Origin of the sequence: Peptoniphilus sp. SGI.035 (assembly GCF_050315115.1) — a bacterium.
Taxonomy (GTDB): Bacteria; Bacillota; Clostridia; order Tissierellales; family Peptoniphilaceae; genus Peptoniphilus_A.
In genome coordinates this window covers 1-57,671 of record NZ_JBNPOJ010000008.1, presented here as the reverse complement: position 1 = coordinate 57,671, position 57,671 = coordinate 1, and the positions used below count along the sequence as shown (strand labels likewise).

Below are 57,671 nucleotides of genomic sequence, written 5' to 3'. Positions count from 1 at the left end.
AACAAATTTATATCAAAAAAAGATAGATCAGTATGATGAGTTAAAGGAATTAATTGGCGATGCACAGGATCTTATTGACCTTATGGAAATTGAAGATGATTATTCTTCTTATGCAGATTTTCAAAATACAGTTGATGAGATTGAAAGGAAGACTGCCGAGTTTAAGCTTAATACTCTATTAAATGGAGAGTACGATTCTCACAATGCTATTCTTTCTATTCATGCAGGTGCCGGTGGTACTGAGGCACAAGATTGGGCAAGCATGCTTCTTAGAATGTACACTAGATATGCTGAAAATAAGGGATTTAAAATCGAAACTCTTGACATTTTAAAGGAAGATGAAGCTGGAATTAAGTCTGTTACTCTTAGAATTTCTGGCGATAATGCCTATGGATATTTGAAGGGTGAAAAGGGCGTGCATAGACTTGTAAGAATTTCTCCTTTTGATTCTAATAAGAGAAGACATACTTCTTTTTCATCTGTGGATGTCTTTCCTGAACTTGATGATGATAATGAAGTTGAAATAAGGGAAGAAGAGTTAAAGATAGACACATATAGATCTTCAGGAGCTGGTGGACAGCACGTTAATACTACTGATTCTGCTGTTAGAATTACACATATTCCTACTGGAATTGTTGTTCAATGCCAAAATGAACGAAGCCAAATTCAAAATAGGGAAAAGGCAATGAATATGCTAAAAGCAAAACTTATTGCTCTTGCTGAGGAAGAAAAAAAGGAAAAAATTGAAGATCTTCAAGGCAATTATTCACAAATTGCATGGGGCTCACAAATTAGGTCTTATGTATTCCAACCCTATACAATGGTAAAGGATCACAGGACCAATGTAGATGTTGGCGATGTTGAAAGGGTAATGGATGGAGATTTAGATATTTTTATTAATGCCTATTTGCAAAAAAAGGCAAGTGGAGAAAGTTGAGGTTAAAATGGCAAAGGATGTAATTATTGCACTTGATTTTCCAAGTAGCGAAGTGGCTCTTGATTTTTTGAAAAATTTTAAAGATGAAAAAGTTTATGTAAAAGTTGGAATGGAACTTTTTTATAAAGAAGGTCCAAGTATTATTAAAGAAATAAAGAAATTAGGACATAAAATATTTTTGGATTTAAAAATACACGACATTCCAAATACTTGCAAGGGTGCGACAAATTCTCTTATTTTACTTGATGTTGATATGATAAATTTTCATATTGCTGGTGGCAAAAAAATGTTAAGCGAAGCAAGTGAAGTTGTTAATAGCAAAAAGCCAGAGCTAATTACTCTTGGTGTTACTATGCTGACTTCTACTGATGAAGAGGTAATGCACAATGAACTTAAAATTGATAAAGAAAAATCTCTCGACGATGTTGTTCTTGATTATGCAAAACTTGCAAAAGAATCTAAACTTTCTGGAATAGTTTGTTCTGCACTTGAAGTTCCAAAGATAAAGGAAAATTTAGGAGCAAATTTTATTACTGTTACTCCTGGAATTAGAAAGGTAAAGGGAACTGACGACCAAAAGAGAGTTGTAACGCCAAGTGAGGCACGAGAACTTGGCTCTGATTATATTGTTGTTGGTAGACCTATTACAAAGGCTGAAGATCCATTAAAAGAATATAAAGAAATAAAAAGAGACTTTTTAGGAGGAGAATGATGAGAGAAATCGCAAAAATTTTATTAAAATTAAAGGCTGTAACACTTTCACCAGAAAAGCCATATACTTGGGCATCTGGCATAAAGTCACCTATTTATTGCGACAATAGACTTATACTTTCTTATCCAAAGGACAGAAAAGTCGTTGAAGATGGACTTGTAAATTTAATTAAAGAAAAATATCCTGATGTAGAATACATTATGGGAACTGCAACTGCGGGCATTCCTCATGCTGCTATTATAGCTGATAAGATGGATTTACCTATGGGATTTGTAAGATCTTCAAATAAGGATCATGGCAAGCAAAATAAAATTGAAGGTGCTAAAATTCAAGGTGCAAAAGTTGTTGTGATTGAAGATTTATTTTCAACTGGAGGCTCATCTATTGAAGCCGCAAAGGCACTAGAAGATGTTGGTTATGATGTCCTTGGGATAGTGAGTATTTTCACATACAATATGAAAAATGCTGCTGTAAATTTCAAAGATTCAGGTTTTAATCACGATTCTCTTACAAATTTTGATGAACTTATAGAAGTTGCTCATGAAATGGACTATATTAAGGAAAGTGAAATTAAAAAGTTAAAATTATTTAGAGAGAATCCAAAGGATTCATCGTGGATGAATGATTAATTTATTTTTGGGTAAAGGGAAAGTGTATTTTGACTTAGGGGGAAGAATAGTTGAATTATTATAGAACTTTAAGGAAGCTAATGCCTTATGCCAATAAAATATTAAAAAATAAAGATAGATTAAATAAAGTTGTCGAGGAGTCCATGTCAAAGACAAATAAATTGGACTTGTTTAAAAAAATTTCCAGAGAACTTAAACTTGCTCTTGGTTTAGTAATTGACTATTCTAAGGGAAATTATAGAGATGTAAAAAAGAAAGATATTATTTTAATTGTGGCAGGGTTTTTATATTTACTAAATCCAGCAGACATTGTTCCAGATTTTATTTTATTCTTTGGATTTTTTGATGATTTAAGTGTTTTAACTTTTATCCTAAAGAAGCTTGATAAGGAATTAGAAAAATATGATGCATGGAAAAGTACTAGAAGCTGATTTTTTTAGAAGAGATACAGTTGAAGTTGCAAAAAATTTATTAGGAAAGAAAATTATCAGAAATATTTCTGGTAATTTTTTCTATGCAAAAATTGTGGAGACGGAAGCTTATCTAGGTCTTAAAGACAAAGCTTGTCATAGCTATGGTGGGAAAATTACTGAGAGAAATAAAATTTTATATAAGGATGGCGGCCATATCTATGTATACTTAATTTATGGAATGTACAATCTTTTAAATATTGTTACAAAGAATGAAGGAGAACCAGAAGCAGTGCTTATTCGTGCAGTTGAGCCCTTAGAAAATTTTGATGGATTTGCTATTAATAGATTTGGAAAAAGCTATAAAGAACTTTCAAATTATCAAAGAAAAAACATAAGCAATGGACCAGGAAAACTTTCTTTAGCTCTTAATATTGATAGAAATTTAAATGGAAAAATTCTATCTCCCGACTATCTTTATATAGAAGATGGCGAAGAAGTTAAAAATATAGTTACTTCAAAAAGAATTGGCATAGATTATGCGGAAGAGGATGCAGATCTTCCACTTAGATTTTACATAGGGAACAGTCAACATATTTCAGTTAAATAATGTGGATTTTTGTTAACTTATAATTTATAATAGGTTAATGTAAAGGTGATGTAATGATTAGCATAAAAAACTTGTCTTTTAAATATGATTATGAAGACGAAAATGCAAAACAAATTTTAAAAAATATTGATTTAGAAATAAATGAAGGAGAGTTTGTAGCATTACTTGGACATAATGGTTCAGGTAAGTCAACTCTTGCCAAGCTTATAAATGGACTTTTAATTCCAGGCGAAGGCGACGTAATTGTAGATGGAATGAATACAAAAAATGAAGAAGAAATTTGGGATATTAGAAGAAATGCGGGCATGGTTTTTCAAAATCCTGACAATCAATTAGTTGCGACTATAGTTGAAGATGAAGTTGCTTTTGGTCCTGAAAATCTTGGAGTTGATCCAGTAGAAATTAGAAGAAGGGTGGACAAGGCATTACTTGATGTCGGCATGATTGATTACAAAAAAAATGCACCTCACCTTTTATCTGGTGGGCAAAAACAAAGAGTTGCCATAGCTGGAATTCTTGCCATGAGCCCAAAGTATATAATACTTGACGAACCGACTGCCATGCTTGATCCAAGTGGAAGGCGCGAAGTAATTGATACTCTTGTGAAATTAAATAAGGAAGAAAACAAAACTATCATCCTAATAACTCACTACATGGAAGAGGCTGCAATTAGCGATAGAGTTATAGTAATGGAAGATGGAAATATTGTGCTTAGAGGAAATCCTAGAGAAGTTTTTTCTCATGTCGAAGAAATAAAAAAATTGGGATTAGATGTTCCACAAGTAACGGAACTTGCACATGAATTAAAAAAAGAAGGTATTGAAATTTCCACAGAAGTTTTAAATATCGAAGAAATGGTGAAGGAAATATGTCACTTATAGAAATTAAAAACTTAACACATATTTACAGTGAAGGTCTTCCCTTTGAGAAGATAGCAATAGATAACTTAAATTTAAGCATCGAAGAAAATGAATTTATTGGACTAATTGGCCACACGGGATCTGGAAAATCAACTTTTATTCAACATTTAAATGGTCTTTTGAAGCCAAGCAGTGGAGAAATAATTGTAGATGGAACTAAAGTTGATAAATCTAGCTCTAATTTAACAGAACTTAGAAAAAAAATAGGTTTAGTGTTTCAATATCCAGAGTATCAACTTTTTGAAGAGACCATAGAGAAAGATATTGCCTTTGGACCGAAAAATTTAGATTTAGATGAAGATGAAGTTTTAAAAAGGGTTAAATCTTCCATGGATTCTGTGGGTCTTCAATATGAAACTTATAAAGACAAATCTCCCTTTGAACTTTCAGGTGGACTCAAGAGAAGAGTCGCAATAGCTGGTGTACTTGCAATGGAACCAAAGGTTTTAATACTTGACGAACCAACTGCAGGACTTGACCCAAGAGGCCGAGACGAAATTTTAAGTGAAATAAAAAGTATTCACGAAAAAAGAAAAATTACAGTCATTCTAGTTTCTCACTCTATGGAAGATGTGGCAAAAATTGCAGAAAGAATTATTGTAATGGATAAGGGAAAAGTATTTTTAGATTCCAACCCAAGAGAAATTTTTAGAAATGAAGACAAACTTCTTTCCGTTGGACTAGGAATTCCACAGATTACATCGCTTATGAGAGCATTGAAGAAAAAGGGACTTGACATTAACGAAGATTCAATAACAGTTGAGGAAGCCAAGGAGTCACTAATAAAATATTTGAGAGGTGTTTCTCGTGTTTAAAGATATTACAATTGGACAATACTTTCCTGGAGAAACGCTAGTTCACAAGTATGATCCAAAATTAAAAATTCTTACAATGATGATATTCATTGTATCGCTATTTTTTATTAGTTCAATTTATATGTATATACCTGTTGTAATTTATTTGTTATTAATTATTTATGTGGCAAAATTACCAATGGGATTAGTTCTTCGTGGACTTAAGCCATTGAGATGGATTATCCTTGTAACATTTATTATAAATTTATTTTTCACGCCAGGTGAAGCTAAGTACACTTTAGGATTTTTGAAAATTTCACAAGCAGGGATTGACCTTGCGGTATTTATGGGCATAAGACTTGTTCTATTAGTTCTTGGCACAAGTTTACTTACTTATACGACTTCTCCAATTGAATTAACAGACGGAATTGAGTCGCTACTAAGACCTTTTAGAAAAATTGGAGTGCCTAGTCACGAGATAGCAATGATGATGACAATTGCCCTTAGATTTATACCAACGCTAATTGAAGAAACGGACAAGATTATGAAGGCACAAATGGCGAGAGGGGCAGATTTTGAATCGGGAAATATAGTAAAGCGTGCAAAAAATTTAGTTCCATTACTTGTTCCTCTTTTTATAAATTCCTTTAGAAGAGCAGAAGAACTTGCCACAGCAATGGAAGCGAGATGTTACAAAGGTGGAGATGGCAGGACTAAGATGAATGCATCAAAAATAGTCAAGAAGGATGTAATTATTTTTGTTGGCAATATAATATTTTTTGCAGCAATAATTTTGGTTTCTAAATTATGAATATTTTAATAAAAATAACCTACGATGGCACAAAATTTCATGGCTTTCAATTGCAACCAGATGAGAGAACTGTGGAAGGAGAACTAAATAAAGGTCTAGCAAAAACTTTAAATAAAGAAGTAAAAATTTTTTACGCAGGAAGAACTGACAGAGGGGTTCACGCTCTTGGTCAGTATGCAAATTTTTATTCAGACACGACAATTGACATTGGAAATCTTCCAAAAGTTATAAATTTTAATTTACCAGAAGATGTTTCTGTCGTTGGAGCAAAATATGTTTCTGATGATTTTCATGCAAGATATGATGCAAAGTTAAAAAAATATCGTTATGTTGTACACCGCTCTAGGTATAGAAATGCTCTACTTTTAAATAAAGCTTATGAGTACCCCTATGAAGTTGACCCAGAGAGAATGAGGAAGGCTCTATCCTATCTTCTTGGAGAACATGATTTCAATTCTTTTATGGGAAAGGGTGCAGTTGTCAAAGATTCAATAAGAACTATTGAAAAAATTGACGTAATTGAAGATGGAAATTTTTTGTATTTAGATTTTATTGCTAAGAGCTTTCTAAAAAACATGATACGCATAGTTACTGGGACAGCTCTTGAAATTGGAAGAGGTCAAAAAGAAATTGAATATATGAAAGAAGCCTTGATAATGAAAAAAAGAAAGGCTGCTGGACCAACAGCACCAGCCTGTGGACTATATTTAGTAGATGTAAAATATTAGCCCACAGGCTTTTTATTGTAAAAATTTTTTGAATTATCTTATATCCTAAAAAGGAAAGATTTTATAACTTTAAAAATTGCGGAAAAGTGCAATAAATTGATAATATAAAAAGTATTTGGTATAATTATTTTAGTTAATTTGGAGGTGTAATAGTGGATAATAAATATCTTGTTAATGGTAATGAGGCTGAAGGTAAAGTTAAAATTTCTGAAGATGTCATCGCTACAGTTGCGTCTGTTGCAGCTGAGAGTGTTGATGGTGTTGTAAAAGTTGGATCTAACTTTAAGTCTCAAGTTACTGACATTTTGAATACAAAAAACTTCAATAGGGGCGTTAAAGTTAATATTGGCGAAAGAGAAACTATTGTAGATGTATATATTACTATTGAGTACGGAATAAAAATCGTTGAGGTTTCTGAAAGGGTGCAAGCACAAGTTAAGGAAGCCATTGAAAATATGACTGACTTTGATGTTGTTGAAGTGAATGTTCATATATCAGGCATCGCTGTTAAAAATTCTGAAAAGACGATTGTAAAATGAGTAGAAAAAAAGCAAGAATAGGCGCAATGCAGGCATTGTTTTCCATGGATATAAATAATGATTTTTCTTTAGAGAATCTAAATTTATTTATGGAAAACAATCACTTCTTAGGTGATGAATCTGACTATATCAATAGAGTTATACCAGATATTCTGAAAAAACTTGACACTGTTGACGAGACAATTGAAAAGAATTTAAAGGGCTGGACTATGGCTAGGCTTGCAAAGGTGGATAGACAAATTTTAAGAATTGCTGTCTATGAATTTTTATATAAAGACGACATTCCACCTGAGGTTTCTATTAACGAAGCTGTTGAAATAGCAAGGCTATATAGTTCCGACGATTCACCTAAATTTATTAACGGAATTTTGGGAACTATTTATAGGAGTTTTTAATTTGGCAAAGGCTGCTTTTAATGTAAGTGAACTGAATAATTACATCAAAAAGCTGATTTCAATGGATTACATCCTAAGAGATATTACCATTACTGGCGAAGTTACAAATGTGAATATTCATAACAATGGTAATATTTATTTTTCCTTAAAGGATAAGTTTGCACGAATTGATGCAATGGCAAGTCAAGATGATGTAAAAGTTGAATTACTTGATGGCGTCAATGTTATGGCAAGGGGAACTGTTACTTATTACGAGAGAAGTGGCAGAATTTTTTTGTATGCTACTGAAATCAAGCTAGATGGCAAGGGTAATCTCTACCAAAAATATTTGAAATTAAAGGAAAAACTAAGCAATGAGGGGCTTTTTGATGCTTCTCATAAGAAAAAAATCAAGAAGTATCCGTCTTCTATTGGATTAATTACTTCTACAAGTGGTGCAGCCATAAAAGATGTTGTAAATCTTTTTAGAAAAAGAAATAAAACCTGTGATATTTATATTTTTCCAAGTCTTGTTCAAGGTGATGCAGCTAGTTGTAATTTGATTAGCGGTGTAAAATATTTCAACGAAGTAAACATAGTAGACACTATAATAATCGCTCGTGGCGGTGGAAGTTTTGAAGATTTATTTGTCTTTAACGATGAAAAACTTGCTAGAGAAATTTTTGCGTCAAAAATACCAGTTATTTCTGCAGTAGGGCACGAAATTGACTACACAATATGTGATTTTGTATCGGATCTTAGGGCAGCGACACCTACTAATGCAGCTGAACTTGCTACAATTAGTGAAGATGAAATTTTATCACAATTATCTAAAAAATTATCAGATTTGAATAATTTAATGGAGAGAAGAATTAGTTACAGTCATCTAAAACTTCTTAATTTGTACAAAAATATTTCTCTAAAAAATCAAGTTCACAAGATAAATTTTATGACTCGTGATCTTTTATATAGAGAGACTTTACTAAATAATTCTATGAAAAAGATTTTGCAGGCTTATGGTTATGAACTTCAAAAGAAGAGATTTTATTTGCAAAATTTCAAGCTTAATAAGTCAAAGGAAATTGAAAATTATTCTTATAGGCTTAAAAATATTTCTGTAAAATTAAATTCTAAAATCAGTAAAAATAGAGAAAGTTTAGATTTTAATAAAAAATTTTTAAATTATTATTTTAATTCACAAATTAAAGATAAATTTGACAAATTTAAGAACTATGAAAAATTTATTTTAAATTACGGTTTAGAAGAGAGATTAAAAAATGAGAAAGAAAGGCTAAATTTTTTAAATATTAGACTAAATTCAGCCTATAATAAGATTAATAAAGTTGAGATTTTTACAGAGGATGGCTTAGAGATAAATTCTGCTAAAAATGCTAAAATTGGAGAAATTATTTCTCTAAAATTTAAGGATGGCAGTGTGAAATCAAAGGTTCAAAAGGTGGAAATGAGGGATTAGATGCAAAAAGATTATGAAAGTTCTTTTAGAGAGCTTGAAAAAATTATAAAGGAGCTTGAGTCTAAGGACATTAGTCTTGAAGATTCCATAAAAAAATACGAAGAAGGCATTGAACTTTATAAGTATTTGAACAATACATTAAAGGCATACGAAGGAAAAATAAAAACTATTGCAGAAGAAAATTCTAAATATATAGAGGACAATAAAGATGACAGATATAGATAATTTACTTGAAAAATTTAACAATTATTTAGGTTCATTACTTGAATACGACGAAAGTTCACAACATAAAGTCATTGATTCTATGAAATATTCATTATTTTCTGGCGGAAAGAGAATTAGACCGATGTTAACTCTCTTGACTTTTTGCGAATTTTCAGATGATAATTTGGATAAAATTCTTCCCTTTGCTGCTGCAATCGAAATGATACATACTTATTCTCTAATTCATGATGATCTTCCTGCAATGGATAATGATGATTTTAGAAGAGAAAAGCCAACTAATCACAAGGTTTACACTGAGGGAATTGCAATTTTAGCTGGAGATGGACTTTTAAATATGTCCATGGAAATTCTCCTAAGACATATTGAAAACATTGAAGATATCAATGACCTAAAACTTGCAATAAGGGCAATGAAATATATTTACAACGCAACTGGTGTAAATGGGATGATTGGTGGACAAACTATTGACATAGATTTTAATGTTTCAGATTATACCGAAGAAATTTGCGAAAATATGTACAAACTAAAAACAGGTGCTCTCATTAAGGCTTCTGTCGTAGTTGGAGGCATAATTGCAGGTGTAGAAGCGGACAACATCACAAAACTTTCTAAGTTTGGCGAATCCATTGGTATTGCATATCAATTTGAAGACGATCTTCTTGATGAAGACAAGGATCCAGACAGTGGTGAAATAAATATGCTTTACTTCAAGAGTAAAGAGGAACTAAAAAATGAAATTATTGAATTGACAAAGATTTCTTATGATGCATTAGAAGGTCTTGAACTTAAAGACAACTTGCTAAAAAGTTTTGTTGCGAAGTTAATAAATAGGAGCAGATAATGGCAAAAACACGTGCAGATGTATTATTAGTTGAAAAAGGCTTAATCGATTCACGAGAAAAAGCCAAGAGATTAATAATGGAAGGCAAGGTTTTTATAGGCACTGAAAGAGTGGAAAAGCCAGGAGCGCAATTAAAAGACGATGTAAAAATATATATTAAGGGCTTAGAAGACACCTTTGTCTCAAGAGGAGGTCATAAGCTAGAAAAGATGATTGACGATTATGAAATAGACCTAAGAGATTCTGTATGCGTTGATATAGGTGCATCAACTGGTGGTTTTACACATTGTATGTTAAAACATGGTGCAAAAAAAGTTTATGCCATTGACGTTGGATACAATCAACTTGATTATAAACTTAGAATGGACGATAGAGTTGTATCACTTGAAAGAACAAATATTAGATATTTTGATACAGAATTAATTTCTGAAGAAGTAGATTTTATTTCCATTGACGTTTCCTTTATTTCCCTTGAACTTGTACTTCCTATTGCAAAGAAAATTTGTGGTGAAAAGGGCAAAATTGTCGCATTAATAAAGCCACAATTTGAGGCAGGAAAGGGAAAAGTTGGCAAAGGTGGAATTGTAAGAGATAAAAAGGTACATATTGAAGTTATTGAAAAAATAATTGAGCTTGCAAAAGAATTAGATTTAAATATTTTAGCTTTGACAAATTCTCCAATAAAGGGAACAAGTGGCAATATTGAATTTTTAATTTATTTGTCAAATTCTGATAAAACTAATGAAAACTTTGATGCAAGTGAAATTGTAAATAGTGCTTATGAAAATTTAAATGATTAGGTGAAAAATGCTTTTAGAGTTAAATATCGAAAATTTTGCAATAATTGAAAATATGAAAATTGAGTTTGAAACTGGTTTAAACGTATTAACTGGAGAAACTGGTTCTGGTAAATCAATTATCATAGATTCTCTGGGACTTGTCCTTGGACAAAGAGCGAATAAGGATATTATAAAGAAGGGAAAAGATAGGGCTTTTATAGAGGCTGTGTTTTCCTCATATGATGATGAGACAAAAAATCTTTTATCTGAATATGGAATTGATTCAGGTGATTTAATAGTAATTTCAAAGGAAATTAGAGAAAAAGGGCCTTCTATTACTAGAGTGAACAACAGGACTGTTACTTCTCAAATTTTATCAAAAATTTCAACACATTTAATTGATATTTTTGCACAACATGAGTCTATTTCACTTATGGACAATAAAAATCAGATGAAATTAATTGATGATTTTTCTGGCAAAGAGCAAAGAGATTTACTTTTAAAAATAAGACAAATTGTTCAAGAAATAAATGATTTAAGAAGTGAATACCAAGAAAAGTCAAGTTTAGAAAAAAACAAAGATAGAGAAATGGATTTATTAGAGTATCAAATCAAGGAAATTGAAGATGCGGCTTTAACTGATTATGACGACCAAGAACTCTACGACGACTTCAATGTTTTAAACAATATGACTGACACTTTAATAAAATTATCAGAAGCAAAGGCGCTTATTAATGACGGTTACGAAAATGTATCTGCTGAAGATATTTTAGATAAAATAATTGTAAATATAGTTGATGTTACAAAGTTCAACAAAGATTTAAAAGCAACTGAGGAAGAACTTGAAGATATTAGATATAGATTATCTGATATCGCAAAGGAGCTTGACAAATATATTAATTCGAGAGAAGTGGACGAGGAAAAACTCCAATACCTAAGAGAAAGAATCGATTTAGTAAATAATTTAAAATTAAAATATGGAAATAATATTAAAAAGATTAATTCTTTTTACGAAGAAATAAATGAAAGGCTTGTTTTTTTACAAAATTTTGAAGACAACTTGCAAAAACTTTTAAATAAAATAAAAAATCTTGAAGATGAAGCTTTAAAGATTGCGAAAAAAATTAGCGACAATAGAAAAAAGACTGCAAGAGTTTTAGAGAAAAAAGTGGAAGAAGAAATCAACAAATTAAATATAAAAGATGCAAAATTTAAAATTGACTTGAAAGAAAAAGATTTATCAAGCGATGGAATCGACAAAATAGAATTTTTAATTGCGCCAAACTTAGGTCAGGATCTAATGCCTTTGGCAAAGGTTGCATCTGGCGGTGAGATGAGTAGAATTATGCTTGGTTTTAAGAGCATCATCGCTGAAAAAGATAACATTCCTACTCTTGTTTTTGACGAAATTGATACGGGAATAAGTGGAAAGACTGCACAAATTGTTGGAAATAAAATAAAGGAAGTTGCAAAAAAAAGACAGGTCATAGTAATTTCTCACTTGCCACAAATTGTAGCACTAGCAGACACACATTTTGCAATTAAAAAAGATGTGGTAAACAATAGTACAATTTCAACAATTGATAAATTAGATTATGAACAAAGAGTACAAGAAGTTGCAAGATTAATTGGCGGTATGAATGTAAGTGAAGTTGCAATAGAAACTGCAAAGGAAATGATTGGTGATTAAATGGCAAATTCAAATTATGAAGAGAGAACTATGAAATCCACGAAGATTTTTGATGGTAAGGTCTTACAACTTAGAGTAGATACAGTTGAGATGGAAGGTCAAAAGTATACTAAAAGAGAAATTGTGGAAAGACAACCTGCTGTTGGCATAGTTGCAATTACTGAAAATGACGAAATTATTTTAATAAAGCAATATAGAAAGGCTATTGATAAAGAGATTTACGAACTTCCAGCAGGAATGGTAGATTTTGGAGAAGAACCACAAAAGGCGGCTCTTCGAGAGTTAAAAGAAGAAACTGGTTATGATGCAAAAAAATCTGATTATTTGCTTGAAATTTATTCATCTCCAGGATTTACAAATGAAAAATTATTTATTTTTTACGCAGAAGGACTTACTGCAGGAGATCAGCATCTCGACGAGTTTGAACATTTGACAGTAGAAAAAGTAAAATTTGATGAAGCTTTAAAATTAATAAACTTAGGGGAGATAATCGATTCAAAAACTGTCGCAGGAATTTTGTATTACAATAATTTTAGGAGGAAAAATGGATAATTCTATTAAATATATAAGAGAAAAGATAAGTGTCGAGCCTGAAATTGGAATTGTACTAGGTTCAGGTCTTGGAGATTTTGCAGATTCAATCGAAAATAAAATTGAAATATCGTATAAGGATATTCCAGGTTTTCCAGTTTCTACAGTTAAAGGTCATGATGGAAAATTAATTTTTGGAAAAATAAATTCAAAAAATGTCTGTGTAATGAAGGGGAGAATTCATTTTTACGAAGGTTACGAAATTTCTGATGTAGTTTATCCAATAAAAGTTCTTGCAGATTTGGGAATTAAGACATTAATCCTCACTAATGCTGCAGGTGGAGTTAACGCGGATTTTAAACCGGCAGATCTAATGATTATTACAGACCACATAAATTTAATGGGCAAAAATCCATTAATTGGACCTAATGATGATACTATTGGACCAAGATTTCCAGACATGACTGATTTATACATTCCTGAACTTGTGAATATAGCTGAAAATTCTGCAAAAAAACTTGGCATTAACATAAGAAAAGGTGTCTATATGTATTTTACAGGGCCATCTTATGAAACTGCTGCTGAAGTTAGAATGGCAAGGATACTTGGAGCGGATGCCGTTGGAATGAGCACTGTTCCAGAAGCAATTATTGCAAGGCACAGAGGACTTAAAATTTTAGGGATTTCAACAATTACAAATATGGGTACAGGAATCCTAGATACACCACTTAATCACGCAGAAGTTGTGGAAGTTGGAAAAGAAGTTGCAGGCAAATTTAAAGAACTTTTAAAAGAAATCATTGAGGAGATTTGATGAATTTTTTAGACATTATTCAAAAGAAAAAGGAAAATAAAGTTTTAACTGAAGATGAAATAAATTATTTTATAGAAAATTATGTAAAGGGAGAAATTCCAGATTATCAAGTTTCTGCTTTTTTGATGGCAGTTTATTTTAATAAACTAAATTTAGATGAAACTTATTATCTAACAAAGGCAATGATTGATTCGGGAGATAGAGTTGATCTATCTGAGGTGCCTGGATTAAAAGTCGACAAACATTCCACAGGTGGTGTGGGAGATACTGTTACCCTTGTACTTGGACCGTTAATTGCTTCAGTTGGTCTTGTTTTTGCAAAGATGAGTGGCAGAGGACTTGGTCATACTGGTGGGACTCTTGACAAACTTGAATCTATCCCTGGATTTAATATAAATATTAGCGGAAAAGATTTTGTTGAAATTTTAAAAAAATCAAATATAGCAGTAATTGGACAAACAGAAAATATTGTACCTGCTGATAAGCTTTTATACGCATTGAGAGATGCAACGGCAACAGTTGATAATGTAAGTTTGATTGCATCATCAATTCTTTCCAAAAAAATTGCATTAGGAACAGATGCCTTAGTTCTCGATGTAAAAGTTGGAAATGGCGCTTTTATGAAAGATGTTCCATCAGCAGTTGAGTTATCAAAATTAATGGTAAGTCTTGGCAAAAAATTTGGTAGAAATACAAAGGCAATTATCACTAGTATGAACGAACCTCTTGGCGATGCAATTGGAAATAGCCTTGAGGTAATTGAAGCCATAAATGTCTTAAAGGGTCATGGATCAAAACACTTAAAAGAAATTTCCCTTAAAATTGGTTCAAAGCTGATGATTATTGAGGGAATTGCAAAAACTGAGGATGAAGCAAGAAAAATCCTTGAAGAAAAAATTAAGGATGGATCTGCAATAGAAAAATTCAAGGAAATGGTTGAACTTCAAGGTGGAGATCCAACATACATTGACGATGTAGAGAAATTTAAAAAGTCATCAATAATAAAAGACATTTATAGCGATGAATCAGGATACGTAAAATCCATTGAAGCAATTGAAATTGGAATTGCGTCAAGAGACCTTGGAGCAGGAAGACATAAAAAGGGAGATGTACTCGATTTGAGTGCAGGAATTTACCTTCACAAAAAAGTTGGCGACTACGTAGAAAAGGGCGAAAAGATAGCTACAATCTATACAGAAAAGGAAAGTGAAGTAAGAGGAGCAATTGAAAGAATTAAAAAAGCCTACGCCTTTTCTGACAAAAAAGAAGATTATAAATTAATTATAGAAGAGATTGATTGAGATGAGAAATTTTGATATAGCGTCAATTGCAATAAATATTATTGCACTTTTGATAGCCATAATTCCACATGAAATAGCACATGGATATGTTGCATATCTGTGTGGAGATACAACTGCAAAAGACGATGGAAGACTTAGCTTAAACCCATTTCACCACATAGACCCTATTGGTTTAATTTCTATGCTTGTTTTTAGGTTTGGATGGGCAAAGGCTGTGCCAATTAACCCATATAGATTTAAGGGCAATAGAAAAGTTGCATCTCTTTTAGTTTCACTTGCAGGAGTTTTCACTAATTTTATTCTTGGGTTTATTTCTGGGATTATTTTAGTTTATTTAAACTATAAGTCTTCTTTTTTAGTTCCGCTTTTCACATCAATTTTTTGGTACAATATTATGCTCGGTGTATTTAATTTAGTGCCATTGCCACCCCTTGATGGATCAAAGGTATTGGCTACACTTTTACCAGAAGATTTGGAATATAAATTTTATAAGAATGAAAAATACTTTTATTTTGTGTTAGTTATAATGATTTTTTCAGGAGTGGTGGACAAATTTATAGCGCCGATTATCGAAAGTATTTTAAGCGGAATTATTTATCTGGGAATTAATCTATGGAATACAATATTGTTTTAAAAACTTATGAAGGTCCAATGGATCTTCTTTTAGATTTAATAAAAGAAAAGGAAATAGACATTTACGACATACCAATTTTCACAATTACTGAAGAATTTTTAAAATATATTGAAAATATGAAGAAGTTAAACCTAACCCTTACTTCAGATTTTATTTTAATGGCATCAACCCTTTTGGAAATAAAATCAAAAATGCTTCTTCCAAAAAAGGAAGTCCTAGATGATGATGAAGAGGTGGAAGAAGATCCACGACTTGACTTAGTAGAAAGCCTTTTGGAGTATAAAAAGTATAAAGAGGCCTCTGAAATTTTAAAAGTGCAAGAAGAATACGAGTCAAAATCCTTTTACAAGTTAAAAACTGAAATATTTTCAATGAGTGAAATGGATTTTTTAAAGGAATCAAATGTTGAAAAACTATCTCTTGCTTTTTACAATATTTTAAAAAGATATAAGGACAAGGAAGTCATTGGAATTGAGAGAGAGTATTTTAAAGTTGAAGATGCTTCCAGAAAGATAAAACAAGCACTAAAGGAAAATAAAAAAATAAAATTTAGCGAACTTTTAGAAGATATAGTTTATAAAGTTGATGTTATAACTTATTTTTTAGGAATGCTTGAACTTATTAAGAACGAATATATTATAGCAAATCAAAGCGACAATTTTGGCGATATTTTAATTGAAGAGAGAAAATACAATGGACAAGAACAGACTCAAATCAATAATTGAATCAATACTATTTATTTGGGGAGACCCCATAAGTTTAGATGACATTGCAAGCACTCTTGAACTTAAAAAGGACTATGCAAGAGAAATTCTTATGGAGATGAAAGAAAATTATAAAAATGAAACATCGGGACTTAGGCTTAGAGAAATTGATGGAAAATTTCAAATTGGAACTAAGCAAGAAAACGAGCCCTATTTAAAAAACTTAATTAAAGAAAAGAAGGAGAAAAATCTTTCAAAGCCAGCTCTTGAAACTCTTTCTATAATAGCCTATAAGCAGCCAGTAACAAAGGTTGAAGTAGAAGAATTGAGAGGAGTAAATTGTGATAGCACGATTAAGGGTCTTCTTGATTTTGATTTAATAGAAGTTTCTGGCAAACTTGATAGAATAGGACATCCAAATTTGTACAGCACAACTGATAAATTTTTACAAAAATTTGGCATGAAAAATTTGGAAGAACTGCCTGACCTAAAGGAATTAGAGGAGGAATCTAATTGAGATTACAAAAATATATGGCTCATTGTGGAGCTGCATCAAGAAGAAAATGCGAAGAATATATTCAAGAAGGGCTTGTAAAAGTAAATGACAAAATTGTCACAGAACTTGGTACAAAAATTGACCCAAATGTTGATAGAGTTTACTTAAATGGAAAGAGACTAACTCTTGAAAATAAAAAAGTTTATATGATTTTAAATAAACCAATAGGCGTTGTTACAAGTGCAAATGATGAGAAAGATAGACAAACAGTAACAGACCTTGTACCTGACGATTACAGAGTTTATCCTGTGGGAAGGCTTGACATCGACACAACTGGTTTAGTGCTACTAACAAATGACGGCGAGCTTGCAAATATTTTAATGCACCCAAGATATAAAATTGGCAAAAAATATATTGTTACAGTCGAGGGAACTCCCAACGCTCACGAACTTTCTTTACTGCGAGGAGGTCTTGACATAAGAGATTTAAAAACTTCGCCAGCCAATGTTAGAATTTTAAAAAGTTTTAAACAAGATTCTATTTTAGAAATAGAAATTTTTGAGGGACAAAACCATCAAGTCAAGAGGATGTTCGACTACATTGGTCATAGTGTAAAAAAATTAAAGAGAATTTCCATGGGAAAAATTGAATTGCTAGACCTTGAAGTTGGAAATTATAGATATTTAAATGAAAATGAAATAAAATATTTAAAGGGATTAAAATGATTGTAAAGGAAAAATATTTTGAGATAGTGGATGAAGTGCTATCTCATAATTTTTTAGGTAAAATTGCAGTTGATGCTACTGTTGGAAGGGGCAATGACACTTTAAAACTTTTAAAGGCAGTGGGAAGAGATGGCTTTGTTTATGGTTTTGATGTACAAGAAGAGGCAATTTCATCAGCAGAAAAAAATTTAAAGGATTTTAAAAATTATAAATTATTTTTGGATAGTCACGAAAACATTGATAAAATAGAAAAATTTGATTTAGTAATTTACAATCTTGGATTTCTTCCAGGCTCTGATAAAAAAATTACAACTTTAAAAGATTCAACTATTATTTCCTTAAAAAAAGCCAAGGAAAAAATAAATGATGGCGGAATAATAATTGTGGTTTCCTACTTAGGTCATGAGAATTCTTTTGAAGAAAGAGAAGGCGTTGACGAATTTATAAAAAATCTTGACCAAAAAAAATTTAAAGTAGAAAAAAGAGAATTTTACAATCAAAAGCACAATCCACCAATTGTATATCTAATCGAGAAGAAGGTAGGACCATGAAAATCGCAATAATCGGTGGAGGACCTGCGGGAATGATGTGTGCCATAAAGGCGGCAGAAAATCACGAGGTATTTCTCTACGAAAAAAATGAAAAATTAGGTAAAAAATTATTTATTACAGGAAAGGGAAGGTGCAATATTACCAATTATTGTGACGAGAGAGAGTTTTTAAAAAATATTGTAAGAAATAAAAATTTTATGTATTCATCAATTTATTCACTTTCGCCCTTTACAACTTATTATTATTTTGAAGAACTTGGTCTGCCACTGAAAATTGAGCGTGGCAATAGAGTTTTCCCTGCAAGTGATAAATCTTCTGATGTAATAAAAATTTATGAAAAAAAATTAAGGGAAATGGGAGTAAAAATAAAACTAAATTCTGAAATTAAAAGCATAAAAAAAGATGAAGATTGTTTTATTTTAAATGATAGAGAAAAATACGATAAAGTTGTTATTGCAACTGGTGGGGTATCCTATAAGTTAACAGGTTCAACTGGAGAAGGATATAAATTTGCAAAAAATTTTAATCACAAAGTAGTGGAAACTGTGCCAGGACTTATAGGGATAAATTTATATAATGGATTTAGTTTAGCAGGACTAACTTTAAAGAATGTTGAGTTAAAAGTAGTAAAAGATAAAAAAATAATTTCTAGGGAATTTGGCGAGCTTCTTTTCACTCACAGAGGTATTAGCGGTCCCATTGTTCTAACGACTTCTAGCAAAATAAATAGGTTAAGAGATTTTGAAATATATTTAGATTTAAAACCAGCTTTAACTAATGAAAAATTAGACAACAGAATATTGAGAGATTTTTGTGAAAATCAAAATAAAAATATAGAAAATGTAATGAGATTACTATTGCCACGAGATTTAATTTCCTATATTCTTGAAGGTGCAGAAATCAAAGGGGATAAAAAGGTAAATCAAATTACAAAGGAAGAGAGAGATAAATTAGTTAAAACTATAAAGAACTTTGAATTAAAATTTGAAAGTTTAGACGACATCAATAGGGCAATAATTACTAGTGGTGGCGTTGATGTAGTTGACATAGATCCAAAAACAATGGAGTCAAAAATTGTAAAGGGACTTTATTTTATTGGAGAAGTTCTTGATGTAGATGCAGTAACTGGTGGATTTAACATTCAAATTGCAAATTCAACTGGTTACAATTGTGGGATTAATTTGTAATCCTTGACCTTTACTTATTTCTTAATATAAAATATAATGATATTAATCACTACTATGTATTGTAGTGATTTTTTTGGAGGTAAAAATGAAAATTGCAATAGATGGGCCAGCAGGCTCTGGCAAAAGTTCCATTGCAAAGGAAATTGCAAAGAAACTTGATATTTTATATGTTGACACGGGTGCAATGTATCGTGCCATAACTCTCAAACTTTTAACAGCAAAAGAGACAGATTATGAAAAAATATTAAAGGAAACAAAAATAAATTTTGATGGAGATAAAATATTTTTAGATGGAGAAGATGTATCAAAAAGGATCAGAGAAAATGAAATTTCCAACAAAACTTCTGAGTTGTCTAAGAATAAAATTATTAGAGACTATCTAGTGAAAATGCAAAGAGAAATTGCTAAGGATACTGATGTAGTAATGGAAGGAAGAGATATTGGTTCAGTAGTTTTAAAAGATGCTGAATATAAATTTTTCTTGACGGCAAATGTAGAAACTCGTGCAATGAGAAGGTATAAACAAATTGGCGATGACAAAGTTACTTTTGATGAAATTTTAGAAGATTTGAAAGTAAGAGATTACAACGATTCTCACAGAGAAAATTCTCCTCTTGTAAAGACAGATGATGCAATATTAATCGACAGCACAAACTTAAATGCTGAAGAAACTATAAAAAAAATTATATCTTATGTAAAAAGGTGATTTATGTTTTACAAATTTATACAAGTTTTTATTGGTTTTTTTGTAAAAGTAATTTATAGAGTTGAAGTTTTTGGTATAGAAAATATTCCAAAGGAAGAGAAAAGACTTATAATTTGCGGAAATCACAAGAGTAATTTAGATCCAGTTACAATTTCTGCAATTTTTCCAAGGCAAATTTTTTGGATGGCTAAAAGAGAACTTTTTGAAAATAAATTAGTTGGTGGATTTTTAACAAAACTTGGAGCTTTCCCAGTAGATAGAGAAAAAAATGATTTAAAGGCAATAAAAACTTCCCTCACAATTTTAAAAGATGAAAAAGTCCTTGGAATTTTTCCAGAGGGAACTAGAGTAAGTGAAATTGACTATACAAAAATAAAATCGGGCATTGCACTTATTGCACAAAAAACTGATTCAGAAGTTCTTCCAGTATTTATAGAAGGAGAATATAAAGCCTTTAGAAAAATAAAGGTTTATTTTAGAAAACCAGTGAAAATTAATAAGGAAATAAAATATTCAAACGAAGAATTGGAAAATATTTCTCAAGATATTATGAGAATGGTCTATGGTGAAGAAATAAAATGGAAATTATTGTAGCAGATGTAAGAGGATTTTGTGGCGGTGTTAAAAGAGCTGTAAAAATGGCATTTGATAACGCTGCGAAAGGCGTCTATTCTTATGGAGATTTAGTCCACAATGAGTTTGTTGTAAAGGAATTAGAAGAACAAGGTGTAATTACAATTGATGACACAAATATTGAAAATTCAAAGGTAATTATAAGAAGCCATGGAGTTCACAAGAGAATTTTAAATGAATTAGAAGAAAAAAATAATAAAATAATAAATTGTGTATGTCCAAAGGTAGAAAAAGTTTATAATATAGTAGATAATTTCTATAAAAAAGGTTATAATATAGTAATTATCGGGAATAATAAACACCCTGAAGTGATAGGGATTAATTCCAGATGCAATGACTCTGCAACTATTATTTCCAAATTGGAAGACATAAAAATTTTAGATGGGAAAACTGTTGTTGTTTCTCAAACTACAAATAATGTAGAATTTTTTGAAAAAGCAATAAATATTATAAAAAATATTTCAAAAGATGAAGTTTTAGTTTATAATACTATATGTAATGCAACTTTCAAGAGACAAGAAAGTATTAGGAATTTATCAAAAAAAGTTGACGCCGTAATTGTACTTGGCGGCAAAAAAAGTTCTAACACTAAAAAACTTGCAGAGATTGCAAAATTAAATTGTAAAAATGTATTTTTAATTCAATCGATTAATGATATTGATTTAAATATATTTAAAAAATTTAATAAAATTGGTATTACCGCCGGAGCATCCACACCGGAATCGGTAATCAAGGAGGCTGTTTGTAGGATGGAAAATTTTGACAAAGGTGAGATGATGGAAGCCATTGATAATTCTTTTAAAAGAATTAGAAAGGGCGAAGTAGTAACTGGAGAGGTTTTATATATAACTGATTCAGAAGTAATGGTAAATCTTGGATACAGATCAGATGGTATCATTTCAAAAGATGAACTTGCAGGAGGACCAGATGTTAATCCAGCAGATCTTTATGAACAAGGTCAAGAAATTGATGTATATGTTTTAAAGATGGATGATGGAGATGGCAATGTTGTTCTTTCAACAAAAAGAGTTGCTGACATGAAAATTTGGGATGAAGTTGAAGAACTTTATAATAACAAGGAAAATATTACAGTAACTGTAAAGAACCAAGTAAAAGGCGGACTTACTGCAGATTACAGAGGATTAAATGTATTTATCCCAGCATCTCATGTTTCTGTTAGATTCCAAAAAGATTTAAGCAAATTCATTGGAGAAGAATTTGAAACTGAAATTATCGATTTTGATAAGAGAAAGAAGAGAATTGTTGTTTCAAGAAAGAATGTACTTCAAGAAGAATTAGACAAAGTTCGTGATGAAGTATACGACAAGCTTAAAGAAGGAGACATTATTGAAGGAACTGTACAAAGATTAACTAATTTTGGTGCTTTCGTAGATGTTGGAGGTGTTGATGGACTTATCCATATCTCTGAACTTTCATGGAATAGAGTAAAACACCCATCAGATGTTGTATCACCTGGAGATGTAGTTAAAGTACAAGTTCTAAATGTTGATAAAGAAAAAAATAGAATCGCACTTGGACTTAAACAAACTATGGAAAAACCATGGGATGTGTTCACAAAAGAAGTTAAAGTTGGCGATGTAGTTAAAGGTAAAGTTGTAAATCTTCTTGACTTTGGTGCCTTTGTAAGACTCGAACAAGGCGTTGATGGACTTCTTCATGTATCACAAATTGCAAGAGAACACGTTGAGAAGCCACAAGATAAACTTTCTATTGGCGAAGAAGTTACAGTTAAAGTAACTGATATTGATGAAGAAAATCAAAAGATTTCTCTTTCTATCAAGGCTCTAATTGAACCTGAAGAAAAAGAAGAAACAGAAGAAGCTAAACCAAGAGAAAGAAAACCAAGAAAAGAAAGAAAGCCAGCTCCAAAGAGAGAAAAGAAAATTGAAGAACCAAAACAAGATGACTTCAACATGACTATTGGAGAAATGCTTGGACTTAGCTTTGCTGATGCAAATTTAGATTCTGAAATCATCGAAGAAGGAAAAGAAATTTCAGCTTCAGCAAATGAAGAAGAAAAAGAAGAAACTGAAGAATCAACAGAAGAATAATATATTTAAAAAGGGAGATTTAGTCTCTCTTTTTTTTTAGACTCTATGTCAAATATTGGGAGGTTCGACGATATCAAATCTATTTTCATTGTAAAAATTAATTGACAAGTATATTATATATTGGTACTCTAAACCTAGAAAACGTTATACTACGTAATATAAGATTGGTGAATTGAAGGAAAGTAACGACTTATGATGTTAATGATGAAAAAATATTACGTGAAAATAAATAAATCAAGTAGTAGATTAAAATAGTAAAAGAGAGGTTTAATATGAGTAAAAAAAAGAGGCAATTTATTTCACATTTATAGTTTTTTTACTAGATTTTTTGTTGGGAATTACATATACATATTTTTATAAAATAGAAAACGCAGGAATTATGACGCCTATTATGAGCTTAGTCCCTGCTGCTGTTGCTATTTTATTAGAAAAAGATTTTAAGTTAAAAGATTTATTTAAAGATAAATTAAGTTTAGTATACATATTGTATTTTATATTATTTATATTTTTTTATATATTGTCATTTTTTTCTGGAAAAGTTTTAAATAATATGAATTACGTTGTATATTTAGGTTGGGCAATTAGCGTTTATATACTAACAATTGATAACAAAGTGTTAAAGGGGAAATTTAATTTAGGTGTGTTAATTAAATGGGCTATTATTGTAATTATATTAGATGTGTTTAAGTTAGGCATATTGGGTTATTATTATACATCGAAAATTGATTTTAATGATCTTTTTAACAGAGTAATAGGGGTATTTACGTTAGGATTAGTTAGTACAATCTTTCACTTAATATTTACTATGGGCGAAGAATATGGGTGGAGATATTTCTTACAAACAAGATTGCAATCAATTTGTGGTAATAGAATAGGAGTTTTATTAACTGGCTTCTTATGGGGAGTAGCTCATTTACCATTGTATGTTTTGGTATTTTATACTGGAATAGAAGGTGTTTTTGCAGGTATAGATATTACCATATTTTGTATTACTTTTGGAATAGTCCTTGGACTCATTTATATGAAAAGCAGAAGTGTTCTTATGGTAACATTTATCCATCTTATGCATAATATGTTTATGGCAAATATTATGAGTGTAGGGCATAATCAAGATTTTATTTTTACTAAAGAATTTTTAATTGTATCTGTAATAACATCTATATTTTTTTATACTCCATTTTTATTAAATAAGCAGTATAATTAAATTTTAACTTAAAATAAAATAAGGTGTCTAATATGGTTAAGAATTTTGAAAAATATATTACAAATATTAATGATAGTATGTCAAATTATTTTATAAATAGAGAAAAAATAATAGATTCAAATGATATTATGATAATAAATCAATTATTATTAAATAATTTGGTATTTCTTTATACATAAGTTTTTTGGATATTAGATCGATGAGTATATAAGGATAGAATAAACTTAATATTATTCGGATTTAAAATCTTTAAATATTAAATAAAAATTCAAATATTTTACATAAAGGATGTGTAATTGAAATATGAAAAAAATATTTAAAAATATTATTTTTTACATCACTTATTGTCTTGCAAATTGGTTAGTATTTAACATAATCTTTAGTATAATTTTTCGATCTTTAAAAAAGTTAGATTATAAAAGTCATATAAATTTATTAGCTTCTATTGTATTTATTGTTGTTACATATTTAATTACTAAAATATATATAAAAAGAAAAAGTTTTTATTTTAAGAATTTAAATATTAAAATAATTGATGTTTATTCATTTATTCTTTTAGGCATGTTAATATCAATAATATTTTTCATTTTAATTTACAATATTGAAAAGAAATTTAATTTTACTTATTTTGAAAGGTATATGAAGTATTTTAGCGAAAATATGCAAGTAAATGATATTAATAAAATTAGTCCAATAGAAACAATTATAACATCTGTGACTTTAGTACCAATAGGGGAAGAATTGTATTTTAGAAAATTTGGATTAAATTTTTTAAAGTCAAAAGGTCTTGATAACAAACATGCCATTTTATTATCAGCACTTTCTTTTGGATTATTTCATTTTAGAATTATTAGTTCTTTTGTATCTTCTTTTCTAATTGGAGTTATTTCCGGGTTGGCATATGTTGTAACTGATAAACTAAGATATTCAATTTTTACTCATGGTTTAAATAATTTACTTGCTATGTCATCAGCACTATATTATGAGTTTATATTAAGAGATACTCCTAGCATAAATTTTATTATGAAATATAATGATAATATAACAGCTGTGATATACATATTTATTATTTTATTATTGTTGTTTTTGATACAAGCTTTTTATAAAAGAAAAATTAGCTATTACAAAGAAAAAATAATTGAAATATATAAAAATCTTTAAATTATTATATAAATAGTTTTTGAAAATAAGAGTTTAATATATAGGGAGAAATATTATTAGTAATTTTAAAGAAATTTATTTGGATTTAAATAAGGAATGTAGAGGCAAATTAATATAAAGACAAGTATGTTGGATAAAGTATAAACAAGTGAATTCTAATTATTTATTGATGTTGGCATTTTTTATAAAAGCGGGAGATTTGTAATGATAATTAAAACTATTTTTGTAAGTGGAATTGCAAGCTTTATTTTTTATTTTTTTAATTTAATATATCAATTAATATTTTTAAAAGTATTTACAAGTTTTAACATTGAAGATACTAACCATTTATTGATTTTGAGTTCTGTAAAATCCTTGCTTTTTATATTGTTGATTATACTTTTTTTTAAAATTAAAAATATCAGTTTTTTAAAATCTAAATATAATGATGGTTTACTTAGCAATATTAGTAATATGTGTAAGTATGGAAGTGCAATTTTTTTATAAATTTTATAATTTTTTTTATCATTATAAAATACAATATGAAGTTTTTTGATAATATGATTTACACAAGTGATGGTGTAAATATTAATAAATTAGATATCAATACCCTAAAGTTTTTAATTATTGTATTTATGAATGTTATTCTCGAAGAATTTTATTTTAGATTAACTTTAGTTAAATTCTTAGAAAAAAAATACAGTGAAAGGAACATCTTGTTAATTAGTGCGTTTTCTTTTGGATTTATACATTTTGTAGATGTTCTGGCAATAATAAGTGCTACAATAATTGGGTATTTTTTAGCTATAACTTTTTTAAAAACAAAAAGATTAGTCTATTCGATTTTTCTTCATTTTATAGTTAATATAAACTCGATTTTAATAAACCCCATAATAAAATTATTAGATCCTCAGGAAAAGTTTGGAGAAAATTGGATATTTATATCTTCATTAATTATGTTTATAATCTTTTTTATAATATACACATTAACAAAAATAATAGGAACTAAGAATGAAAAAATATAATAAAAATATTTTAAGAACTTAATTTGAATTATTAATAATACAATGTTAATTGATGCTAGATACATTTACATATTTATAATATCTACTGTTTTAATTGAGTACTTCTCATAGTTTCATATATCGTGTTGGTTCAAAAATTATTTTTTGTACAAAGAATACTCTTGCATAAGGGTGTTCTTTTTTCTTGTAATTCATTAAATTTAGTTAGTATTTTTTATTATAAAACAGTGATGCACATAGCACTACTTTTTTTATATTTTTTGTGTAAAGAATATTGGAGATTTAAAAATATTAAATGGTAGCGTTAAGAAGTGAAATAAAAAATTTTTAAGATTCAAAAAATAATATTGAAAATTCTTTTGTGTTATAATATTTAGAAAGAGAAATTTTATGTAAATTTAAAGTATTTGTGATATTATAATTGAGGTGAAAGGATGATCTTAGAGGCAATAATTCTTGCAGCAATTGTTTTATTTTTTCTTAAAGATAAGGATTTAAATAATTTAATAAATTTTAAATTCAAAATGATTTCTTTTGCGTCTATTGGAATTTTTGTGATGATTTTCATAAATTTTGTAACTTCGAGATATTTTGGGAAGGTTACAGACTTTTTTGTAGATAATTTTAAAATTTTTCACATCTTATCTATTTCATTGATTGGAATTTCACTTATTTCAAATTATAAAAATTACGGATTACTTTTAAGTGGGATTGGCACAATTTTAAATGTCGTTCCAGTTATTTTTAATGGCAAAATGCCTGTCAGCATAGATGCCTTAATGAGAACAAATAATGAAAGGATAATAAAACTCATATACATGGGTGGAAGTCTTAGTCACGGGGTTTTTGAAAATCCAAAATTTTATTTTTTGTCGGATATTATACCTTTACATAGAGTTATTGGGAATTCAAAGGTAATAAGTATTGGAGATATTTTTATTTCTATTGGCTTATTTTTTGCAATAATTTTAATTTCAAGGAAGCGAGGTGCGTGATGGAAAGCTTAAATAATATAATCAATGTAATAAATTTAAGGGATGTTGTGGACATATTAATTGTTACTTTATTAATTTATTATGTTTTAAAATTAATTAGAAACACTAGAGCGGAGCAAGTTTTTAAGGGAATACTTTTGATTTTATTATTTATAAAAATTTCCCAGTTTTTCCAACTGTATACTGTTAACTGGATTTTTACAAGGTTTATTAACGATGGCATCGTCGCTATAATAGTGCTTTTCCAACCGGAAATTAGAAGGGGTCTTCAATATTTAGGTCTTACTTCTAGTATTAAAAATAATTTTAGTCAAAATAAGGACACAGTACCTGAAACTGTTGAAGAAATTATTTCTGCAGTTGCTTCTCTTGCGAGACAAAAAATTGGGGCTCTTATAATTATTGAAAAAGAAGTTGGACTTAGTGAAGTTATTGAAACTGGTACAGAAATCAATGGATTAGTGAGCAGCGGTCTTCTTATAAATATATTTATTCCAAACACACCTCTTCACGATGGTGCTGTTATTATTAAGGGCTCAAAGGTTAAAGCAGCAGCTTGTTTTTTGCCACTGTCTGATAATCAAAAAATTTCTAAGGAACTTGGCACAAGGCATAGGGCGGGAATTGGAATTTCTGAAAAATCTGACTGCCTAAGTATTATGGTGTCTGAGGAAAACGGAACTATTTCAACAGCGGAAAATGGAGTTATCTCCAGATATTTAGATATTGAAACTCTTGAAGCAAAACTTCTTGAGATTTACAGTCCAGATTATAGAGTAAGGTCTATTTTCTCAAAGCGTGGTGATAAAGATGAAAAAGATAAATTTTAAAAATGACAGAAGTTTAATGATAAAAATTACATCTCTTATTTTTGCACTTATCTTGTGGTCCTATGTAAAGAGCGAGGCAAATTTTATTACTTCGGCAAATTTTAAAAACATAGAAGTTACTTATGAGGGATTATCTAATTTAAAGGAAAAAAACTTGACAATTATTTCTCCTAAGGAGTTTAGTGTTGATGTTAAATTGCAGGGTTATAATTCTTATATGCGAAATGTTACAAGGGATGGAATTGTGGCAAAAGTGGATTTAAGTAAATTATCTGAAGGAGAGCACTCTATTCCTGTAAATGTTTCTTATATTGACCTTGGAATTTCTGTTGTAAATACATCGCCAAGGAGAATTCCTTTCAAAATAGACAAAGTTTTGAATGAAAAAGTTAAAGCAGATGTAGTTATAAAAAATAAACCTCAAAAAGGATTGTCTGTTGGAGAAATTGACAAGGCAGTCAATGTTGTTGTAAAGGGTGCAAGCACTTATATTAATAAAATTGATAAGGTAGAAGCACATATTGATGTTACTGATATGACGGAAACATCAACTGTAGATTCAGAAATCTTCGCTTATGATGATTTAGGAAAAGTGATTAAAGAGGTAACTGTTACGCCTGCCACTGTAAAAGTTGACGTTCCAATTTTAAAGAGCAAGACTGTTCCAATTAAATTGGTATATAATGAAAATACTACAGAAAATATTGTTACAAATGACTTTTCAATTGAGCCGGCTTCTGTTACAATTAGAGGAAATTCTGATGTAATTGATTCTATAAGATTCATTGAAACACGTCCAATTAATTTTAATAATATTAAAAAAGGTGATGATCAAGTTAAATTGAATTTGCCAGATAAAGTTACATTAGTCGATGAAAATATTAATTTTAGATTGAAGCAAAAACCTAAGGATGTAGAGTAATTAAGTAATTAGGAGGGAATATGGAATATTTTGGAGAAGGATTAACATTTGACGATATTTTACTTGTGCCAGCAAAATCAGAAATTTTGCCAAACCAAGTTGATTTATCTACAAATTTGACAGAAAAAATTAAGTTGAACATACCACTTATGTCTGCAGGCATGGACACTGTTACTGAACACAGAATGTCAATTGCCATGGCAAGAGAAGGTGGAATAGGTATTATTCACAAGAATATGTCAATAGAGGACCAAGCTCTTGAAGTAGATAAAGTTAAGAGATCTGAACATGGAGTAATCACAGATCCCTTTTCACTAACTAAGGACCATTCAATTAAAGATGCATCTGAACTTATGGAAAGATACAGAATTAGCGGCGTTCCAGTTGTAACCGAAAAGGGAGTTTTGGAAGGAATTATTACTAATAGAGATATTAGATTTGAAACGGACTTATCTAAAAGGATTAGCGAAGTAATGACTTCTGAAAATTTAATAACTGGTGCTCCGGATATTTCCCTTGATGAAGCCCTTAAAGTATTGAAAAAATATAAAATTGAAAAACTTCCACTTGTGGATAAAGATAATGTTCTAAAGGGACTTATTACTATTAAGGATATTGAAAAACACGAACAATATCCAAACTCTGCTAGAGATAAAACCGGAAGACTTCTTGCTGGTGCTGCAGTTGGAGCAACTAAGGATGTTCTTGACAGAATAGAAGCACTTGTGAAGGCAAAGGCAGATGTTTTTGTAATTGACACAGCTCATGGTCAATCTAAAAATGTTTTAAATACTATTAAAAATATTAAGGACGCTTTTCCTGATATTCAACTTATTGCAGGAAATGTTGCAACTTATGAGGGAACGGAAGATTTAATTAAAGCTGGTGCAGATTGCGTAAAAATTGGTATTGGACCTGGTTCAATTTGTACAACAAGAGTTGTAACAGGTATTGGAGTTCCACAGATTACTGCTATTATGGAAGCTTATAGAGCTGCTAAAAAATACAGCGTTCCAATTATTGCCGATGGTGGTATTAAATTCTCAGGCGACGTTGCAAAAGCTCTTGCAGCTGGTGGAAATGTTGTAATGATGGGTTCACTTTTTGCAGGTACTGATGAATCTCCTGGAGAAGAGATTTTCGTTGAAGGTAGAAGATTTAAAGCTTATAGAGGTATGGGATCTCTAGGCGCAATGAGTGCAGGTTCATCTGATAGATATTTTCAAAGTGGAACTACTAAATATGTTCCTGAAGGAGTTGAAGGTAGAGTTCCTTACAAGGGACTTGTTAGCGACATTGTATTCCAACTTGTTGGTGGTGTAAAATCTGCAATGGGTTATCTTGGAGCAAAGGATCTAGAAACTCTAAGGGCAACTGCTAAATACGTTAAGATTACTCAAGCTTCCCTTACAGAATCTCATCCACACAATATTACAATTACAAGAGAAGCTCCTAACTACTATTAATATTAAAATTTTATTAATAATCCACTTCAATTGAATTTGGAGTGGATTTTATTTATAATTATCATTGTGAGGTGATATTTTGAAAACTAAGGTATTACTTGTTGAAGATGAAGAATCAATAAGAAAATTTGTAAAAATAAATTTAGAAAGAGAAGGATACATAATTTTTGAAGCAGGCAGTGGAGAAGATGGAATTGAAATCGCAAGACGTGAAAGACCTGACATTGTAGTGCTTGACATTATGCTCCCTGGAATTGATGGTTTTGAAGTATGTAGGACTCTTAGAAATGAGTTTCCTTCACTTGGCATAATAATGCTTACTGCAAAGGCAGAGGATTACGACAAGATAATGGGTCTTCAATATGGCACAGATGATTATCTTACTAAACCCTTCAATCCAACAGAACTTACTTTGAGAATTAAATCCATTGAGAGAAGACTTGAGCCAGAAGAAGAAAAGGAAAGCAATTTAATAATTGATCCACCTTTTAAAATTGATTCTTACTCAAGAAAATTTTATAAGGATGATGTTGAATTGGAACTAACTCCTACGGAATATCAAATTATAAAAATATTTATGACAAATCCCGGCAAGGCAATGACAAGAGATGAAATACTAAGACTTGTTTGGGGCGATGACTTTTTAGGTGATTCAAAAATTGTAGATGTAAACATAAGAAGACTTAGGTCAAAAATCGAGACAAACCCTGCAAAGCCAAATTACATTGAAACAGTTTGGGGAACAGGATACAGATGGAGATAAGAGGTGTCTGTAATTGAAAAATAAAATTGGAAAAAGATTAGTAAGAAGTTTTCTAATAGTTATTTTAATTACAATTTCAATTATAGATATATTTTTGCTCTTTGCTTTTAGTTTTTATTTTTACAATAATATTTCCAAAGAATTAATTTCTAGGATGGAAGTTTCTCTTGAAATTTACAAAAGAGATTACTCTGACAAAACAATTGAAGATTTAATTTATGAAGATAGCGACATATTTCTTTCAAATACAAATGCAGAGGTACAAATTTTAGACAATAATGGAGATTTATTGTTGGATTCTATTGGTAAACTTTCATCTACGCCAATTGAGCCATCAGACTTACTTGCTGCAGAAAATGGTGAAATAAAAACATGGCGTGGTGAAGATGCTCAAACTGGAGAAGCCATTATGTCTGTTACTGGTGCAATAAAAAACAATGAAGGTGAAAAAATCGGCTACCTTAGATTTATTTCATCTATTGAAGAAGCTAATAAGGCTATATTAAAAACTGGAATAACGCTACTTATTTTTATGCTTTTTGTTGCATTGGTTACTGCTATGGTATCTCTTTTAATCTCAAAATCAATTGTAAAGCCCATACTTGAACTTACAGAAGTTGCAAAGACAATGTTAAGTGGAAATTACGAAGAAAAGGCAAAAGTTTATGAAGATGATGAAATAGGAGAATTAGCAAAGACTCTCAATGCAATGAGTGATGAAATTATAAATAAAGATAGAATTAAAAATGATTTTATTTCTTCAATTTCTCACGAACTTAGGACACCACTTACGTCTATAAAGGGCTGGGCAGTTGTACTTAAAGATGCAAAGGAAGATGAAAAAGATCTTGTGGAAGATGGTTTAAATATTATTGAAAATGAAGCTGATAGACTTGCAAAAATGGTTGAAGAGCTTTTAGATTTTTCAAGATATATTTCTGGAAGAATTACTCTAGATAAAGATTTATTTGATATTTCACAAACATGTGTGGATGTTTCAAAACAAATGAGACCACGTGCAAAATTAAATAATATTGAATTTATAACTGAATTTCCAGATGAAGCTGTGTTAATATATGCCGACGAAAATAGAATAAAACAGCTTTTGATAAATTTGTTAGACAATGCAATAAAATTTACATCAGACAAGGGCTGGGTAAAGTTTCAAATGTTTAGAGAAGATAATTTTGTTCACATGATGATTTCTGACAATGGAATGGGAATGACTAAAGAAGAAATTGCCCATGTAAAAGAAAAATTTTACAAGGGAAAGCATTCAAAGAGCCATAGTGGTATTGGACTTTCAATAAGTGATGAGATTACAAAACTTCACAATGGAAACTTGGAAATTTTTTCTGAAGAAAATATTGGTACTACTGTAAAAGTTTCTCTTCCAATAGAAATTCCTAAGGAAGTGGGTGATAAAATTGATTAAAAAATTATTTATTATAATTTCCTTAATTTTTCTCACAGGTTGTTCTTTCTTAACAACGCAAAGCACAAATATTGAAACACCAGAGATGGGACAATCTCCAATATATGGCAAGTGGACTATTACAAAATTTATTTACAATAGAAAAATTAATCAGGACAATTTTTTATTTAAAGATATAATAGGTGAAGATCTTTACTTTAGCAATGATCAAGTGGTACTTTCCAACGACTATATAAAAGACGTTGAGTACAAGACAAAGTATGTAAAACTTTCTGAATATCTATATAAAAAATTTAATTTAGATTATAAAACTCTTGGCATTGAAGATTCAGATGTCTACACAACTTATATTTTTGACTCAAAGGCAAGCAGAAATATTTATTATGAAGTAATAAAGACTAGTGAAAACACAGCTTTACTATTTTATAATGGAGTGATTTTAGAGATAAAACTTGTGGACGACAAGATAAAAAATGACGATCTTGATAAATTAATTCTAGCTAAGAAAGATGAAGTGCTTAATAGGGGAAGTTTATTTGATTACAAGGGTGACAAGGGATTTTTAATTGGTTTTAAATCAAAAGCAGATTCTAATATTCCAACATGGAATTATAAAACTTTCTACATTAAATTTTCTGACTTAAAGCTTGAGAATGTATATGAGATGAATAATATTATTCTTCCTCGCAATGATAGCTTTTCTGAAATTAGCGTTCAAAGAGAATCAAAGGGCGAGGAGACCACAGATAAAGTAATCGTAAAGGATTATAAAAATTCAAAGCTTAGAAAAGATGATGACATCCTTAAGGCTGATACAGAGGAACTAAAAGATAATAATAGTCTAATGACGATAAATTTTATTACAAATAATTATGTAAATGTGGAAAGTTTAGATAGAAATTCAAACAATAATTATCTGCGAATTTACGAATTAGATAAGTTGGAGGATAAAAACCCTCTAAGTTATAAAGATTTTTTGTCAGAAAAAGATTTAAATTCTGAAAGCAAAAATATTGAGGAATTAAAAAAAGATCCCTATAATATAGGAATTTATAGAGATAACGGTTTTTGGAAGTTAAAGGGGAGAATGAAACTATCAGATAATAAATTCTCTGATTTTGATTTAAATTTAGTTCTTCCATATGAAGTAAATAAATATAACGAGATAAATATTCCAATGTCTCAAATAAAAAATTTCAAATCTAGCATAAAAGATGGCTTTGTATCCCCTGACAATAAATTTTTAATAACATTGGAAAAAAATTTTATAAGAATTTATAATATAGAGGATAGCAAAATACTTCCTAGTCCAATTTTTGAAAGAGAGATAGGAAATGAAGCGTCCACAATTATGACTGAGTGGGCAATAGGTCGCTATTCAAATATTTGGCAACAAGAATTGTCATCAAATAAATGAGGTGTAAAATGAACAAAATAATGGAAATGGTCATGGAAAATTCAACTTACTTGCTCCTAACTCTTGGCGCAATTTTAATTGGAGTTGTCCTTACCTTTATAGTCAACTTTGCCGCAAGAGATTTAAAATTTATAAAATATTTGCCAGGACTTGCCCTAGTTTTCATTGGAATTATTTCACTTTTTATGGTGATAAATAAACTTTTTGATCCAGGAAGTCTCGATAATTTAATTATTTTTGTAATTGGTGTATCTTCTGGTTTGGTTTCACTAATATTTGCTTTGATAATTGGAATTGCAAGTTCAAATAAAAATAGGTATAAAAGAAATACTAGAAAAAAAGCTTAAGATAAAGAGGCACATTGTGCTTCTTTTTTCTTGAGCTTTTTTAAAATAAATAATATTAATGAAATTTTAGAATAAGTTCATGATTTAATAATAATCCTTTAAAATTTAAGTTGAGATATAATCCTTCATTGATTCGAACTTTTTATCGCCAATGCCATCGACATTTTTAATGTCTTCAATTGATGAAAAAGAATTTTGAGAGCGATAATTTATAATTTTCTCGGCAGTTTTTGGACCAACTCCAGGGATTTTTTGTAGTTCAGCTGCATCTGCACTATTAATATTTATTTTACCTCCAGAATTTTCCTTGGAATCATTTGTAACTAATTGCGTAGCTTCATTATTATTAACCTCATTAATTTTTGGAATGTAAATCTTTTCTTCGTCGTGAAGTTTTGCTGCAAGATTAATCCTATCGAGGTCGGCTTCATTTGTTGCACCACCTGCCATTTCAACTGCATCTACAACTCTTTTTGATGAATCTAATTTTAAAATTCCAGGATTTTTTACTGCACCAGAAATATGCACCATTATCTCTTTAGCTTCCTTTGTAGTCTGAATTTCATCTTCTTCAGTTAATTCTTTTTTAGAAAAGTTTTTTGACGATGAACTTGAAGTTTTTGTGGCCAAAAATTTTGTAGCGTCATCATCAAATTTATGTGAATCATAGTATTGATATCCAATTATTAAACAAAGAGAAATAATAATTATGTAGGGAATATTATCTTTTTTAAAAAATTTAAAATTCATTTTCATCACTCATTTATTTAAAATTATCTTAAAAATTTAATACCCTAAATTGATAATTTTACACAGTTTTCAAAAGTAGTAATCTATGTTATAATCTATATATAAAAACGATTTCAAAAATTTTACATAACAGGAGGAAAGTATGAAAGTATATACAACAGATAAGGTAAGAAATCTAGCTCTCGTAGGACATTCTGGCTCCGGAAAGACAAACCTAACAGAGGCTATGTTATTCCAAAGTGGAGCTACAAAAAAACTTGGCAATGTTTCTAACAAAAATACAGTTTCTGACTTTTCAAAGGAAGAAAAGGAAAGAGGAACTTCTATTGGAACCTCAATTATTCCTATTGAGTGGAGAAATTATAAAGTAAATGTAATAGATACTCCAGGATACCTTGATTTTGTTGGAGAAGCTCATGGTGCTTTAAGAGCAAGTGAAGCTGCAATAATGGTTATTGACGCAACAAAGGGTGTTGAAGTTGGAACTGAAAGAACTTGGAAATACACAGAAAAGATTGGACTTCCAAGAATTATTTTTATAAATAAAATTGACGGAGAAAATGTAAACTTTAGAAAACTAATGGATGAGCTTGAAGCTTCCTTTGGTAAAAAAGTTATTCCTTTCTCTGTGCCAATTGGCGAAGGCGAACATTTTGTTGGTGTTACAGATGTTATTTTCCAAAAGGGATATAAATATGTAAATTCTGCACCACAAGAAACTGAACTAAATCATGATCAAGTTAAAGCAACTGAAAGAATGTATGAAGAAATTGCAGAAGTTGTCGCTGGCTCTGATGAAGTTTTGATGGAAAAATATTTTTCTGGAGAAAAATTCACTAGAGAAGATCTTTTGAGAGGAGTTACCACAGCACTTCTTGAAGGGGATGCAGTTCCACTACTTGTAGGAAGTGGCGAAAAGGGCATTGGTATTGATATACTTCTCAATACAATCGTAAACTATATGCCTGCTCCAGATGATGAACGTGCACATCAAGGCTTTAGATTTAAAGAAGGAGAAGAAAGAAAAGTTTCTGCAAAGGAACCTTTTGCTGCAGTAGTATTTAAGACAATTTCAGACCCATTCCTTGGAAAAATTTCTATCTTCAAAGTTATTTCCGGAATTGTAAATAAAAACACAGCTCTTTACAATGTAAATGCAGAAGAAAACGAAAAACTTGGTGGACTTTACATCATGAGAGGTAAAGAACAAATTGAAATAGATGAAATTTACGCAGGAGATATTGGCGCAACTACAAAACTTGCTAAAACAGTTACAGGGGACACTCTTTGCGATAAAGATCACATAGTTGAATATAAAAAATTAAAATATTCTACACCAGTTTTATACTATGCAATTGAACCAAAGACTAAGGGCGACGAAGAAAAACTTTCTCAATCTTTGAGAAAGATTAGAGATGAAGATCCAACATTTGTAATTGAAAGAAACCCTGAAACTAAACAAATGACTATTGGTGGTCAAGGTAAAGTTCAATTAGATGTAATTCTTGAGAAATTAAAGAACACTTATGGAGTTGAAGTAAATATTGTTCCATTTATTGTTCCTTATAGAGAAACAATTAGAAAGACGGCAAGCGTTCAAGGTAAGCATAAAAAACAATCAGGTGGAGCTGGACAATATGGTGATGTTTGGATTAGATTTGAACCATCTGACAAAGAATTTGAATTTGACGAAGAAGTATTTGGGGGAGCAGTTCCAAAGAATTACTTCCCTGCAGTTGAAAAGGGAATAATTGAATCAAAGGAAAAGGGAGTTCTTGCAGGATATCCTGTAACTAATTTCAAGGCTGTTTTATACGATGGATCTTACCACGATGTTGACTCCAACGAAATGAGTTTCAAACTTGCAGCAAACCTTGCTTTTAAGAAGGGAATGCAAGAGGCAAGTCCAGTTCTTCTTGAACCAATTATGAAAGTCGAAGTTACAATACCAGAAGATTATCTCGGCGATGTAATGGGAGATATGAACAAAAGACGTGGCAGAATTCTTGGTATGGACCAACAAAATGACGGCACTCAAGTTTTAATTGCAGAAGCACCACAAGCTGAATTATTCTCATATCTAATTGATTTAAGATCTCTTACTCAAGGTAGAGGAACTTTTAGCATGGAATTTGTAAGATATGAAGAAGTTCCACAAAATATTGCGGAAAAGATAATAGAAGAAAGAAATAAAGAAAAGTAAATTTAATAAAACAGATTTAATTGAAAGGTTGGGCAATGCTAGACATTGCAAAGGAGAATAAAAATGAAGAAAATTGTAATGACTAAAAAATTTGTATCAATTTTTATAGTTTTGATTTTTATGTCATTTATATGTGGGTTTTCTTTTTTAAACTCCAAGAAAGAAAATTATGATTTTAATATAGATATTTGTGATGAAAAACCAGACTATGAAAAAATTATTAATAATTTAAGTTATGATAGTTTGTACAAATATAAGTTAAAAGATGTTATAGTAAGCGATAAGATTATGGAAGAAAAGGGATTTAAATTTACAACAAATAAGGATTCTGATTATTTATTAATATTTGCTAATAAAAATAATGAAAATGCAAATATTGCAATTAGAGTATCTGATGTAAGTTTAAGATTTTCAATTTCTAAAAAACACAGCAGTTTTGTACTTATTACTGATTCAAAAAATTCTAAAAAAGATTTAGATTTTTCATCAAAAAGTGGTATTCTAAAGGGAACATTTACTATTTTAGAATTGGAACGAGAAAAAGTCACAAATAAGTAAAAAAGAATAAAGAAATTAAGATGTCTAAAATATCTGTTGGGGAGTAAAATCTTCAGCAGATATTTTTATGTAAAAGATATTGTAATTATAGGCACTAAATCTTAAACCTTAAATAAGGTAAAAGATACTTTTAAAAACATACTAAAAGGTATGCAGTTTATATTATTTTACTTAAATAATATATTTAAAGGAATATTAAACTAAAAGCTTTACAAAAATTATATTTTATATTAAACTAGAAATAGTAAAAGATAGTCAAAATTTTTATAAATCAAAGGACAAAGATAGTCAAAGGAATGGTGCTATGGCAAAGCTTTCTAACTCCATTGAAGATTTTTTAAATGAACTTATTTTTGAATCTGGTGGAGTTGTTGAGATACAAAGATCAAAAATTTCAGATCATTTTAATTGTGCTCCTTCGCAAATAAACTATGTTTTGACAACAAGGTTTACGCCTGTTAAGGGATACTATGTTGAGTCAAGACGAGGCGGTGGAGGCTACATTAGAATAGTAAAAGTAAAAATTGAAGATGATGAAGATGTTTTAGATACTTTTTTAAGTTTCATTGGCGATTCAATTACAAAAAATAATTCAGATGAATTATTAAAGGAGCTATTGAGAATTAAAAAAGTAAGTAAAAGAGAGATGGAACTAATAAAAGTTGCTCTCTCAGATAGAGCGCTTAGTGAGTGTGAAAATAAAAATGAACTGCGGGCAGATATTTTAAAAAATATGCTACTAGTTATTTTTAGTTAGGGGGAAGAATATGCTATGCGATATTTGTAAGGAAAGAGAATCTGTCATATCTTATACTAGGGTTAATGACGATGAAATAGAAGAAGTACATTTATGTGAAGTTTGTGCAGAGGAAAAATTTAGAAAAGATTTCAAGAGTTATCAAAATATAATTCCTCAACTTGAGAATGCACTTAGAAATATTTTTCAATTTACAACAAATTCTTATAATGATGAAGAGGATATAAGTTGTGAATATTGTGGAAGGAGTTTTCGTGAATTAAAGAACACAGGAACTCTTGGATGTCCAAAATGTTATGATTCTTTTGGAGGGGAAATTAGAAAATATTTAAATGCACTAAACATTAATTTAAAATACAGGGGTAAGATCCCAAAAAATGCAGATAATTATCTTGTTTACAACAGAAAACTTGAGGATTTAAAAGAAAAATTAGATCTTGCCATAAATTTGGAAGAATATGAAAAGGCAGCAGAGATTAGGGATGAAATAAAGAAGTTAAAGGAAGATGTCAGTGTCTAAAATTATTTTAGGTTATAAATTAAAATTATATAGAAATATTGACGGTAAAAAATTTGTAAACACAATGACTGAGGAAGAATTAAAGAAAAACTTAGAATTTTTTTATCCTATTTTAACTGATTTAGGGTACACTAAAGTTGATATGGAAAAAATTTCTTCTCTAAAAAAACTTGAGTATGTTGAAAATGGGAGAATTGGGAAAAAATTTTTAGAAAAAAGTAATATTGGCTTTTATGAGAAAAAAGATGCTCCAGATATTTTAATTAACGCAGGAGAGCATATTGAACTTTCTATTTTTTCTAGGACAAAGACTTTAAGTGATCTATTTAAAGAGATTTATAGTCTTGAAGAAAATTTAGAAGATAAAATTAATTTTGCTTTTGATCCAAATTTTGGGTATTTAAGTTCAAGAGTTTTAAATTCCGGGACAGGATTAAAGCCAATTGTACTTTTATATCTTCCGGCGCTAAATTATTTTGGAATAAATGAAATAGCAAGGGGACTTTCAAGACTTGGCTACACTTTGGGTTCATATAGAGATAGTTCAAATAAAGCCTTGGGAAGTATTTACACTTTGTCTTTTGAATCAACTTTTGGCGAAGATGAAAAGTCTTATGTTGATAAATTAAAAATCATCGCGCGAGAAATTGCCGATGTTGAAAGGGAAAATAGAAAAAAACTTTATTTAGACAATATTATTACTCTAGAGGATATGGTAAATAGATCTTTTGGAGTACTTGCAAATGCAAGAGTTTTATCGGAAGAAGAGATGATGCAGTCCATGAGCACAATTAATCTTGGAATTGAACTTTCAATTTTAAAACCAAATCGAGAATTTGATTTTTATGAAGAGATTACTAAGCTTAGAAATGGACATTTGCAAATTGAGAGGGGTGCAATATTAGATCTCAAGTCGCGAGACATTTTAAGAGCTAATAAGGCAAGAGCTCTCATGAAGGAGGTTTTCAAATGAGTATGTTTGGAAAATTTAGTGAAAAATCACAAAAGGCTATTCTTTTTGCACAACAAGAGGCAAGGGAACAAAAACATCCATATATAGGTTCAGAACACATTCTTCTTGGAATAATAAGAGAAGGAACAGACACAGGGGCACACATTTTATCAAAACTTGGCATCGATTATAAAAAGGCTAAGGAAGCCACACTTGATATAGTTAGCAGTGGTCAAGGTCCAGTTGTATCCAGTATTGCGTACACTCCAAGGACTAAGAGAATTTTTGAACTTGCTTTTGAAGTTTCAAGAGAAATGGGAGAAGTTACAGTTTCAACAGAACATCTTCTCCTTGGAATTTTACGCGAGGGTCAAGGTGTTGCCATATTAGTTTTAAAAAGACTTGGCATTGATATTATGAGTCTTGAAAATGACATTTTAAACAATATGGAAGAATATGAAGCTTCTGAAGAAGGAGATGGGGAAATTTCTTCCGAAGCTTTGGAAAAATATACTACAAATTTAAATAAAAAGGCTGAAGAAGGAAAAATTGATCCCGTAATTGGAAGAGAAAGGGAAATAAAAAGAGTTATTCAAGTTTTGTCAAGAAGGACAAAAAATAATCCTGTACTAATTGGAGAACCCGGTGTTGGTAAAACTGCAATTGCAGAAGGACTTGCTGCAAAAATTGTCGCAGGAGATGTGCCGGAAATTATGAAAAATAAAGTAATTTTAACTCTTGATATTTCACAGCTTATTGCAGGTTCAAAATACAGAGGAGACTTTGAAGAGAGATTAAAAAATGTAACTAATGAAGCTGCAAAAAACAAAAACATCATTTTATTTATTGATGAAATGCATATAATAATTGGCGCAGGTTCAGCCGAAGGATCTCTTGATGCATCGAATATTTTAAAACCAATGCTTACTAAGTCAGTTATTCAAGTTATTGGGGCTACAACAATTTCTGAGTATAGAAAGAAAATTGAAAAAGATTCAGCCTTTGAGAGAAGACTTATGCCAATAATGGTTGATGAACCAAGTGTTGAAGATTCTATAAAAATTTTAAGGGGACTCAAAAAAATTTATGAAAAGCATCATCATGTAGTAATTCCAGAGGAAACTATTGAGGCTGCTGTAAAATATTCCGACAGATATTTAAATGATAGATTTTTACCTGATAAGGCTATTGATTTAATAGACGAGGCAAGTTCAAAACTTAAAATTGAATCCTACAAAGTTCCTGAATTTGAAGAAAAATACAAAAAGGAGCTTGAAGAAATTGAAAATAAAAAATCTGAGGCAGTAAAAAATCAAGATTATGAACTTGCTGCAAATCTTCGTGATGAACAAAAAAATGTTGAAGAAAAATACAAAGAAGAAATAAAAAAATTTGAAGAAAAAGAGTCAAAGAAAAAAGTAACTCCAGAACTTATTGCTGAAATAGTTTCTGAATGGTCAAAAGTTCCTGTAACAGATATGACTGAAGAAGAAACTGAAAAGTTAAGAGAACTTGATAGTAAGTTAAAAGAAGATGTAAAAGGTCAAGATGATGCTGTCAAGACTCTTGCAAAGGCAATTAAGAGGTCGAGGATTGGGCTTAAAGATCCTAGTAAGCCAATTGGAAGCTTTATATTTGTTGGACCAACTGGTGTTGGTAAGACTTTCCTTGCAAAAAGCCTTGCCAAAAATTTATTTGGTAAAGAAGAAAATATGATTAGATTTGATATGTCTGAGTACATGGAAAAATTTACTGTATCCAGACTTGTTGGTTCTCCCCCAGGATATGTTGGATATGAAGAAGGTGGCGAACTTACTGAAGCAGTAAGGACACATCCTTATTCAGTAATTCTTTTAGACGAAATTGAAAAGGCACATCCAGATATTTTCAATATTTTACTACAAATTTTAGACGAAGGCAGAGTTACTGATTCAAAGGGAAGGACTGTAAACTTTAAAGATACTGTTATAATTATGACTTCTAATGCAGGGGCAAACTTACTTGCAAAAAATTCAGTTCTTGGTTTTTCAACTTCAGAAAGCAATGAGAAGAAGAGTGAATATGAAAATATGAAGAAAATCATAATGGAATCTTTAAAGCAAAAATTTAGACCTGAATTTTTAAACAGAGTTGACGATGTAGTAATATTTAAAACTCTTGAAAAAACTGAAATTAAAGATATTGTAAAAAATATGCTCAATAAATTAAGCGATAGGCTTTCTGAAATGGGTATTAAAGCAAATTACTCAAATAAACTCATTAATTTCTTAGTTGATGAAGGTTATGATAAAGTGTTTGGTGCAAGACCACTTCAAAGGACTATTACAAAATTAATTGAAGATAAAATTGCCGATGAATTTTTAGATGGAAACATAAAAGAAGGCGATGAAATTTTAGTAGATGTTAAGTACAAAAAAATTCAAATAGAAAAAGTTAAAAGGACTAAACAGAAGAAAAATGAAAAAGAAAATAGTGTATCAGTGCAGTAATTGCGGATATATTTCCCAAGGATTTTTTGGAAAATGTCCAAACTGTAACTCGTGGAACACTTTAGAAGAAAAAGAAGAGGAGCCTAGCAAAAAGGCTCCTTCTAAAAACAACAAAGATGCACTTAAACTTAAATCAGTAGAAGTTTCCTCTGATGAAAGAGTAAAGACTAGCATTGAGGAATTTAATAGAGTAATGGGTGGCGGAATCGTGAGAGATTCTGTGAGCATTTTAACAGCAAAGCCTGGCTCTGGAAAGTCAACCCTCCTTATGCAAGTTGCAAATGACCTTGCAAATAAAGGAATGAGAGTTCTTTACGCATCGGGAGAAGAATCTGAAACGCAAATAAAAATGAGAGCTGAAAGAATTTTGGACAAGCTTTCTGAAAATATTTGGGTTTATTCAGTAAATTCTCTTAATTCAGTTTTGGATCAAGTGGAAAAAATTGATCCACAGTTTATAATTATTGATTCAATTCAAACTTTTACCCTAGACGAATTTCCTCAAAGACCAGGCACTCCAACACAGACCATGGAGTGTGCCTATAAGATGACAGAAATTGCAAAGGACATTAACAAGCCACGAATGATTTTTTTAGTTGGTCAAATGACTAAGCAAGATGAACTTGCAGGGGTTAGAAGTCTTGAACATTTAGTGGACACAGTTTTATTAATTGAGGGTGATTCATCAGAGGATTTGAGATCTTTAATGGCGACAAAAAATAGATATGGTTCCACTGGTGAGATTGGATTTTTTTCAATGACTGAAAAGGGAATGATTTCTATCGACAATCCTTCAGAATACTTTATGACAAGAAGGTCAGAAAATGAACAAGTTGCAGGCTCATCTCTTTCTGTTATAAGAGAGGGAACAAGGCCAATAATTTTGGAGACAGAAGCCTTAGCGTCAAAGACATTTCTTCCTTATCCGTCAAGGATTTCGGAATCTATTAGAAGGGAGCACTTAAATACTTTAGTTTCAATTTTAGAAGAAAGAGCGGGAATAAAATTTTTGGATAAAAATATTGTGGTAAAGTCCGCTGGAGGAATTAAGGTTAAGGAACAGGCATCAAATTTATCTGTAATGGTCTCCATAGTTTCTTCTACTCTCAATAAGCCTGTGGAGGCAAATTCAGTTTTCATTGCCGACGTTGGTCTTACTGGCGAACTAAAAAATGTTCCAAGCTTAGATGTGAGACTTAAAGAAGCAGAACGAATGGGTTTTAAAAAAGCCTATGTTTCAAAATATTCCAATGTAAAGGAAGAAAATTATAAGAATCTTCAAGTTATTAAGATGACAAATATTTTAGAAGTTCTACAAAAAATATTTAGCATATAAATAGACAAAAAAACTCTTTTTACTATTATAGTAAGAAGAGTTTTTTACATTAAGCCTCCTTTGGCTTTCTAAAGTTTGAAATTACAATTGCTATCAATAGGCCAATTAAAGTTGGAACAACCCAACCAAGGCCAAATGTAGCAAGGGGAAATTTTAATAGTAATCCATTGAGTGTTTCATTAAATCCACCAAGAAATTCTTTACCTTGTAGTACATACAAAAGACCAAACACAAATGAAACTATTGATGGAATTTTGAAAACTAAGTCGTCTTTAATTTTGTCATTAAATAGTCCTATTAAAACAATAGTCATTGCACAAGGATAAAGTATTTGAAGAATTGGCGCAGAAATTTTAATTATTTGGCTTACACCAAGCATTGAAATTGCACAAGAAACAACTGAACAAATAATTACTACAATTTCGTAAGAAATTTTGCCTTTGCTTAGTTCGTTGAAGAAATTACCTGCAGATGAAATCAAACCAATTGCAGTTGTAAGACAGGCAAGTGCTGTTATAATCGCCAAGATATATACTCCAACGCCACCAAGAACCCTATTTGTAATATCTACAAGGAGTTGAGTGTTATCCGTATTTATGTCGTAGATTCCAAGGTTTGAAGTTTGTGCACCAAGGTATACTAAACCACCATAGATAAAGGCAAGACATAAAGCTGCAATAATTCCTGAATAAATAGTTGCCTTAATTTCTAGTGTCTGCGAAGAATATTTTCTTGTCTTAACAGCATTTATAACAACTAGTGCAAACATACATCCTGCAATAGCATCCATAGTTTGATAACCGTCAGTAATTCCCCTTTCAAGAACATTGTCGATCATAGCAGTGTTTGCAATTTCTCCAATTGGAGTAAAAGTCCCCTTAATTATTAGAGCTAAGATACATATTATTAGCGAAGGTGTTAAAAATTTACCTACTATATCTACAACCTTGCTTGGTCTTATACTTAAAAGACAAGACACAATAAAGAAAAGCACAGAGAATAAATATCTATTTACAGATTCGCCAAAAATTGGCATAATAGCTATTTCATAAGTAGTAGCTGCAGTTCTAGGAGTTGCTAAGAATGGTCCAATACATAAAATAATTGCTGTTGAGATAATAATTGCAAAAGTTTTATTAACCCTTGAAGCTAGAACATTTAAATTTCCGTCGTATTTAGAAAGAGCGATAATTGCAATTAGACCTAATCCTGCGTCAGCAATAGTAAAGCCTAGAAATCCAATCCACCATTGTGAACCCGATATAAGTCCTAGATAAGGTGGAAAAATTAAATTTCCTGCACCGAAAAACATTGCAAAAAGTGCAAAACCGATTACAAATAAATCTTTAATTCGAATTTCATTATTCATCTTTTAACCTCCAATTAATTATTTTACCATTTTACCATAATTACATGTAATTTGATACACTAAAATATTGAATAACAACAAAAACTCTGGTACTATTTTTATAAAGGAGATTGATATGAATTATACTGAATCAGTAAATTGGATTGAAAATAGAAATATCCCTCTTGGTGAGTTCACAACGGATAATATAAAAACACTTTTAGAGATATTTAACAAGCCACAAGATAAATTAAAAATAATACACATTACGGGAACAAATGGAAAGGGTTCAGTTGCAAGTTTTATTGCAAATTCCTTAAAGGAAAATAATTTTTCTGTGGGAAAATTTACTTCACCCTACATAACAAACATTCGTGAAGAAATTAAAATCAATAATATAGAAATATCTGAAGAAGACTTTGCAAAATTAGCTTCAGAAATTAGAGAAAAAGTAGAAGAACTTGACGAGAAAAAAATTTTTGTAAGTGGATTTGAAATCTTAACATCCCTTGCTTACATTTTTTTTGCGAGGGAAAAAGTAGACTTTGCTGTAATGGAAGTTGGAATGGGAGGAAGAGTTGACGCAACTAATGTAATGGAAAAATCAATTTCAGTTTTTTGCCACATTTCTCTTGACCACGCAAATATTTTGGGCGATACAATAGGAAAAATTGCAAGGGAGAAGGGTGGAATTATAAAAGAAAACTCCCATGTCTTTAGTTATCCTCAAGAGAAGGAGGCTGAAGAAGTTCTTAGTGAAATTAGCAGCTATAAAAACTCTATCTTTGACGAATTTAAGGAAAATGAAGTTGAAATTTTAAAGTCCAATGAGTTTGGAAATAAATTTAACTTTAGAAATTATAAAGATGTTGAAATAAATCTAATAGGAGAGCATCAAATATTAAATGCTTCACTTGCATTAATGGTTTTAGATTTCTTAAAAACTGAGTACAACTTAAATGAAGAAAAAATAAAATTTGGACTAAAAAATGCAAAAAATATTGGCAGGACAGAATGTCTTTCTAAAAATCCACTTGTAGTAATTGACGGATCTCATAATTTAGATTCAATTGAAAGAATTGAAGAAAGCATAAAAAAATTCAAATATAATAAATTAATTTTAGGATTTAGTCTTTTAAAGGATAAGGATCACGATAAAATTTTAAGAAAAATCGAAAATATTGCAGATAAAATCGTCTTAACTGAAATTGACAACGATAGATTTACAGAAATTGATGTTCTTATGAGTGAATTTAAAAAGTTTTCAAGAAAAGAAATTTTTGCAATAAAAAATAGAGAAAAAGCTGTAGAAAAAACTCTAGAACTTGCAGAAAAAGGCGACATGATTTTGTGGTGTGGGTCTTTATATTTAATTAAGGACATTAGAAAAATATTTTTAGAAAAATTAAATTAAAAAATATGAGTACCAAAAAGTTTTCTATTTAAGAAGTTTGTTTTTATAAGTTTTAAAAAATCTAATTATATATGTATTCAATTAAAAAGTGGTTTTAGGAATATTTTTTTAAAAAGATAATTAAAGATTTTGAAGAAATTGTGCCAGATTAAAAAAGTATAACATATGTCTTAAAAGTTAAGAAAATCTTAAAAAATGTGAAGGATTATATTGTCTTTTTTTAAAAAAAATAATATAATTAAAAAAATTAGGTTGAAGTGTTTTTTAGACTCAACTTTAAATTTTATTTAAGGAGGTAAGAATATGACTACATTTCTCATTGGCTTGGCTATTTTAATTATCGGTGGTTTTGCTTATGGCCGATTTGCCGAGAAAGTATTTCAACCGGATGATAGGGAGACGCCGGCGATTAAAAACCAAGATGGTGTCGACTATGTTCCCATGAGCAAAAAAAAGAACGCACTTATTGAATTATTAAACATTGCAGGAACTGGGCCAATTCTGGGTCCAATTCAAGGGATTCTCTTTGGACCTTTGGCTTTTCTTATGATTCCAATTGGATGTGTTTTTGGCGGTGCTTTACACGACTATATGAGCGGTATGATATCTATTCGTTCAGGTGGCGAACAAATGCCAGGACTTATTAAGCGCAATCTTGGAAATAAGGTATACTCGATCTACAATATTTTCGTAATCATTCTCATGGTTCTCGTAGGTGCGGTGTTTATTTATACTCCCGGAGATTTAATAGTAGCTAATGTCTTAAAACAAGAAGCAGTAGCAACAAACCCTGTCGTTTGGGTAGTTTATGCATGTATTTTCGCTTATTATATTGCGGCGACACTTTTCCCAATTGATAAGATAATCGGTAGGGTTTATCCAATTTTTGGCGGCATCTTATTACTTTCAGCTGTTGGTATTTTCTTCGGTTTGTTCTTTAATGGTTATCAACTAAATAACTTAGATTTTAGCAATCTAAACACACATCCAAAGGGAACACCAATTTTACCAGTGTTCTTTGTAACTGTTGCTTGCGGAATCGTTTCAGGATTCCACTCTACACAAGCGACTTTAATAGGTCGTTCTGTAAAGAGTGAAAGTGAAGGTCGTTTCGTATTTTACGACATGATGATCCTTGAAGGCTTTATCGCCATGATATGGGCGGCAGCTGCAATGGGTATTTACAACAAGGGTATTGACGCTGGTCTTATTGGAAAACCTGCCGTTATAGGTCTTGTTGCAAATGATATGCTTGGTACAGTGGGAGGTTTAATTGCCATTATTGGAATTATCGTTCTTCCAATCACTTCAGGAGATACTGCACTTCGTTCTGCACGACTTATGATCGCAGAGCACTTGAACATTCCACAAAAAACTATGAAGAGCAGATTAAGTCTATCCATTGGTATGTTCATATGCGTACTAGCTATCTTAATTTTTGCAAAATTGAGTCCAAATGGATTTAATGTTTTGTGGCAATACTTCGCATGGGCTAACCAAACGATCGCTGTATTTGCATTCGCCATGATTTCCATTTACTTACAACGACATGGTAGGGCATTCCTTGTATCATTAATTCCAGGTATGTTCTATGTCTACATCATTACAGCTTATATTATGGGTGCTAAGATTGGTTTTAACTTGCCTTATATGATAGCAAATATAATAGGTGTTATAATTGCTATACTTTACGCTTTTGTTGTCTATAAAGAAGGTGGCAAACAAAAAGTTTTGGCAAGAGCATAATATTTATAGAACGCGGTTGCACGCGTTCTTTTTTTGGTTTAAAATATTGTACTTATGGGAATTTATTCCTAAACTCAAAATGAAAAAGCAAGTTAATATGTATAAGCGTAAAATAAAAAAACTTTTAGTTTTAAAGATGCAATAATCCTTAATTTAAAGCTAAAATATTTTAAATTAAGAATTATTAGCATATATTATTTTTAAACAAAAAGAAAGACTCATTATTTTGAGCCGCCAAATGTTTGATATAGAATTTATATTTGATATGGGAAAACCTCTACCACTATTGCGGATTTTTGGATTTAGTTTAGAAGTCCAAGAATTTTTTAAACATCAAATTGAAATAAAAACTATTGCATTGCAAGATATGTAACTTATACACAAAAAAAAGGATCTTTTTTTAAGACCCTTAATTATATAGCTCTTTCGACTTTACCAGATCTTAAACATCTAGTGCACACGTTGATTCTTTTTGTTGATCCATTAACTACAGCTTTAACTCTTCTAATGTTAGGAGACCAGCTTCTGTTAGAACGAGAGTGAGAGAAAGAAATTTTATTTCCGAATTTTTTTTCTTTTCCACAAATTTCACATCTTTTAGCCATAACGCACCTCCTTTAGTCATTAAGCAACAAATATTCTATCAAAAATTGCTGCTAAGTGCAAATATTTTTTTCAATATGTTTTTATTTTACACTAAAACATTATTTTTTACCACTAAATTATTATTTTTTACAAAGGAATTTTTTAATTTCTGTTAATCTTTTATAAATTCTCTGTTATAATAAAAAAGATAAGGAGGTGCCCTCATGCCGGCAATTATTAATAGAAAACTTGGAAATATTGTAATAGAAGATAGCGTAATTGCAAACATAGCTGGAATATCAGCAATGGAAAGCTACGGAATTGTTGGAATGGCATCAAAAAATGCCGCAGATGGGATTTTTGAACTTTTGAGATTTGAAAATCTATCAAAGGGAATTGTTGTAAACACTGAAGAAAATGAAATTAGTATTGAACTTCATGTTATTCTAGAATATGGAGTAAAAATTTCTACTGTTGGTGAAAATATTATAGAGAGAGTTAAGTTTAATATTGAAAACTTGACAGGACTTGAAGTTGATAATATCGAAGTCTTGGTAGAAGGAATTAGACTTAAATAGTGGAGGTAAGATTTTGGAAATAAAAAAAATTAATGGCCCTTTATTAAAAGAAATTTTTAAAGGTGCTGTAAATTATCTAATATCCAGAAAGGAAGAGGTCAACGCTCTTAATGTGTTCCCTGTTCCTGACGGAGATACAGGCACAAATATGAGCCTTACATCAAAATCTGCCTTAAAACAAATTGATGGTTTAGAAGGGGATTTTTCAGTAGGAGATGTTTCTGCTGCAGCAGCACGTGGAGCACTTATGGGTGCGAGAGGCAATAGTGGAGTAATTCTTTCTCAACTTCTAAGAGGTTTTTCTGAAGGATTAGAGGGAATCAATGAAGCGGGAATTTCTGATATTGCCCATGCTTTTAAAAAAGCAAGTGAAACAACTTATAAAGCTGTTATGAAGCCAATTGAAGGGACGATTTTAACAGTTGGCAGAGAAACTGCTGATTTTGCCATTAGGCATCATAAAAAAGCTGAAGATCCAATTAAGTTTTTAGAAGATGTAATTGTTGAAGCTAATAAGTCCCTTGATAATACTCCAAATTTGCTTGAAGTTTTAAAGGAAGCTGGGGTAGTTGACGCAGGTGGCAAGGGTTTAGTTGTGTTGCTTGAAGGTGCACTTAAAGTTTTAAAGGGCGAGGACATTGCTGATCAAAGCGAAGACGAAACTTTGAAGAAAAAAGCACAAAAGGAAATCCAATTTACTGAAGCTGACAAATCTCTTAAATATGGATATTGTACAGAATTTATTATAAATACTGATTACGAAGATATAGATTCTTTTAGAGAAAAGATTGCTCCTCTAGGGGACTGTTTATTAGTTGTTGGTGGTAGTGGAACACATATTATTAAGGTTCATGTTCACACCAATGATCCAGGCATTGTTTTGCAACACGCTTGTGAACTTGGCCTTCTTCAAGATATTAAAATTGACAACATGAGGTATCAACACAGAGAAGTTCTTTTTGATGACAGTGAAGTTGCTGAGGCTAAAAAGAAAGAAGAAGAATCTATTGAAGAAAAGGATTATTCTTTCATAACTGTATCCATGGGCAGTGGAATGACTGAAACCTTTAAATCTCTTGGTGTTGATTATGTCGTAGCTGGTGGACAGACTATGAATCCATCGACAGAAGATCTTTTAAAGGGTGTGGATAAAGTTGGCGGAAAAGTCATCTATTTAATTCCAAACAATAGCAATATTATTTTATCAGCAGAGCAAGCTAGGGACATTTCTGACAGAGAAATTATTGTAATTCCTTCAAAATCTGTACCACAAGGAATTGCAGCAATTCTTGCCTTTAACGGAGATGCAGATAAAGAAGAAAACAAAGAAAATATGATGAAAGCCATAGAAAATGTAATTGATGCATCTGTAACTTATGCAGTGAGAGATACAACTATTGGCGGAAAAGAAATTCACAAGGACGACATAATTGGGATTGCATCAAAGGAAATCATCTCCAGTGGAAAAACTGTATTTGATGTTGTAATTGATACTGTGGATAAACTTATGGATGATGAAATTTCTCTATTAACCATTTTTTATGGAGAAGATGTAAAGGAAGAAGATGCTGAAAAAGTTCGTGAAGCCATTGAAGAAAAATATCCAGATGTGGATATAGATGTTATAAAGGGTGATCAACCTATTTATTATTACATCCTTTCATTAGAATAAGAATTAATTTAGATTTGAGCCCGAAGTTTTTCTTTGGGCTTTTGTATTAGGAGAATTATGGTTAAGTTAAGCGATTCTATAAAAAATTTAAAGGGGATTGGACCAAAGAGGGAGAAACTTTTCCACAAGCTTGGAATTTATTCTCTAGAGGATCTTTTATTATATTATCCTAGAAGGTATGAGGATAGTTCAAAGATTGTAAGCATTTCAAATGCAGTAATAGGAGAAAAAAACACCTTCAAGGTTAGAATTATATCAAAACTTCAAAATAGAAGAATAAGAAAGGGTCTTACTCTAACAAGTTTTCTTGCAGAAGATGGAAGTGGAGAGGTAGAGCTTTCTTTTTTCAATGCCTTTTACTTAAATTCTAAAATAAAAATTGGAAGTGAGTATTTAGTATATGGAAAAGCTGACTTTTTTAGGGGAAGAATTAGCATAAGCAGTCCTGAAATTGAAAATATACATAATTTAAAAAAATTGGGGAAAATTTCTCCAATTTACAATTTAACTGAAGGACTAAACAATTTTGCCTTTGAAAATGCAATAAGCCAAATAATAGACTTAAATTTATTTGAAGAAAATTTGCCAGAAGAAATTTTGAAGAAATACACTCTAATAGATAAGAATTACGCCATAAAAAGTATTCACTATCCTAGTAGCAGAAAAAATTACATTCAAGCACGTGAGAGATTAATTTATGAAGAATTATTTTTATTTGAACTTTCTATTTTAAAAAATAAATTTCAAAATGAAAGAAGAGATGCAATAAAATTTGAAATTAAGGATAAAGTTTTTAATTTTATAGAGGATCTTCCCTTTAAATTAACGGAAGGACAACAAAATGTAGTCGATGAAATTTTTGACGACATGAAAAAAGGGAAATCAATAAATAGACTAATTCAAGGAGATGTTGGAAGTGGCAAAACAATTATTGCAATTATAATAATGTATCTTGCCTATTTAAATGGCTATCAATCATCTATTATGGCGCCGACAGAAATTTTGGCAAAGCAACATTTTAAATCTTTTGTGGAGCTTTTAGAGCCTCTTGGAGTAAAAATAGCACTGTTAATAGGTTCAACTTCAAAAAATGCAAAAAGAGATATCCTAGACAATTTGGAGATGGGTTCTATTGATATATTAATAGGAACTCACGCTCTCATAGAAGAAAATGTAGTTTTCAGAAAATTAGGAGTAAATGTTATTGACGAGCAACATCGCTTTGGCGTATTGCAAAGAAATATGCTTCAAAATAAAAATAAGGACGCAGCAACAATTGTAATGTCGGCTACACCAATACCTAGAAGTTTGAGTTTAGTTCTCTACGCAGATTTAGATATTTCTGTCATAAAGACTATGCCCTTAGGCAGAAAACCAATTAAGACTATTGCAATAAATGAAAATATGCTAGATAAATCTCTTAATTTTATTAAATCTCAGCTTTCAAAAAATAGGCAAGCCTATGTAATTTGTTCTTTAATCGAAGAAAATGAAGATTATGAAAATTTGCAAGCAGTTGAAAAAGTTTATGAAGAATTAAAAGACTTTTTTTCTGAATATAGTGTTGGACTTCTCCACGGAAAGATGAAGGCAGATGAAAAAAATAAAATTATGACAGAATTTGCAGAGAACAAAATAAATTTACTCGTCTCTACAACTGTTGTCGAGGTTGGAGTAAATGTGCCTAATGCGACTGTAATTATGATTTACAATGCAGAGCGTTTTGGACTTTCAACACTACACCAACTTCGTGGAAGAGTAGGAAGAGGAGATCATCAATCCTATTGCATACTCTACAATCTTTCTAAAAGTGAAATATCTTGGGAGAGAATGAAAATTATGACAGACTCAAACGATGGATTTTATATTGCAAATAAAGATTTAGAACTTCGCGGCTTTGGAGATATATTGGGAACTAGACAATCAGGTATGCCAAATTTAAGACTTGCAGATCCCTTTAGAGACGAAACAATTTTAAAATATGCAACAGAAGACGTGAAAAATATTTTGGAAGAAGATCCAAATTTAGAGAGCAAAAAATATTTTTACTTAAATAGAGAAATAGTTGATTTTTACTCTGATTTGAACTAATATCTTTTATTATCTCTTGACTTATGGTAAAATAAAACTAATTTGGAGGCTTTATGAGAATAATTTCAGGAAATAGACGAGGACTCAAATTAAAGGCACCAAAGGGCTTTGATACGAGACCAACAGAAGATAGAGTTAAGGAATCGGTTTTCAATATTTTGGGGCAAAATTTTTTTGACGATATTGTCCTAGATTTATTCTGTGGCAGCGGAGCAAATGGAATTGAATTCATTTCAAGGGGCGCAAAAAAAGCCTACTTCATTGACAAATCAAAGGAAGCAATAGATTGTGTAAAATACAATTTAGATAAGGCAAAATTTTTGGATTATGCAGTTGTAATTGAAGATCACTTGAATAAAGCCCTTAGAAGTTTAGATGTAAAGTTTGATTACATTTATATGGATCCACCTTTTGACAGGCGTGATTTATATAAAAAAGCCTTTAAACTAATTAGAGAAAAGGAATTATTAAAACCGAAAGGACAACTAATTGTGGAGTATAATTCTGATATTCCACTTTTAATTGGCGAAGGTTTTGTAGAAATAAAAAATAAAAAATATGGAAATACATCAATTTCCATATGTGGATGGGATATAGATGAAAGCAATATATGCGGGTAGCTTTGACCCAGTAACTAATGGACATTTAGACATTATAAAAAGAGCGAAGGATATTTTTGGAGAGGTAATTGTCGCAGTTCTTGACAACACTTCAAAAAAAGAATTATTTACAGTTGAAGAGAGAAAAGAACTCCTTCACAAGGTACTAAATGGCGTAGAGGGCGTGGAGATAGATTCTTTTGATGGACTTCTAGTTGACTATGCAAAGAAAAAAAATTGTAAAGTAATAGTAAGAGGACTTAGATCAGCTTCTGATTATTTTAATGAATATACACTTGCCATGGCAAATATGCACTATAAAGATGGTGTTGAAACTGTTTTTTTATTGGCATCTAATGAAAATTTATTTGTGAGCTCAACGCTTGCTAAAGAGGTTTCAACCTTTGACGGAGATACAGATTTATTCGTGCCTCCTGTTGTAGGAGAAGCTATGAAGAAAAAATTACTTAGGAGGAAGATATGAATTTAATTGATTTAGTTGAGGAATTGGAAGATCTTGTAGAAACATCATCACAAATACCACTTACTAATAAGGTAATGGTTGATAGAGATGAATTTTTGGAAATTGTAAATGAAGTAAAAATGCAAATTCCTGAAGAAGTTTCCGAAGCACAAAAAATTGCAAAGGACAAAGACGAAATAATCAATGGAGCACATGACGAAGCTGACAAAATAATTGCAGCAGCAAGAGCTCACTCAGAAAAGATTATTGACGAAAATGAACTTGTAAGACAAGCTAATGAGAGAGCATCAGAAATTTTAAAATCTGCAAAAGAAGAATCTACTCAAATAAGAGAAGGCGCAAGAGATTATGCTGATGAACTTCTTGAAAACACACAAGTTAATTTATCGGAAATAATTAAAATGCTTAATGAAAATAGACAAGAGTTAAGAGGATAATTTAATATTTTGCAAGAAAAAGAGAGAAGCTATATTGATGTATTGCTCCTCTTTTTTTACATTGATTTAAAATTTTTATAATGTGGATTTATAATATCTTTTAGCAATCTATTAAAAAATAGCAATATTTTATTTTGTGACTTTTATCACATTATTTTTTTGACTAAAATGATATTATTTCATGAGAAATGAGGGATAAGATGAGTTTATTTTTAGGACGCATTCATTACATTATGTACGAAAAAATTATTTTCCAAGAAGATATTTTGGAAAATTTATTAAAATTATTGGACGAGGATAAAAGTGCTAAGTTAAAAAAAGAATTAGATAGAGATTTTCCAATTGAAAGAGGAGAACTTGAAGATATAATCGACACAAGCAATATTCACGGTTGGCTTGACAATAGGGTTGTAAGAAGTGAAAATAGACTTGCAAGGGCAGTTTCAATTTTACTAAAAGATTTTGACTTGGAAAAAATAAAAAATAAATTTTTTGAAATGGGCAAAAATTATAATGGAGGGAAAACTCCCTTTGAAGCCTTTACTTTTATAACTTCAAAATTTTTAGACGGAATGCCTTGCGACCACGCACTTGCAATTTTAAAAAATGATAAGGATGAACTTGTATTTACAGTAACAAGGGATGTTCACGAAAGCATTTGGAAAAATTATGTTGATCCCCAATATTATTGGATATTTCGCGACAATTTTATTGCAGGGAGTTTAGAATCCTCTAATATAAAATTTGAAAAGATAGATGAAAATTATATACTTAGGAAGTGATTAAATGGATACTTTAAAAGAAACAATTAATTATTTAGAAGATGAGCATAAAGAAATTTTAATTTTTTGTGACAAAATGGAAGAAAAATGCCTTGAAATATTAAAGGGAAATGTGGATGAGGAATTTTTTAAAAATGCAATAATTTTTATAAGGAAGTATGCAGATGGAAGACATCACAAAAAGGAAGAAGATATTTTATTTAAGGCAATGTTAGAAAATCTTGGACCAGTTGCAGAAAAAGTTGTGCGTGGTGGAATGCTTGTAGAGCATCAAATGGCAAGAGGATATGTAATGGAGCTTGAAAATAATTTAAACTTATTTGAAAAATCTAAATCAGAACTTGCAAAACTTCACATACTAACAAATGCCATGGCTTATGTTGAACTTTTGAGAAATCATGCAACTAAGGAAAATAATACAGTCTATCCCTTTGCAGAGAAAAATCTTCCAGAAGATGTGAAGAAAAAAGTTTCAGAGGATATGAAAATAAAAATCCAAGAAGAAAAAAATGATAACATTGAAAAAATAAACTTGATTAAATTATTAGGAATTTAATTGCTTTAGCTTTTTATCAAAAAGATTACAAATTGATTACAAAGTTTAATTTTTAAAGATTTTCACCTGAATATTTGTTATTATAAAAACTCGAGGTGAATAATGAAAAAAATATTTATATTGATGATAATTTTAATTGCAATGCCAATAAGTGCTTTTGCAGCAAAGGAAGTGGCAATGCTCCTTAATGTCAGCGCAGTTAAAGAAAGTGAAGTATATAACTTTGAAATAAAAAATGCAAAAAATAAGGACGCAATTGAAATTGAAGTAAAAAGCGAAGGCAATGACGTAAAATCTAAAATTACAAAAAATGTACTTGTAAAAAACAATAAAAAATATATTTCTCTTACTCAAAAGGAATTGGATTCATTAGTTGGACCATCAACAGGTTACACTTTTAGACTTAGGTTTGCAAAAAATGACGGCAAATCAAATTTTACAGAAGAATTACATCTTGGAAAGGCTCCGATTTTTAGAAATTATGGCAACTGGGCATACAATGATTTGTTAAAAGCAGAAGAATTAAAACTTTTCTCTAAGGAAGTTGCAAAAAACACAAGAGAGAAAATTACTCGCGAAGAATTTGCAGAAATTGCAGTCAAAGCTCATGAAATTAAGTACAAGAGAAGTGCTCAAGGTTCAGTAAAACAGTTTAAAGACACTGACAACAAATATGTTAATATGGCATACGACCTTGGCATAATGAAGGGAAAGAATAGCGAAGAATTTGCTCCAAAGGACCATATTACAAGAGAAGATTATGCTGTTGTAATTTCAAATTTATTTAAGCTAGAAAAGAGCAAAGATTTAAAAATTAAAGATGCTAAAAATATTTCTAATTACGCAAGGGATTATGTCAACAATGCGCTAAATGGCGGCTACTTAAATTTAGATGAGAAGAATAATTTTAATCCAAAAAGAGAAATGACTAGGGAAGAAGTTATTTCTTCAATAGTGCGTCATATTTGATAAAAAATTTACAAAAAAACTTAAATTGTATATAAAACTTTATAATTGTGATATAATACTTCCAAGGTGAGGTAATGAAAAAAGTAATTTTTGACATTAGCCCACTTGGAAGTTTTCAATTTTCTTGTGAGGCTTACATGATTTATTATAGAGAAAAATATGGACAAGATATTTTTTTCTACACTAGAAAAAATGGAAAATATATAAGGATAGAGGACGAGGAAGAGTTAAAACATCTCAATAGCAGAGTAATCACAAATAAGGATCTTGGCTATGAGATAGATTGGATTCCTCATGACTCAGAAGCTAGAGTAAAACCATTTTCAGAAGAGTTGGAAGATGACGAATTACTTATAAAAATAGTGGAAGACCTTGGCGACAACGCAAGTTGGAAAAATTCTAAAATGAAGGTAGTAGAACTTCAAGATGTTAATTAAAGTTAAGAAAGAAAAGAGATTCATTTTGAGTCTCTTA

Annotated in this window: 62 protein-coding genes (1 of these 62 running past the window's edge); 59 read left to right on the top strand and 3 right to left on the bottom strand. The window is 30.4% G+C overall.

Going from position 1 to position 57,671, the window contains the following annotated elements:
• From prfB to ACQRC6_RS05390, 40 genes are all read left to right on the top strand, one after another.
• On the top strand, positions 1-937 hold the 3' portion of the coding sequence (gene prfB / locus ACQRC6_RS05585) for a peptide chain release factor 2 (protein WP_427848084.1). The gene continues 179 nt to the left of window position 1, outside the view; only the last 937 of its 1,116 coding nucleotides appear in the window; its start codon lies off the left edge, out of view; the stop codon is at positions 935-937.
• A gap of 7 nt (positions 938-944) precedes the next feature.
• The gene (gene pyrF / locus ACQRC6_RS05580; RefSeq protein ID WP_427848083.1) at positions 945-1,649 is read left to right on the top strand and encodes an orotidine-5'-phosphate decarboxylase; all 705 of its coding nucleotides are present in this window, start codon (positions 945-947) and stop codon (positions 1,647-1,649) included.
• On the top strand, positions 1,649-2,278 hold the full coding sequence (pyrE, locus tag ACQRC6_RS05575) for an orotate phosphoribosyltransferase (protein WP_427848091.1): 630 nt from the start codon (positions 1,649-1,651) through the stop codon (positions 2,276-2,278). The genes pyrF and pyrE overlap by 1 nt, the downstream gene beginning before the upstream one ends.
• A gap of 50 nt (positions 2,279-2,328) precedes the next feature.
• Positions 2,329-2,709 (top strand): YkvA family protein, encoded by a 381-nt coding sequence (locus ACQRC6_RS05570; protein ID WP_427848082.1) that lies wholly within the window; start codon positions 2,329-2,331, stop codon positions 2,707-2,709.
• Positions 2,684-3,298, top strand: coding sequence for a DNA-3-methyladenine glycosylase (locus ACQRC6_RS05565; protein WP_427848090.1), 615 nt, complete (start codon positions 2,684-2,686; stop codon positions 3,296-3,298). Before ACQRC6_RS05570 ends, ACQRC6_RS05565 begins: the two co-directional genes overlap by 26 nt.
• A 53-nt stretch (positions 3,299-3,351) precedes the next feature.
• Positions 3,352-4,179, top strand: coding sequence for an energy-coupling factor transporter ATPase (locus ACQRC6_RS05560; protein WP_293559780.1), 828 nt, complete (start codon positions 3,352-3,354; stop codon positions 4,177-4,179).
• A complete protein-coding gene (locus ACQRC6_RS05555) occupies positions 4,167-5,033 on the top strand; it encodes an energy-coupling factor transporter ATPase (protein ID WP_427848081.1) in 867 nt (288 codons plus the stop codon). Before ACQRC6_RS05560 ends, ACQRC6_RS05555 begins: the two co-directional genes overlap by 13 nt.
• Positions 5,026-5,823 (top strand): energy-coupling factor transporter transmembrane component T family protein, encoded by a 798-nt coding sequence (locus ACQRC6_RS05550; protein ID WP_427848080.1) that lies wholly within the window; start codon positions 5,026-5,028, stop codon positions 5,821-5,823. Before ACQRC6_RS05555 ends, ACQRC6_RS05550 begins: the two co-directional genes overlap by 8 nt.
• Positions 5,820-6,551: a tRNA pseudouridine(38-40) synthase TruA gene (gene truA / locus ACQRC6_RS05545; protein WP_293559777.1), complete on the top strand. Its 732-nt coding sequence runs from the start codon at positions 5,820-5,822 to the stop codon at positions 6,549-6,551. The genes ACQRC6_RS05550 and truA overlap by 4 nt, the downstream gene beginning before the upstream one ends.
• A 152-nt stretch (positions 6,552-6,703) precedes the next feature.
• Positions 6,704-7,090, top strand: coding sequence for an Asp23/Gls24 family envelope stress response protein (locus ACQRC6_RS05540; protein WP_293559776.1), 387 nt, complete (start codon positions 6,704-6,706; stop codon positions 7,088-7,090).
• Positions 7,087-7,485, top strand: coding sequence for a transcription antitermination factor NusB (gene nusB, locus ACQRC6_RS05535; protein WP_427848079.1), 399 nt, complete (start codon positions 7,087-7,089; stop codon positions 7,483-7,485). Before ACQRC6_RS05540 ends, nusB begins: the two co-directional genes overlap by 4 nt.
• A 1-nt stretch (position 7,486) precedes the next feature.
• On the top strand, positions 7,487-8,938 hold the full coding sequence (xseA, locus tag ACQRC6_RS05530) for an exodeoxyribonuclease VII large subunit (protein ID WP_427848078.1): 1,452 nt from the start codon (positions 7,487-7,489) through the stop codon (positions 8,936-8,938).
• Complete coding sequence (gene xseB, locus ACQRC6_RS05525) at positions 8,939-9,163, top strand: exodeoxyribonuclease VII small subunit (protein WP_427848077.1); 225 nt, start codon at positions 8,939-8,941, stop codon at positions 9,161-9,163. It abuts the gene before it with no gap.
• The gene (locus ACQRC6_RS05520) at positions 9,147-10,004 is read left to right on the top strand and encodes a polyprenyl synthetase family protein (protein WP_293559772.1); all 858 of its coding nucleotides are present in this window, start codon (positions 9,147-9,149) and stop codon (positions 10,002-10,004) included. The genes xseB and ACQRC6_RS05520 overlap by 17 nt, the downstream gene beginning before the upstream one ends.
• Positions 10,004-10,804, top strand: a complete 801-nt coding sequence (locus ACQRC6_RS05515) for a TlyA family RNA methyltransferase (protein WP_320849774.1) — start codon at positions 10,004-10,006, stop codon at positions 10,802-10,804. Before ACQRC6_RS05520 ends, ACQRC6_RS05515 begins: the two co-directional genes overlap by 1 nt.
• Before the next feature lie 7 nt (positions 10,805-10,811).
• Positions 10,812-12,473, top strand: coding sequence for a DNA repair protein RecN (gene recN, locus ACQRC6_RS05510; protein ID WP_427848076.1), 1,662 nt, complete (start codon positions 10,812-10,814; stop codon positions 12,471-12,473).
• Positions 12,474-13,025, top strand: a complete 552-nt coding sequence (locus tag ACQRC6_RS05505; protein ID WP_293559769.1) for an NUDIX hydrolase — start codon at positions 12,474-12,476, stop codon at positions 13,023-13,025.
• Entirely contained in the window at positions 13,018-13,818 is an 801-nt protein-coding gene (locus ACQRC6_RS05500; protein ID WP_427848075.1) for a purine-nucleoside phosphorylase, read from the top strand. The genes ACQRC6_RS05505 and ACQRC6_RS05500 overlap by 8 nt, the downstream gene beginning before the upstream one ends.
• Positions 13,818-15,119, top strand: a complete 1,302-nt coding sequence (locus tag ACQRC6_RS05495; RefSeq protein WP_320849770.1) for a pyrimidine-nucleoside phosphorylase — start codon at positions 13,818-13,820, stop codon at positions 15,117-15,119. The genes ACQRC6_RS05500 and ACQRC6_RS05495 overlap by 1 nt, the downstream gene beginning before the upstream one ends.
• 1 nt (position 15,120) lies before the next feature.
• Entirely contained in the window at positions 15,121-15,753 is a 633-nt protein-coding gene (locus ACQRC6_RS05490; protein ID WP_320849769.1) for a site-2 protease family protein, read from the top strand.
• A complete protein-coding gene (locus tag ACQRC6_RS05485; RefSeq protein WP_427848074.1) occupies positions 15,732-16,478 on the top strand; it encodes a segregation and condensation protein A in 747 nt (248 codons plus the stop codon). Before ACQRC6_RS05490 ends, ACQRC6_RS05485 begins: the two co-directional genes overlap by 22 nt.
• Positions 16,447-16,974: an SMC-Scp complex subunit ScpB gene (gene scpB / locus ACQRC6_RS05480; protein WP_293559764.1), complete on the top strand. Its 528-nt coding sequence runs from the start codon at positions 16,447-16,449 to the stop codon at positions 16,972-16,974. The genes ACQRC6_RS05485 and scpB overlap by 32 nt, the downstream gene beginning before the upstream one ends.
• On the top strand, positions 16,971-17,678 hold the full coding sequence (locus tag ACQRC6_RS05475; RefSeq protein WP_427848073.1) for a pseudouridine synthase: 708 nt from the start codon (positions 16,971-16,973) through the stop codon (positions 17,676-17,678). The genes scpB and ACQRC6_RS05475 overlap by 4 nt, the downstream gene beginning before the upstream one ends.
• Positions 17,675-18,229, top strand: a complete 555-nt coding sequence (locus ACQRC6_RS05470; RefSeq protein WP_427848072.1) for a tRNA (mnm(5)s(2)U34)-methyltransferase — start codon at positions 17,675-17,677, stop codon at positions 18,227-18,229. Before ACQRC6_RS05475 ends, ACQRC6_RS05470 begins: the two co-directional genes overlap by 4 nt.
• Complete coding sequence (locus ACQRC6_RS05465; protein WP_427848071.1) at positions 18,226-19,416, top strand: NAD(P)/FAD-dependent oxidoreductase; 1,191 nt, start codon at positions 18,226-18,228, stop codon at positions 19,414-19,416. The genes ACQRC6_RS05470 and ACQRC6_RS05465 overlap by 4 nt, the downstream gene beginning before the upstream one ends.
• Before the next feature lie 85 nt (positions 19,417-19,501).
• Complete coding sequence (gene cmk, locus ACQRC6_RS05460) at positions 19,502-20,122, top strand: (d)CMP kinase (protein WP_427848070.1); 621 nt, start codon at positions 19,502-19,504, stop codon at positions 20,120-20,122.
• Positions 20,123-20,125: 3 nt separating this feature from the next.
• Positions 20,126-20,716: a lysophospholipid acyltransferase family protein gene (locus tag ACQRC6_RS05455; RefSeq protein ID WP_427848069.1), complete on the top strand. Its 591-nt coding sequence runs from the start codon at positions 20,126-20,128 to the stop codon at positions 20,714-20,716.
• Positions 20,701-22,827 (top strand): bifunctional 4-hydroxy-3-methylbut-2-enyl diphosphate reductase/30S ribosomal protein S1, encoded by a 2,127-nt coding sequence (locus ACQRC6_RS05450; protein ID WP_427848068.1) that lies wholly within the window; start codon positions 20,701-20,703, stop codon positions 22,825-22,827. The genes ACQRC6_RS05455 and ACQRC6_RS05450 overlap by 16 nt, the downstream gene beginning before the upstream one ends.
• A gap of 328 nt (positions 22,828-23,155) precedes the next feature.
• Complete coding sequence (locus ACQRC6_RS05445; protein ID WP_427848067.1) at positions 23,156-24,031, top strand: CPBP family intramembrane glutamic endopeptidase; 876 nt, start codon at positions 23,156-23,158, stop codon at positions 24,029-24,031.
• 32 nt (positions 24,032-24,063) lie between these two features.
• Positions 24,064-24,210, top strand: a complete 147-nt coding sequence (locus tag ACQRC6_RS05440; RefSeq protein WP_427848066.1) for a hypothetical protein — start codon at positions 24,064-24,066, stop codon at positions 24,208-24,210.
• Positions 24,211-24,670: 460 nt separating this feature from the next.
• On the top strand, positions 24,671-25,192 hold the full coding sequence (locus ACQRC6_RS05435) for a CPBP family intramembrane glutamic endopeptidase (RefSeq protein ID WP_293559750.1): 522 nt from the start codon (positions 24,671-24,673) through the stop codon (positions 25,190-25,192).
• A 539-nt stretch (positions 25,193-25,731) separates the two neighbouring features.
• Positions 25,732-26,196, top strand: a complete 465-nt coding sequence (locus ACQRC6_RS05430; protein WP_427848065.1) for a CPBP family intramembrane glutamic endopeptidase — start codon at positions 25,732-25,734, stop codon at positions 26,194-26,196.
• Positions 26,197-26,630: 434 nt separating this feature from the next.
• Positions 26,631-27,191 carry a DUF5317 domain-containing protein gene (locus ACQRC6_RS05425; protein WP_427848064.1) on the top strand — a complete coding sequence of 187 codons (561 nt, stop codon included), beginning with the start codon at positions 26,631-26,633 and terminating at the stop codon, positions 27,189-27,191.
• On the top strand, positions 27,191-28,021 hold the full coding sequence (gene cdaA, locus ACQRC6_RS05420; protein ID WP_427848063.1) for a diadenylate cyclase CdaA: 831 nt from the start codon (positions 27,191-27,193) through the stop codon (positions 28,019-28,021). Before ACQRC6_RS05425 ends, cdaA begins: the two co-directional genes overlap by 1 nt.
• Positions 28,002-28,943, top strand: coding sequence for a CdaR family protein (locus tag ACQRC6_RS05415; RefSeq protein ID WP_427848062.1), 942 nt, complete (start codon positions 28,002-28,004; stop codon positions 28,941-28,943). Before cdaA ends, ACQRC6_RS05415 begins: the two co-directional genes overlap by 20 nt.
• A gap of 20 nt (positions 28,944-28,963) precedes the next feature.
• Entirely contained in the window at positions 28,964-30,409 is a 1,446-nt protein-coding gene (gene guaB / locus ACQRC6_RS05410; RefSeq protein WP_427848061.1) for an IMP dehydrogenase, read from the top strand.
• 79 nt (positions 30,410-30,488) lie between these two features.
• The gene (locus ACQRC6_RS05405) at positions 30,489-31,172 is read left to right on the top strand and encodes a response regulator transcription factor (RefSeq protein WP_427848060.1); all 684 of its coding nucleotides are present in this window, start codon (positions 30,489-30,491) and stop codon (positions 31,170-31,172) included.
• A gap of 13 nt (positions 31,173-31,185) precedes the next feature.
• On the top strand, positions 31,186-32,607 hold the full coding sequence (locus ACQRC6_RS05400) for a sensor histidine kinase (RefSeq protein WP_427848059.1): 1,422 nt from the start codon (positions 31,186-31,188) through the stop codon (positions 32,605-32,607).
• Positions 32,600-34,024: a hypothetical protein gene (locus ACQRC6_RS05395; RefSeq protein WP_427848058.1), complete on the top strand. Its 1,425-nt coding sequence runs from the start codon at positions 32,600-32,602 to the stop codon at positions 34,022-34,024. The genes ACQRC6_RS05400 and ACQRC6_RS05395 overlap by 8 nt, the downstream gene beginning before the upstream one ends.
• An 8-nt stretch (positions 34,025-34,032) precedes the next feature.
• A complete protein-coding gene (locus tag ACQRC6_RS05390) occupies positions 34,033-34,371 on the top strand; it encodes a cytochrome C biosynthesis protein (RefSeq protein WP_293559730.1) in 339 nt (112 codons plus the stop codon).
• A 105-nt stretch (positions 34,372-34,476) separates the two neighbouring features.
• Here ACQRC6_RS05390 and ACQRC6_RS05385 read toward each other — a convergent pair whose 3' ends face one another.
• Positions 34,477-35,121: a helix-hairpin-helix domain-containing protein gene (locus ACQRC6_RS05385; protein ID WP_427848057.1), complete on the bottom strand. Its 645-nt coding sequence runs from the start codon at positions 35,119-35,121 to the stop codon at positions 34,477-34,479.
• 142 nt (positions 35,122-35,263) lie between these two features.
• Between ACQRC6_RS05385 and fusA the strand changes: the two genes are divergently transcribed.
• The 7 genes from fusA to radA all read left to right on the top strand — a co-directional run bounded on the left by fusA (position 35,264) and on the right by radA (position 43,936).
• A complete protein-coding gene (gene fusA, locus ACQRC6_RS05380; protein WP_427848056.1) occupies positions 35,264-37,324 on the top strand; it encodes an elongation factor G in 2,061 nt (686 codons plus the stop codon).
• A gap of 63 nt (positions 37,325-37,387) precedes the next feature.
• The gene (locus ACQRC6_RS05375; RefSeq protein WP_427848055.1) at positions 37,388-37,882 is read left to right on the top strand and encodes a hypothetical protein; all 495 of its coding nucleotides are present in this window, start codon (positions 37,388-37,390) and stop codon (positions 37,880-37,882) included.
• Between the two features lie 304 nt (positions 37,883-38,186).
• Positions 38,187-38,639: a CtsR family transcriptional regulator gene (locus ACQRC6_RS05370; protein ID WP_293559724.1), complete on the top strand. Its 453-nt coding sequence runs from the start codon at positions 38,187-38,189 to the stop codon at positions 38,637-38,639.
• 10 nt (positions 38,640-38,649) lie between these two features.
• Positions 38,650-39,159, top strand: coding sequence for a UvrB/UvrC motif-containing protein (locus tag ACQRC6_RS05365; RefSeq protein WP_427848054.1), 510 nt, complete (start codon positions 38,650-38,652; stop codon positions 39,157-39,159).
• Positions 39,152-40,132 carry an ATP--guanido phosphotransferase gene (locus tag ACQRC6_RS05360; protein ID WP_427848053.1) on the top strand — a complete coding sequence of 327 codons (981 nt, stop codon included), beginning with the start codon at positions 39,152-39,154 and terminating at the stop codon, positions 40,130-40,132. Before ACQRC6_RS05365 ends, ACQRC6_RS05360 begins: the two co-directional genes overlap by 8 nt.
• A complete protein-coding gene (locus ACQRC6_RS05355; protein ID WP_427848052.1) occupies positions 40,129-42,600 on the top strand; it encodes an ATP-dependent Clp protease ATP-binding subunit in 2,472 nt (823 codons plus the stop codon). Before ACQRC6_RS05360 ends, ACQRC6_RS05355 begins: the two co-directional genes overlap by 4 nt.
• The gene (gene radA / locus ACQRC6_RS05350; RefSeq protein WP_427848051.1) at positions 42,569-43,936 is read left to right on the top strand and encodes a DNA repair protein RadA; all 1,368 of its coding nucleotides are present in this window, start codon (positions 42,569-42,571) and stop codon (positions 43,934-43,936) included. The genes ACQRC6_RS05355 and radA overlap by 32 nt, the downstream gene beginning before the upstream one ends.
• A gap of 49 nt (positions 43,937-43,985) precedes the next feature.
• On the opposite strand, the gene brnQ is transcribed toward radA, so the two are convergent.
• Positions 43,986-45,305, bottom strand: coding sequence for a branched-chain amino acid transport system II carrier protein (gene brnQ / locus ACQRC6_RS05345; protein ID WP_427848050.1), 1,320 nt, complete (start codon positions 45,303-45,305; stop codon positions 43,986-43,988).
• Positions 45,306-45,420: 115 nt separating this feature from the next.
• Here brnQ and ACQRC6_RS05340 point away from each other — a divergent pair, with 115 nt between their 5' ends.
• The gene (locus ACQRC6_RS05340; RefSeq protein WP_427848049.1) at positions 45,421-46,698 is read left to right on the top strand and encodes a bifunctional folylpolyglutamate synthase/dihydrofolate synthase; all 1,278 of its coding nucleotides are present in this window, start codon (positions 45,421-45,423) and stop codon (positions 46,696-46,698) included.
• A gap of 303 nt (positions 46,699-47,001) precedes the next feature.
• The gene (locus ACQRC6_RS05335) at positions 47,002-48,444 is read left to right on the top strand and encodes a carbon starvation CstA family protein (protein ID WP_427848048.1); all 1,443 of its coding nucleotides are present in this window, start codon (positions 47,002-47,004) and stop codon (positions 48,442-48,444) included.
• Between the two features lie 413 nt (positions 48,445-48,857).
• Here ACQRC6_RS05335 and rpmB read toward each other — a convergent pair whose 3' ends face one another.
• On the bottom strand, positions 48,858-49,049 hold the full coding sequence (gene rpmB, locus ACQRC6_RS05330; protein WP_019106947.1) for a 50S ribosomal protein L28: 192 nt from the start codon (positions 49,047-49,049) through the stop codon (positions 48,858-48,860).
• A gap of 204 nt (positions 49,050-49,253) precedes the next feature.
• Here rpmB and ACQRC6_RS05325 point away from each other — a divergent pair, with 204 nt between their 5' ends.
• The 10 genes from ACQRC6_RS05325 to ACQRC6_RS05280 all read left to right on the top strand — a co-directional run bounded on the left by ACQRC6_RS05325 (position 49,254) and on the right by ACQRC6_RS05280 (position 57,634).
• Positions 49,254-49,607, top strand: coding sequence for an Asp23/Gls24 family envelope stress response protein (locus tag ACQRC6_RS05325; RefSeq protein WP_075658970.1), 354 nt, complete (start codon positions 49,254-49,256; stop codon positions 49,605-49,607).
• A 13-nt stretch (positions 49,608-49,620) separates the two neighbouring features.
• Complete coding sequence (locus ACQRC6_RS05320) at positions 49,621-51,279, top strand: DAK2 domain-containing protein (protein WP_427848047.1); 1,659 nt, start codon at positions 49,621-49,623, stop codon at positions 51,277-51,279.
• A gap of 57 nt (positions 51,280-51,336) precedes the next feature.
• On the top strand, positions 51,337-53,370 hold the full coding sequence (gene recG / locus ACQRC6_RS05315) for an ATP-dependent DNA helicase RecG (RefSeq protein WP_169967858.1): 2,034 nt from the start codon (positions 51,337-51,339) through the stop codon (positions 53,368-53,370).
• A 53-nt stretch (positions 53,371-53,423) separates the two neighbouring features.
• Positions 53,424-53,990, top strand: a complete 567-nt coding sequence (gene rsmD, locus ACQRC6_RS05310) for a 16S rRNA (guanine(966)-N(2))-methyltransferase RsmD (protein WP_293559701.1) — start codon at positions 53,424-53,426, stop codon at positions 53,988-53,990.
• On the top strand, positions 53,968-54,453 hold the full coding sequence (coaD, locus tag ACQRC6_RS05305) for a pantetheine-phosphate adenylyltransferase (RefSeq protein WP_169967853.1): 486 nt from the start codon (positions 53,968-53,970) through the stop codon (positions 54,451-54,453). The genes rsmD and coaD overlap by 23 nt, the downstream gene beginning before the upstream one ends.
• Positions 54,450-54,890: an ATPase gene (locus ACQRC6_RS05300; protein ID WP_169967852.1), complete on the top strand. Its 441-nt coding sequence runs from the start codon at positions 54,450-54,452 to the stop codon at positions 54,888-54,890. The genes coaD and ACQRC6_RS05300 overlap by 4 nt, the downstream gene beginning before the upstream one ends.
• Positions 54,891-55,090: 200 nt before the next feature.
• A complete protein-coding gene (locus tag ACQRC6_RS05295) occupies positions 55,091-55,672 on the top strand; it encodes a hypothetical protein (protein ID WP_427848046.1) in 582 nt (193 codons plus the stop codon).
• Between the two features lie 4 nt (positions 55,673-55,676).
• Positions 55,677-56,228, top strand: a complete 552-nt coding sequence (locus ACQRC6_RS05290) for a hemerythrin domain-containing protein (protein ID WP_293559695.1) — start codon at positions 55,677-55,679, stop codon at positions 56,226-56,228.
• A gap of 102 nt (positions 56,229-56,330) precedes the next feature.
• On the top strand, positions 56,331-57,197 hold the full coding sequence (locus ACQRC6_RS05285) for an S-layer homology domain-containing protein (protein ID WP_427848045.1): 867 nt from the start codon (positions 56,331-56,333) through the stop codon (positions 57,195-57,197).
• A gap of 74 nt (positions 57,198-57,271) precedes the next feature.
• Positions 57,272-57,634, top strand: coding sequence for a hypothetical protein (locus ACQRC6_RS05280; RefSeq protein WP_293559691.1), 363 nt, complete (start codon positions 57,272-57,274; stop codon positions 57,632-57,634).
• Positions 57,635-57,671 lie beyond the last annotated feature (37 nt).

What these genes read in the sequence shown, in the direction of transcription:
- ACQRC6_RS05425 (WP_427848064.1), top strand. Translation starts at nt 26,631, where the DNA reads ATGATCTTAGAGGCAATAATTCTTGCAGCAATTGTTTTATTTTTTCTT.
- scpB (WP_293559764.1), top strand. Translation starts at nt 16,447, where the DNA reads ATGGACAAGAACAGACTCAAATCAATAATTGAATCAATACTATTTATT.
- ACQRC6_RS05555 (WP_427848081.1), top strand. Translation starts at nt 4,167, where the DNA reads ATGTCACTTATAGAAATTAAAAACTTAACACATATTTACAGTGAAGGT.
- ACQRC6_RS05355 (WP_427848052.1), top strand. Translation starts at nt 40,129, where the DNA reads ATGAGTATGTTTGGAAAATTTAGTGAAAAATCACAAAAGGCTATTCTT.
- cmk (WP_427848070.1), top strand. Translation starts at nt 19,502, where the DNA reads ATGAAAATTGCAATAGATGGGCCAGCAGGCTCTGGCAAAAGTTCCATT.
- ACQRC6_RS05385 (WP_427848057.1), bottom strand. Translation starts at nt 35,121, where the DNA reads ATGAATTTTAAATTTTTTAAAAAAGATAATATTCCCTACATAATTATT.
- ACQRC6_RS05390 (WP_293559730.1), top strand. Translation starts at nt 34,033, where the DNA reads ATGAACAAAATAATGGAAATGGTCATGGAAAATTCAACTTACTTGCTC.
- ACQRC6_RS05455 (WP_427848069.1), top strand. Translation starts at nt 20,126, where the DNA reads ATGTTTTACAAATTTATACAAGTTTTTATTGGTTTTTTTGTAAAAGTA.
- coaD (WP_169967853.1), top strand. Translation starts at nt 53,968, where the DNA reads ATGAAAGCAATATATGCGGGTAGCTTTGACCCAGTAACTAATGGACAT.
- pyrF (WP_427848083.1), top strand. Translation starts at nt 945, where the DNA reads ATGGCAAAGGATGTAATTATTGCACTTGATTTTCCAAGTAGCGAAGTG.
- truA (WP_293559777.1), top strand. Translation starts at nt 5,820, where the DNA reads ATGAATATTTTAATAAAAATAACCTACGATGGCACAAAATTTCATGGC.
- ACQRC6_RS05335 (WP_427848048.1), top strand. Translation starts at nt 47,002, where the DNA reads ATGACTACATTTCTCATTGGCTTGGCTATTTTAATTATCGGTGGTTTT.
- ACQRC6_RS05500 (WP_427848075.1), top strand. Translation starts at nt 13,018, where the DNA reads ATGGATAATTCTATTAAATATATAAGAGAAAAGATAAGTGTCGAGCCT.
- guaB (WP_427848061.1), top strand. Translation starts at nt 28,964, where the DNA reads ATGGAATATTTTGGAGAAGGATTAACATTTGACGATATTTTACTTGTG.
- ACQRC6_RS05565 (WP_427848090.1), top strand. Translation starts at nt 2,684, where the DNA reads ATGCATGGAAAAGTACTAGAAGCTGATTTTTTTAGAAGAGATACAGTT.
- ACQRC6_RS05560 (WP_293559780.1), top strand. Translation starts at nt 3,352, where the DNA reads ATGATTAGCATAAAAAACTTGTCTTTTAAATATGATTATGAAGACGAA.
- ACQRC6_RS05450 (WP_427848068.1), top strand. Translation starts at nt 20,701, where the DNA reads ATGGAAATTATTGTAGCAGATGTAAGAGGATTTTGTGGCGGTGTTAAA.
- ACQRC6_RS05440 (WP_427848066.1), top strand. Translation starts at nt 24,064, where the DNA reads ATGGTTAAGAATTTTGAAAAATATATTACAAATATTAATGATAGTATG.
- ACQRC6_RS05465 (WP_427848071.1), top strand. Translation starts at nt 18,226, where the DNA reads ATGAAAATCGCAATAATCGGTGGAGGACCTGCGGGAATGATGTGTGCC.
- radA (WP_427848051.1), top strand. Translation starts at nt 42,569, where the DNA reads ATGAAAAAGAAAATAGTGTATCAGTGCAGTAATTGCGGATATATTTCC.
- ACQRC6_RS05495 (WP_320849770.1), top strand. Translation starts at nt 13,818, where the DNA reads ATGAATTTTTTAGACATTATTCAAAAGAAAAAGGAAAATAAAGTTTTA.
- brnQ (WP_427848050.1), bottom strand. Translation starts at nt 45,305, where the DNA reads ATGAATAATGAAATTCGAATTAAAGATTTATTTGTAATCGGTTTTGCA.
- ACQRC6_RS05340 (WP_427848049.1), top strand. Translation starts at nt 45,421, where the DNA reads ATGAATTATACTGAATCAGTAAATTGGATTGAAAATAGAAATATCCCT.
- rpmB (WP_019106947.1), bottom strand. Translation starts at nt 49,049, where the DNA reads ATGGCTAAAAGATGTGAAATTTGTGGAAAAGAAAAAAAATTCGGAAAT.
- ACQRC6_RS05515 (WP_320849774.1), top strand. Translation starts at nt 10,004, where the DNA reads ATGGCAAAAACACGTGCAGATGTATTATTAGTTGAAAAAGGCTTAATC.
- ACQRC6_RS05280 (WP_293559691.1), top strand. Translation starts at nt 57,272, where the DNA reads ATGAAAAAAGTAATTTTTGACATTAGCCCACTTGGAAGTTTTCAATTT.
- ACQRC6_RS05470 (WP_427848072.1), top strand. Translation starts at nt 17,675, where the DNA reads ATGATTGTAAAGGAAAAATATTTTGAGATAGTGGATGAAGTGCTATCT.
- xseB (WP_427848077.1), top strand. Translation starts at nt 8,939, where the DNA reads ATGCAAAAAGATTATGAAAGTTCTTTTAGAGAGCTTGAAAAAATTATA.
- nusB (WP_427848079.1), top strand. Translation starts at nt 7,087, where the DNA reads ATGAGTAGAAAAAAAGCAAGAATAGGCGCAATGCAGGCATTGTTTTCC.
- ACQRC6_RS05295 (WP_427848046.1), top strand. Translation starts at nt 55,091, where the DNA reads ATGAGTTTATTTTTAGGACGCATTCATTACATTATGTACGAAAAAATT.
- ACQRC6_RS05325 (WP_075658970.1), top strand. Translation starts at nt 49,254, where the DNA reads ATGCCGGCAATTATTAATAGAAAACTTGGAAATATTGTAATAGAAGAT.
- ACQRC6_RS05505 (WP_293559769.1), top strand. Translation starts at nt 12,474, where the DNA reads ATGGCAAATTCAAATTATGAAGAGAGAACTATGAAATCCACGAAGATT.
- recN (WP_427848076.1), top strand. Translation starts at nt 10,812, where the DNA reads ATGCTTTTAGAGTTAAATATCGAAAATTTTGCAATAATTGAAAATATG.
- ACQRC6_RS05300 (WP_169967852.1), top strand. Translation starts at nt 54,450, where the DNA reads ATGAATTTAATTGATTTAGTTGAGGAATTGGAAGATCTTGTAGAAACA.
- ACQRC6_RS05485 (WP_427848074.1), top strand. Translation starts at nt 15,732, where the DNA reads ATGGAATACAATATTGTTTTAAAAACTTATGAAGGTCCAATGGATCTT.
- ACQRC6_RS05290 (WP_293559695.1), top strand. Translation starts at nt 55,677, where the DNA reads ATGGATACTTTAAAAGAAACAATTAATTATTTAGAAGATGAGCATAAA.
- ACQRC6_RS05435 (WP_293559750.1), top strand. Translation starts at nt 24,671, where the DNA reads ATGAAGTATTTTAGCGAAAATATGCAAGTAAATGATATTAATAAAATT.
- ACQRC6_RS05430 (WP_427848065.1), top strand. Translation starts at nt 25,732, where the DNA reads ATGATTTACACAAGTGATGGTGTAAATATTAATAAATTAGATATCAAT.
- recG (WP_169967858.1), top strand. Translation starts at nt 51,337, where the DNA reads ATGGTTAAGTTAAGCGATTCTATAAAAAATTTAAAGGGGATTGGACCA.
- ACQRC6_RS05365 (WP_427848054.1), top strand. Translation starts at nt 38,650, where the DNA reads ATGCTATGCGATATTTGTAAGGAAAGAGAATCTGTCATATCTTATACT.
- ACQRC6_RS05285 (WP_427848045.1), top strand. Translation starts at nt 56,331, where the DNA reads ATGAAAAAAATATTTATATTGATGATAATTTTAATTGCAATGCCAATA.
- rsmD (WP_293559701.1), top strand. Translation starts at nt 53,424, where the DNA reads ATGAGAATAATTTCAGGAAATAGACGAGGACTCAAATTAAAGGCACCA.
- cdaA (WP_427848063.1), top strand. Translation starts at nt 27,191, where the DNA reads ATGGAAAGCTTAAATAATATAATCAATGTAATAAATTTAAGGGATGTT.
- ACQRC6_RS05375 (WP_427848055.1), top strand. Translation starts at nt 37,388, where the DNA reads ATGAAGAAAATTGTAATGACTAAAAAATTTGTATCAATTTTTATAGTT.
- pyrE (WP_427848091.1), top strand. Translation starts at nt 1,649, where the DNA reads ATGAGAGAAATCGCAAAAATTTTATTAAAATTAAAGGCTGTAACACTT.
- ACQRC6_RS05490 (WP_320849769.1), top strand. Translation starts at nt 15,121, where the DNA reads ATGAGAAATTTTGATATAGCGTCAATTGCAATAAATATTATTGCACTT.
- fusA (WP_427848056.1), top strand. Translation starts at nt 35,264, where the DNA reads ATGAAAGTATATACAACAGATAAGGTAAGAAATCTAGCTCTCGTAGGA.
- ACQRC6_RS05520 (WP_293559772.1), top strand. Translation starts at nt 9,147, where the DNA reads ATGACAGATATAGATAATTTACTTGAAAAATTTAACAATTATTTAGGT.
- ACQRC6_RS05370 (WP_293559724.1), top strand. Translation starts at nt 38,187, where the DNA reads ATGGCAAAGCTTTCTAACTCCATTGAAGATTTTTTAAATGAACTTATT.
- ACQRC6_RS05415 (WP_427848062.1), top strand. Translation starts at nt 28,002, where the DNA reads ATGAAAAAGATAAATTTTAAAAATGACAGAAGTTTAATGATAAAAATT.